Consider the following 44,318-nt stretch of genomic DNA (forward strand, 5'->3'; position numbering starts at 1 on the left):
GCGCATCTGTTCACTATTCTTGAAACGATTGTCATGTGCCGCCAACTCTTCGACATGCGCGACCAAGCTGGATAACCGCAACTTGGGAGCCTCAACGGCCCCCAGAACCGCAGATGCCACACTCTCATCCGGCGCACCGCCGACGCGGCGCGATGCCTCCACCCGTTGCAAGATATCCTCCAACGGTGCCTGCTTCACCTGATCGATTGCAAGAAACTGAAACCCACGGATCGAAGCCAATTGCTGCGCCGCCCGAAACCTTTCGACAGCGTCGCCATCCCGACCAGCCAGCCGGGCCTCCCAAGCTTCGATATAATAGAGCCACACGCCCGCAGATTTTTGAACCGCGACGCTGTAAGAGTCGGTCTTAAGGCTATCCCAAATGACACTTCGTTCTTCAACTGACGCAAATCGCGTCGGAACTCGCCGCTTCAGATACCACGTCTTTCCGCGCAGGACAGGTTTTGACATCCTGGCTTTCCCCATCCGATGGCATCATGGCGCATGATGTGGTGCAGAAAGGGTAGCAAAACAAGGGCGAGAGGTCAGCGTACGCTAACCATATCAATCTAAGCGTTTGATTTTAATATGTATTAAAGAATTATCCACATATTGTTGTGGCGGAGAGACAGGGATTCGAACCCTGGGTGGGGTTGCCCCCACAACGGTTTTCGAGACCGCCCCGTTCGACCACTCCGGCACCTCTCCGCGGGGTTCAGCGTGGGGTCGTGTAATCGGCTTTGGCAGGCGGGGCAAGGGGGTTTCGGGTTGTTTCCGGTGGGAAATGCCATAGACTTTCATAACGGTGCCATCCCATGAGGAGAGTTCGCGATCATGATACCGGCGGTCAATGTGGCGCGGATGCGCGCGAGGCTTGCGGATCTGGCTGTTCTTCTGCTCGTAGCGCTGGTTCTTGCAGCGCCTGCGCGGGCCGTGGAGCGCGACCGGCTCGTGGCCTTCCTCGATGTGACCGGCTTTGACGTGGCGATTGACAGCATCGCGCTCAGCGCCGCCGACGCGCCCGCCATGATCGGCATGACGCCGGCGGATTTCGGGCTGGCCTGGTCACGGATCAGCGCCGAGGTATTTGACGAGGGGGTGATGCGCGACATGGCGCTTGACATGCTCGAAGGCGCGCTTGACGCTGAGATGCTGGGCCATGCCGCGACATTCTATGCCTCCGATCTCGGCCGACGGCTGGTCGAGGTCGAGAATGCCAGCCACAGGCAGCGCGAGGACGATACCGCCGGGGCCGGGGCAGACCCCGCCGCCCTGCCGCCCGCGCGCCGCGCCGTGATCGAGCGGATGAATGCGGCTATCGACAATGGCGGCATGAGTGCGCGCGCGATCCGCGAAATCCAGGTGCGGTTCCTGCTTGCGGCCTCTGCGGCGGGGCTGACCGAGGGCGATTACGACGCCGACCTGTTGCGCCGTCTGCTGACGCAAGGGGAACAGTCCCGCGAGGAGATCAAGCAGGCCGCGCTGGCGGCGGCGGCGCAGACCTATCGCGACTTTTCCACCGAGGACTTGCGTGCCTATGCCCGCGCGCTCGAACACCCGGTGATGGCGCGGGTCTATGAGTTGATGAACGCGGTGCAGTTCGAGATCATGGCCAACCGGTTCGAGGCGCTGGCCGTCCGGCTGGGCGAGGTGCCGCCGGCAAGCGAGCTGTGAGCCGACAGCCCTGCGACGGCGGACACGTTTGGCTATCACGCGTCCCACCGGCCCCGGCAGAAGGCACTCAGCGGCGTTTGCCCGCAGGCAGGCGCAACAGGAGCGGGCCGTAGATCACGGCAAACCCGCCAAAGGCCGCGATCCAGCCAAGCCCCGCCAGCATGTGCAGCGGCCCCGACAGCGCGGGCCAGGCCCCGGCCACGACCCGCGCCAACACCGCGACGACCAGCGCCAGGTAGATCGTCACCGTGCCCGGCCCCGCCGTGAGGGCCTGCCCGGTATGGCCCAGCGTCGCCCGCGTCATCACCGCCAGCGTCATCAGCCCGATCGCGCCCGCCATCCACAGATGCTGCGCGCCCGCCATGCCAAACGTCCCCGGCACAAGGATTTCGACCGCCAGCGCCAGCGCCCCCAGCGGCACAAAGCCATAGCCCGCGTGCAGCACCGTCACCAGCGGCTCGGCCCCTGTCCGGTGCCCCGCCCAGCGCGCCAGCCGCATCACGTGCAAGCCCCCCGCCAGCGCCAGCGCCACGCCCGTGAGCACCGCGTCCGGCCCCGCAACCCAGGCCGCCAGCGCCAGCAGCAGTGCCAGCAGCGCCACCTTGTCGAACCCCTGCATCGGCGGGGTGGGCAGCGGCCCCGGCCCGCGTTTCACCAGCCAGTTGCGGGTGAACGACGGCACCACCCGCCCGCCGATCACCGCGATCATCATGACCCCTGCCCCAAGGCCCAGCCGCAGCCCAACCCCTTGCGCGGCGTAATCGCCCCGCGCCGCCTCCCAGTGGAACACCGCGTTGCCGAGGATGAGCACGCCCAACATCGCCAGCACGATCAGGTTGCGCCAGTTCCGGCCCGCGACGATCTCGCGCAGGATCACGACGGCAAAAACCACCGTAAAGGCCAGATCGACCGCCGCCACCAGCCCCGGCGGCAGGCCAGCCGAAACCGCGACCGCGATGCGCCCGGCCAGCCACAAAAGCGCCAGCCCCCCCAGCCACCAGCCGGTGATGGGCAGCCGCCCGGTCCAGTTCGGCACCGCCGTCAGCAGGAACCCCGCCACCACCGCGCCGAGATAGCCGAACAGGAATTCATGCGCGTGCCAGCTTACCGGATCAAACGCCATCGGCAGGCCCGCGTGCCCCGACAGCATCGCCAGCCACAGCCCCATCGCCAACGCGGCCCAGACCGCCGCGCCGAAAAAAAACGGGCGAAAGCCAAAGCTCAGGATCGCCGGGCCGGTCCAGGCGCGCATCTTCTCGGTGGTCGAGCTCATGATCGGTGTTCCTTCGCCCTCTCAGGCCGTCGCCGCCGCCCGCGCGATCCGGCGATAGCCGACCGTGCCATGATAGAACCCGTTGCTGAACTCCGTACCCTCGCAGAGCGCGACAAGGCGCGCGTCTCCCTCGGCCGCCGAGGACAGCCGCCCCTCCAGCATGTCGCGGAAAACCTGCGCCACCGCCACCATGTCCACCGCCTGCGGCATGAGCCGCAGATGGGTCACCCCGTCGGCCACAAGACGCGGGGTTTCGGGCAGCAAATCGACATAGCTCTCGGATTGGGTCTGGATGCCGTTCACCCGCAGGATCGGCGCATCGTCACGGGTGCGCAGCGGCATCCCGTCGGGATCGTCCTCGCAGACGAACTGGCAGTTATCCTTGGTGCGCCCATGGGCGCGGGCGTGGTAGCAACGCGCCGAGACCGCCAGCGAGGCGCGCCCGAACACCTGCACCTCGACCCCCAGCCCCAGGTCGCGCGCAGCCGTGGCGGCAATGGAAATCGCCTCTCCCGGCAATTCGGCGGGCAGGCAGACATGGGTGGCCCCCTGCCCCGCCATCCAGGCAATCGTCGCCTCGTTATAGGCGTTCATGAACGGGCCGATGCGGTGCGGGCGGGGGCCGCGCGCATAAAGCCCCGCCGCGTTGTTGATCTCGATCTCGGGCGCGTCCATCGCCGCCAGATCGGCGGTCGCCTTGCGCTCGCGCTTGAGCATCACCTCGGCGAGCGTCGAGACGATCACCGTCTTGCCCGCGCGCTCCAGCCGCGCGATGGTCTCGGGCAGGTCGGGGTCGTGAAACGGCGCGCGCTTGGAGCAGATCACCTCGCCGAGATAGACCTCGTCCACCGGGGCCTCGTCGGCGATGCGGGCATAGAAATCGCGGCGCGTCTCCGCAGACCAGTGATAGGCGATCGGCCCCAGCGTCAGTTTTGTCATTTCCGTCACCGCCATTTCTTGGTCTCGAACGCGCCCTGCGTCTGTTTCTGCCCCTCGGTCAGCGCGACCAGATCGGCCATATTGGCCTGCCGCCCGGCGCGAATGTCATCGACCGCCTGCCGGAAAGCCCGGACCACGCCGCGCACATAGCTCTTGGAGCGCTGCCGCCCCTCGATCTTGAAGGCATGAACGCCTGCCTCGATCAGTTCCGGCAGCAGCCGCGACAGGTTCAGGCTCACCGGTTCCTCGAAGGCGTAATAGCCCTCGGGCCGGTGCGGCGCGGTGTAGCGGCCCTTGCAGATCGTGGGATAGCCCGCCTTCTCCTCCGGGCCGAAACAGTCGATGGTGACCCCCGCCAGCCGCGACGACATCGAGCCATCGGCGTGGCGGGCATAGTCCACCTGCTCGGCGGGCGAGCAGACACCATCCATATTGGTGGACTGGCCGGTGAGGTAATTGGTGAGGCTGCACCGCCCCTCGACCATCAACCCGTGATTGCCAAAGATGAAGGTCTCGATCTCGCAGGGGATCTCGCCCCGGATCTGGCGGATTTCCGGGATCGTCAGGATGCGCGGCAGCACCACGCGTTTCACTCCGAAACTCTCGCAATAATAGCGGATCGCCTCGGGCGAAGAGGCAGCCGCCTGTACCGACAGGTGCAGGCGCATCTGCGGATGGCTGCGCGCGATGTAATCGGCCACCCCCATATCGGCCACGATAAAGGCATCGACCCCCAGCCGCGCCCCGGTATCGGCGGCGTGGCGCCACAGGTCCACCTTGCCCGCAGGCGGATAGGTGTTGAGCGCCAGCAGAACCTTGGTGCCGCGCGCATGGGCATAACCCACCGCCTCGGCCAGCTCGTCGGGGGTGAAATTCAGCCCCGGAAAATTGCGCGCATTGGTGGCATCCTGAAACCCGCAATAGACGGCATCGGCCCCGGCATCGACGGCGGTGCGCAGGGCAGCGGGCGTGCCCGCAGGGCAGATCAGTTCGGCAAGGCTCATGCGGTTTTCCGTTCGTAATCATGGCTATAGGCGCGCCTGAGCCGCGCAAGCACCGCCCGGCCCGGCGGGCCAAACATGGCGGCGGCCTCTTCGGCGATAGAGCCGTCAACATCATCGAGCGCGTTGCGCAGGCGCACCACCGCCTCGGTGTCGCCGCTCACCTCCAGATCGCGCGAAAAGAACGCGGCGTCGCCGTCTTCCTCGGCATCCATCAACTCCAGGAGCAGCAGGAACCGCCCCCGGATCACCGCCCCTGCCCGCAGCGCGGCATCGCGCGGCACGGCGCGAAAGATGAGCGCGTCAGGGTCGGGCCGCAGGTGCAGCGCAAAGGGCAGATCAACCGGGTCGATCAGGAAATCGGTGCTCTGATGCGGCCCGAGGCGCGCGAAAAGCGACGGATGGCGCGCCGCGATCCGGCGCACCGTGCGCGACAGAAGCGGCTGCACCACGCCACAGGCCAGACGCGCGACCACGCCGCTGCCGGGCAATCGGATCGGGGCGACGGTATCGGTGCCGATGCTCATGGCGCGGGCATCCTTTCTGCGGGCACGCCATCCTCGGTCACGATAAGATCAAGCGGGATGTCATGCGGTTGCGGGTAGATCGTGGGCAGGTTCGCGGCGGTCAGGGCAATGCCGATGGCCACCGGGCGCGGGTCGCGCGCGGCAAGCGTGCGATCAAAATACCCCCCGCCCCAGCCCAGCCGATAGCAATCGGCGCTCCAGCCAAGGCAGGGCGCCAGCGTGATGTCGGGGGCCAGTTCATCGGCCTCGGGCGGCGGCACCGGGATGTTCCAGTCGCCGCGCACCATCTTTGTTTCGGGCGTCCAACGGCGAAACACCAGCGGCGCGGCGCGCGTCTCGACCACCGGCAGGGCGATGGTCACACCGGCGCGGTGCAGCGTCTTGAGCACCGGGCGCAGGTCCGGCTCGCCCTTGATCGGCCAATAGCCCGCCAGCACCACACCCGGCCCTATGCCGCGTGCGTCGAGCGCGCGCGACAGGTGCCGCCCGATCCGCTCTGACACCTCTGCTCGCCCGGCCTGCCCCAGCGCATCGCGCATCGCAGCGAGCCGCAGCCGCTCTGCCCGGCGCCAGCGCGCCACGTCGCGTGCCTGATCGGGATCAGTGCCCAAGGGATCGAAATACGCGGGGTCCACCTCGGCGGCCATGCAGGGCGGCGAGGCATATGTGCGGCGCTCGCTCATGGCCAGAGCCCGGCGGGCCGACACCGCGCCCCTTGCCCCGCCGCGCGCCTGTTCGGCGCTGCGTTGCTGCCCTCGACGGTCATGCCCGACCCCTTCCCCTCGCGAGTCGTCCCACCGGAACGAAAACTTGTTTGGTTTATACGCTAATCCGCCTATATGCGCATTGCAAATACCAGATCGGGATCGCGACCATGCGCCTCACCTCCTTCACCGATTACGGGCTGCGCGTGCTGATGCGCCTGGCGGGTGCGCCCGGCCGCGCCTTTACCACCGCCGCGCTGGCCGCCGAATTCCGGGTGTCGCGCAACCATCTGGCCAAGGTGGTCTCGACCCTCGCTGCGGCGGGGCTTCTCGACACGCGGCGCGGTGGCGGCGGCGGCGCGATGCTGGCGGTGCGGCCCGAAGATATCCGGCTGGGCGACGTGGTGGCGATGCTGGAGGCCGATCAGGCGCTGGTGGAATGTTTCGCGACCGGCGGCGCTGCCTGCACCCTGATGCCACACTGCCGGCTCAAGACCCGGCTGGCGCAGGCCGAGGCCGCCTTTATCCGCGATCTCAACCACAGCACGCTCGCCGATTGCGTCTATCGCCCCGATCCCGCCTGAGCGGGCGCATACGTTGCCCCCTTTCGCGCAGACACGGGCCGCAGTATAGAACCCGCAGCCAACAGCGGAGGCCCCATGCGCAACGCCACCATCACCCGCAAGACCGCCGAGACCGATATCAGCGTCGAAATCACACTCGACGGCACCGGCAGCTATGACAACCGCACCGGGGTGGGCTTCTTCGATCACATGCTCGACCAATTGGCGCGCCATTCGCTCATCGACATGGCGGTATCCTGCACGGGCGATCTGCATATCGACGATCACCACACGGTCGAGGATGTCGGCATCGCGCTTGGGCAGGCGCTGGCGCAGGCGCTTGGCGACAAGCGCGGCATCCGCCGCTACGGGGCCTGCCTTCTGCCGATGGATGACGCGCTGGTGCGCGCCGCGCTCGATCTGTCGGGGCGGCCCTATCTGGTGTGGAACGTGGCTTTGCCCACCGACAAGATCGGGACGTTCGACACGGAACTGGTGCGCGAATTCTTTCAGGCATTCAGCACCCACGGTGGCATCACGCTGCATGTCGAGGCGCTGGCGGGCATCAACAGCCACCACATCGCCGAGGCCGCATTCAAGGCGGTGGCGCGCAGCCTGCGCGAGGCGGTCGAGAGCGATCCGCGCAAGGCAGACGCCATCCCCTCCACCAAGGGAAGCCTGTAACCCATGACCACCGTCATCGTCGATTACGAGAGCGGCAACCTGCACTCGGCGGAAAAGGCGTTTCAGCGCATGGCGCATGAGACCGGTTCCGGCGCGGTGATCGTCAGCAGCGATCCCGACACCATCGCCCGTGCGAGCCGCATCGTTCTGCCCGGCGACGGCGCATTCCCGGCCTGCCGCCGCGAACTTTTCGATCATCGCGGCGTTTTTGAGGCGATAGACGAGGCGGTGCGCCACCATGCCCGCCCCTTCATGGGTATCTGCATCGGGATGCAGATGCTGGCCACGCGCGGAATGGAATACGAGGAAACCCCCGGTTTCGACTGGATCGGTGGCACGGTCGAGGCGATCACCCCCGCCAATCCGGCGCTCAAGGTGCCGCATATGGGCTGGAACGATCTGGTGATCGACCGGCCCCACCCCATCTTTGACGGCATTTCAACCGGCGATCACGCCTATTTCGTGCATTCCTACCATTTCCGCGTGACCGACCCGGCGCATCTTCTGGCCCATGCCGATTACGGCGCGCCGGTGACGGCGGTGGTCGGGCGCGATACCATCGTGGGCACGCAGTTTCATCCCGAGAAAAGCCAGGCCACCGGCCTGCGCCTCATCGCCAATTTCCTGACATGGCGGCCCTGACCGGGCCGCGGCCCGCGTCACATTAAAGGGGCGGCAACGGCCCCCTGCATCCCCGGCCAGCCCCTACCCGGCGCTTGCGCCGCCCTTCTTGCTGCCCTTGGTCTCGGCATAGATGATGAGCGGCGCGGCGGCGGATGTGGCCGCCTCCTCGTTGACCACGACCTCCTCGACATTCTCGAGGCTGGGCAGGTCGAACATCGTGTCGAGCAGGATATCCTCGAGGATCGAACGCAGGCCCCGCGCGCCGGTCTTGCGGGCGATTGCGCGCTTGGCGATGGCCTTGAGCGCATCCTCGGTAAAGGTCAGTTGCGCGTTCTCAAGCTCGAACAGCCGCTGGTATTGCTTGACCAGCGCGTTCTTGGGCTGCGTGAGGATGGTGACCAGCGCGTCCTCGTCGAGATCCTCCAGCGTTGCCAGAACCGGCAGGCGACCGACGAATTCGGGGATCAGCCCGAATTTGAGCAGGTCTTCGGGCTCCAGCTCTGTCAGGATCTCGCCGATCCCGCGCTCCTGGCTGTCGCGCACATCGGCACCAAAGCCCATCGCGCTGCCCTTGCCGCGCTGCGAGATGATGCGATCCAGCCCGGCAAAGGCCCCGCCGCAGATGAACAGGATATTCGTGGTGTCCACTTGCAGGAATTCCTGCTGCGGATGCTTGCGCCCGCCCTGCGGCGGCACCGAGGCCACGGTGCCCTCCATCAGCTTCAACAGCGCCTGCTGCACCCCCTCGCCCGACACGTCGCGCGTGATCGAGGGGTTTTCCGATTTGCGGGTGATCTTGTCGACCTCGTCGATATAGACGATGCCGCGCTGCGCGCGCTCGACATTGTATTCGCTCGACTGCAACAGCTTGAGGATGATGTTTTCCACATCCTCGCCGACATATCCCGCCTCGGTGAGCGTGGTGGCATCGGCCATCGTGAAGGGCACATCGAGGATGCGCGCCAGCGTCTGCGCCAGAAGCGTCTTGCCACAGCCGGTGGGGCCTATGAGCAGGATGTTGGATTTCGACAGCTCTATATCGCTCTTGCCGGAATTGTTGAGCCGCTTGTAATGGTTGTGCACCGCCACCGACAGCACGCGCTTGGCCATCGCCTGCCCGATCACGTAATCGTCGAGCACCTTGGCGATATCATGCGGCGTCGGCACCCCGTCGGTCGCCTTGAGCCCGGCGCTCTTGGTTTCCTCGCGGATGATATCCATGCACAGTTCCACGCATTCATCGCAGATGAACACCGTCGGCCCTGCGATCAGCTTGCGCACCTCGTGCTGGCTCTTGCCGCAAAAGCTGCAATAGAGCGTGTTCTTGCTGTCGCCGGAATTGTTCGCCATGCCTCACCTTTCAGCGCCGTCTTGGCCCGGAATGCCCGGATACCTGTTGCGTCTGCGTCACTCCCGCCAGCTTAAGTCAGGGCGAAAGGCACCACAACGTCAAATTGGCGACCGCCCGAACACGGGCGATCACCGCTTGGTCACCGCCTCACTTGGCGTCGCCCTCGTCACCGGGCTTGACCCGAGTGGTCACGATCTCGTCGATATGGCCCCAGTCCTTGGCTTCCTCGGGCGTCATCCACTTGTCGCGGTCGAGCGCCTGCTGCACCGTCTCGTAATCCTGGCCGGTGTGGCGCATGTAAAGCTGGTAGAACCGTTCGCGCGTCTGCTCGATATGGCGCGACTGGATCAGGATATCGGCGGCCGTGCCCTGGCTGCCGCCCGAGGGTTGGTGCACCAGGAATTCCGAATTGGGCAGCGAGAAGCGCAGCCCCTTTTCGCCGCCCAATGCGATCACCGATCCCATCGAGGCCGCCAGACCGCAGACCAGCGTCGAGATCTTCGGCTTCACGTATTGCATCGTGTCATAGATGCTCATCCCCGCGATCACCGACCCGCCGGGAGAGTTGATATACATCGAGATTTCCTTGGACGGGTTTTCCGCCTCGAGGTGCAGAAGCTGTGCCACGATCAGGCTCGACATGCCGTCATGGACGGGGCCGTTGACGAAGATGATCCGCTCCTTCAGCAGGCGCGAGAAAATATCATAGGCGCGTTCGCCCCGGCTGGTCTGTTCCACGACCATGGGCACGAGGGTGTTCATATACGTGTCAATAGGGTCTTTCATCCTGTCCCGCCTGCTGTTGCGGCCCGCGCAATCGCGCCGGGCCAAGTGGTTTCGCCGACCATAGCCGACGGCGTGCTAACGGAGTCTTAGTAGCGCGCCCCACCCCCTGCAAGGGCGCGCGCGCGATTCGGTGCATCTTGACCGCGAGGGCGGTGGCCCGCGCGCTCACAGGTTTGGCAATTGCCGCGCGTGCGCAACCGGCCTAGATTACGATGAGGAATGCGCGAGGCACCATGCTTATCACCGAACGCGACCACGCCGACATGGCGCAGATGCATCAAAACGCCACCGAGGCGGCGGAGTTTCTGCGCGCGCTTGGCCATGACGGGCGGCTGATGATCCTGTGCCATCTTGTGACCGGCGAGAAATCGGTATCGGAGCTTGAGGCGCTGCTGGGTGCGCGGCAGGCGGCTGTCTCGCAACAGCTTGCCCGCCTGCGCCACGAGGGGCTTGTGCGTGCGCGCCGCGACGGCAAAGCCATCTTCTACAGCCTTGCCGACGCACGGGCAGAGCGGCTTCTTGGCCTGCTCTACGAGATGTTCTGTGCCCCCGATCCGCAGGGCGACCGGGGGCACAAGGGCTGATCGCGGCTCAGGCCGCCGCGACGGTTTTATCCACCGCGAAGGGGGCGAATGCATCATCCACATCGGTGTGCCCAACGTGGTTGGCATAGTTCGAGATCGTCTTGACCGCGAGCGCGAGGATGATTTCGAGGATATGGATGTCGCCATAGCCTGCGGATTTGAACGCCTCGGCCTCTGATTTGGTCGGCAGGCCGCGCGTGTCCCACATATGGTGGGTAAAGCGGCGCAGCGCCTCGAGCTTGTCATCGTCAAGCGGGCGGTCATCGCGCAGCGCCTGCGTATTGGCCTCGCTCAGTTTCGACACTTTCACCGCCAGCATCGAATGCGCCGCCGTGCAGTAATCGCAGCCATTGGCGCGCGAGATGGTCAGGAACACCACCTCCTGTTCCGGCGCGGTGAAATTGGCCTGCTCGCGGAAATGCGCATAGCCGTGCAGATAGGTGCTCAGAAGCCCCGGATTGATCGCCATGCCGCGATACATGTTCGGCACGAAGCCGAGCTTGGCGCGCGCACCGTCCAGCATTTCCTTGGCTGTGCCTTCGGCGGCATCGTCGCTTACGGGGGCAAGTTCGAGTTTGTATTCAGCGGTCATGAGACTCTCCTGTGATTGCGGTTGAACCATAGCTAATAAGCGACGGGTGGGGATGTAACCACCGCGCCGATCACCAGATTGTGAGGCCGGTTTTCTGGCGCAGGCCGCCCTGTGCGCCATCGCGCGAAGATACCGGAATGGCGCGGAAATATGCGCTATCGGATGGATATGGTGCAAGGGCGAAGCCCGCCGCGCGATCGTCATGCCAAAGGCATGCCTCCGGCAGGACGCCGTCCCGCGGCCCAGCGACCGCGCGGCTCATCGCTTGGGGTCAATGCCCGCTTTCAGTCTTGACCGCCCCCCTAATTCCCCGTGCGCCCGGCCTCGATCTCGCGCCAGCGGGCGACGTTGCGGTTATGCTCGGCCAGCGTTTCGGCAAAGGCGTGCCCGCCGCTGCCATCGGCCACGAAATAGACGAAATCGGTGCTGTCGGGATCAACCGCCGCCATGATGCTGGCGCGGCCGGGATTGGCGATGGGCGTGGGCGGCAAGCCGTCGATCACATAGGTGTTCCACGGCGTCTCGCCGCGCAGCTCGCTTTGCCGCAACCCCCGCCCCAACACGCCGCGCCCCTCGGTCACGCCATAGATCACCGTCGGGTCGGTCTGAAGCCGCATCCCCCGCCGCAACCGGTTGACGAAAACGCTCGCCACCTGTCGGCGCTCCTCGGGCACGCCGGTCTCCTTCTCGATGATCGACGCAAGGATCAGCGCCTCTTGCGGGGTCTCGAGCGGCAGGCCCTCGGCGCGTGCCTCCCATGCGGCGGCAAGGATCGCCTCCTGCGCCGCGCTCATCCGCGCGATCACATCCGTGCGGGTGTCACCCTCGCGGATCTCGTAGCTGTCGGGCGCAAGGCTGCCCTCGGGGGGCACCTCACCCACCTCGCCGGTCAGGACATCGACCGATTTCAGCCCCTCCACCACCTGCCAGCTTGTAATCCCCTCGGCAAAGGCAAGGCGGTAGCGGGTATCGGCGCGCGCGCGCATGGTCTCGAACACCGCCGGGCGCGGGGCGTCACTGGCGGGATCAAAGCGCGCGGCCTCGACAAAGCGCGCGGTGGCGGGATCAAGCTCGCGCACCACCGCCTCGGTGGCATTGACCCCGATGCGCCAGACCACCTCGGTGCCGCAGGTCGATGCCCCGCCACGGGTCACGATATCGGTGATCTCGGCCATGCTCGCCCCCTCCGGGATAAGCCAGCTTCCGGCCTTGAGATCATCCTCGCGGCCCGCGTAATCGGCCCCGATGCGAAAGATCGCGGCGCTCGACACCGCGCCCTCGGCCTCGAGATCGCGCGACACGCCGCGCATGGTGGTGCCGGGGGCCACCCGCAGGCAGACCGGCTCTGCCAGCGGGCCCGAGGCAGTGTATTGCCCCTGCCCCCACAGGATGACACCGCCCAGAAGAAAGATCGCCACCACCAGCAGCGTCAGCATGTTCGAGACGATGTGCCGCCACATCAGCGCGGTTTCCCCACCACCAGCGCGGCATTGGTGCCGCCAAAGCCGAAACTGTTGGAGAGCGCCACGTCGATCTTGCGCGCGCGCTTGGCGTTGGGGGCAAGGTCGAGCGGCGTTTCCACCTCCGGTCGATCAAGGTTGATGGTGGGCGGGGCCACCTGGTCGCGCACCGCGAGGATCGAAAAGATCGCCTCGATCGCCCCTGCCGCGCCCAGAAGGTGCCCGGTCGAGGATTTCGTGGAACTCATCGTGACGCGGCCCGCCGCCTCGCCCAGAAGCCGCTCGACGGCCCTGAGCTCGATCGTGTCGGCCATGGTCGAAGTGCCATGCGCGTTGACGTAATCCACCGCCCCCGGCTCCAGCCCGGCATTGCGCAGCGCCGCGCGCATCGCGCGCAACCCGCCATCGCCATCCTCGGCGGGCGCGGTGATGTGATAGGCATCCCCCGACAGGCCATAGCCAAGGATCTCGGCATAGATCTTCGCACCGCGCGCCTTGGCATGTTCATACTCTTCGACCACCACGACGCCCGCGCCCTCGCCCATCACGAAACCGTCGCGATCCACGTCATAGGGGCGGCTTGCACCCTTGGGATCGTCGGCGCGCTTGGTCGAGAGCGCCTTGCAGGCGTTGAACCCGGCGATCCCGATCTCGCAGATCGACGCCTCGGCCCCGCCCGCCACCATCACATCGGCATCGCCAAACATGATGAGCCGCGCCGCATCGCCAATGGCGTGCGCCCCGGTCGCGCAGGCCGTCACGACCGAATGGTTCGGCCCCCGGAAGCCGTAGCGAATGCTCACCTGTCCGGCGATCAGGTTGATGAGCGCGCCGGGAATGAAGAACGGCGAGACCCGCCGCACGCCCTTGTCGCGGATGATGTTGGTGGTCTCCTCGATCGAGCGCAGCCCGCCAATGCCCGACCCCATGATGACGCCGGTGCGCTCGAGGCTTTCGGCATCCTTCGGGGTCCAGCCCGCATCCTCCACCGCCTGTTGAGCGGCGGCCATGCCAAAGAGGATGAAATGATCGACCTTGCGCCGCTCCTTTGGCTCCATGTAGCGGTCGGGATCGAAGGTGCCGCCGCTGCCATCGCCATAGGGCACCTCGCAGGCATATTTGGTCAGCACGTTCACCGGGTCGAACCGGGTGATCGTGCCCGCGCCCGATTGCCCGGCCAGAAGACGGCTCCAGGTTTCCTCGACCCCATCGGCAAGCGGGGTCACAAGCCCCAGCCCCGTGACAACGACACGCCGCATGATGCTGCCCTTTCGGTTTCTTACATTCCGCCGGTCATACCCCGGCTTGGCCCGGCGGGGCAAGAGCGTGGGCGCGCCTCAGATGAACTCGGCGGTCGGCTCGGGCGAGGGGCGCGCCAGCGCCAGCGCCTCGGCCAGATCGACATCGCGCGCCATCAGTGCGCGCCCGATCAGCGTGCCCGCGATATTGGGGATATAGCGTAGCCGCGCCACGTCATCGGCCTGACGCACGGTGCCGCGCGCGATCACCGCGTGGCGCGTGCGCGAGGCCAGCCCCGAAATCACCCCGAGGCTGCCATCGCTGTCCTCGATATCGGCGTCGATATCGGTGACGAGAATCGCGGCCAGCGGCGCGCCGTCAAAGGCGGCGATGAAATCCTCGGCGGAAATCGCGCTCGGGCTTTGCCAGCCATGCGTCATCAGCCGCCCCTGATGCACATCCACCGCCACCACGATCTGATCGGGGTGATACTTGGCCAATTCGCGCACGCCGTCGGGGTCCTGCACCGCCATAGTGCCCAGCACGATCCGGCCCGCGCCCGCATCGATCCAGCGCGTCACCGCCTCGCGCGAGCGAAAGCCGCCGCCAAGCTGCACCGGGATACCCACGGCGCGGATGATTTCGCGGATCAGCGCGTTGTTGGCGTCACCGCCCTTCAGCCCCTCCATATCGGTGAGGTGCATCCATTCGGCCCCCGCGCGCGCGAACCCGCGCGCGGTCTCGACCGGATCGACATGCCACAGCACCGGCTCATCGAGCCGCCCGCGCGTGAGGCTCACGCATTTTCCGTCCATCAGTTCCAGAGTCGGATAGATGATCATCGCCGCATTCCCCATGACAGTGACCGGCAGACATACCGGATCACGAGCCGGTCTGCCCGACCGCGCAAGGCGCCGCTGGTCCTATAACGGCATGATAGCAACTTTTCCCGCCCCCGGCACCACCGGCCCCGCGTCTTGTCGGCGGAAATGCTCCGGGGGGGGCCGCGCAGGCGGCGACGGGGGCAGCGCCCTCTCCCTCGCAAGACACGAAAACGGCTTACGCAAGCCGGTAACAACCCCGGCATGGCCTCAATCCCGCGGCGCGAGACGCACGCAGGATGGATTTTCGCAGTTATCGGGGAAGGTCAGCTTTGCGGACTTTGCCGACCTCAGTTCGCAGTGAATGAAGGTCTGCTCGTGTCTGTCAGATATTGTCACAAGATGTTCTGTTGCCTTGAAGCAAAAGCTATTCCAAAGCGGGTGATCCAAAAATCGGAGAGAGCAGTGCATTAGCGAGAACAGCAGTCCGATACCCAGTACGCTGTCACCTAAACTCAATCAGGGATCGATAGAGCTTTCCTACAGTAAGCAGACCACCATGATCGTTCGTTTCGGTTTTAATCCGGCTAACGGCCAGATCTCGTTGGCTGCGCGCCAGACGGTCCCGGTGTTCGGTAGAATCGCTGAGAGTCTCGTCCTCGAACTCCTTCACGACGTCGGCGAGAATCTCTGAACGTAGGGTGGCTTGACGGAAGGACCCCTTCGCCGCCTCTACTTCGAAGGGAAGCTCTATAGTCATTTCGCGTCCTAGATACTCGCCTGCTGATGTAAGGCGTTTGCGGTCGTCTTTTCCTTCCTCTCGAAGTTGGGCGGCGCGCTTACGGCGGAAGGACGTCGTCTGGTCATCGGCGCGGAGCCTTGGATCGTCACCAAACGGTGCGGCCATAAGGCGCGATAAGTTGGGAGCACCGGCAAGCATCATCGCGCGCGCGATCGTACCCCGCGCCACGCAGTCGCGGATGAGCGGCCTGTCCTCAGGACCGATCTCTAGCGGCGGGTCTTCCGGCTTGGGATCCATGATCACTAGACGGCTTGCGGTATCACTCGCTGCGCTGGCGATATCAAAGCCCGTGACCAACGATTGTCCCTTAAGCGTCCCTTGAAATTCGATTGCACGCTTCTGAGCAAATCCACGACCCATCTGCGTTCGGCAGTAGCTAGGGCCCGATTGCGTCCCCTTGCACTCGATCACGTGCCAACGGCCCCGGGCGTCGAGAGCAACGAAGTCGGGCGACTTCCGCGCACCGTTCTTTGCCGTTGTCGCCGTGATGTGCACGCCGCCTGCAAGACGCGGTGCCAGACGATCTATGAAGTATTTCCCATCACAGAAGCCAACAAGGTCTAGGGCCTCGGTCAGAACATGGAGCGACATGCCCATGCCGAAGTCATCGGAGAGGATAGTCTTTTGATGCGGGTCGAGTTCGGAGAACTCATCGCTCACTCGGAGGTCCGCGTCCTCCGAGAAAGCTCCAAAATATCGCACCCAAGCCCAAAGAGTGTTTATGGCATGGCGCGCCGCATGAGCTGGGACCGTACAGTGGCCGATCATGAGCAAAAACGCGATGAGATCGAGCTGCCGCGGACCGCCGATTGCGTTTAGGGATCTAGGTGGCCGATTACGTGGCCATGACCCCGCATCAATCTCCAACTCGAGCTCTTTCTCCACGCTTCCTCCGTTTGTTCAGCGCCATGCGATGTAGTTGTTACTGAAAGTGCGCCCCGACGAAAGGTCATTCTGAAACACGGGGCCTGTTCCAATAAAGTCGTTCCTGCGCTTCGGAACGGATCAGATTGCGGGCCTAGACCCGGATGCAACGCGTGAAGCGGTCGTTCATTCGCGCCGCAGTATCCGCGCCTCTGGGCTCAGAGCCGCCATTGAAAGGCGGATTTAGCACCCGCAACATCAACGGTCAGGCTTGACAGTCGTCCAAACAAGAAAGGCCCCGCCTTTCGGCAGGGCCTTTCTCGCCGTCGAGCGGCGTAACTCAGGAGGCCTCAGAGATGAATTTCACCGCGTCGCCGACCGTCTGGATAGTGTCGGCCGCGTCATCGGGGATTTCGATGCCGAATTCCTCTTCGAACGCCATCACCAGTTCGACCGTATCGAGGCTGTCGGCGCCCAGATCGTCGATAAACGAGGCCTTGTCCACGACCTTGTCTTCCTCGACGCCCAGATGTTCCACCACGATCTTCTTCACGCGGTCAGCGATATCGCTCATGTCTCATTCCTCATTCTGTGTCGGGCGTTTCCGCCCCTTTGGCTTATCCCGCCCCTCGCGGGGCCGGACTTTGGATGGTGCCCGTCGCGGGCGTCTCAGCGTGGCGCTGCGACCCGGTGCGATCCGGTAGCGACCCGGTCAGGCCACCGAAGGAAACCGCGCCCCCTTCGGAAAAGCTGCGTGGCCTATAGCACAGGTGATGGCAATGGCAAATGCTTTCACCGCGCCCGGCACGGGCAAAACGCCGCCCATCTCGGGCAGCCTCGGACCGTCTCAGACCATCGCCAGCCCGCCATTGACATGCAGCACCGTGCCGGTGACATAGCCCGCGCCGGGGCTGGCAAGATAGAGCGCGGCGGCGGCCACTTCCTCGGGCGTGCCCATACGTCCGGCGGGGATCTTGGCGAAAAGCGCGGCTTTCTGTTCGTCGGTCAGCTTGTCGGTCATCGGCGTGGCGATGAAACCGGGGGCGACGACGTTCGCGGTGATTCCGCGCGAGGCAACCTCGTGGGCGATGGATCTGGTCATCCCCACAAGCCCCGCCTTGGCGGCGGCATAGTTGACCTGTCCGGGATTGCCGGTCGATCCCACCACCGAGCCGATATTGACGATCCGGCCCCAGCGCGCCTTCATCATCGGGCGCACTGCCGCGCGGCAGAGCCGCATCGCCGAGGTGAGGTTGACGTTGAGAACATCAAGCCAGTCCGCATCCGACATCCGCATGAACAACTGATCGCGGGTGATGCCCGCATTGTTGACCAGGATATCAAGGCTGCCCATCGCGGCGATGGCGTCCTTGGGCAGCGCTTCGACCGCCTGCGCATCCCCCAGATCGCAGGGCAGCACATGGGCGCGCGCGCCCAGCTCGCCCGCCAGCGCCTCCAGCGGCGCGACGCGCGTGCCCGACAGCCCCACCGTAGCCCCCGCGCCATGCAGCGCGCGCGCGATGGCCGCCCCGATACCCCCCGACGCGCCGGTGACAAGCGCGGATTTTCCCGTCAGATCGACCATGATTTCACTCTCCCAAATTCGGGCCGCGCGCCTCATGCCAGAGACGCGGCGGCCTCCTGCACCTCTGTTGCCGTGCCGATGGCGCGGCAGGCGATGGCGCGGTCGATGCGCCGGACCATGCCCGAGAGCGCCTTGCCCGCGCCGATTTCCCAGACCTCGGTGACACCCTCGCCGCCCATGTATTGCACCGATTCGCGCCAGCGCACAGAGCCGGTAACCTGCGCGACCAGAAGCGCGCGAATCTCCGCCGGGTCGGTGACCGCCCCGGCGCGCACATTGGCCACCAGCGGCACTGCGGGGGCGGTAATCTCGACCTCGGCCAGCGCCGCCTGCATCGCGTCGGCGGCGGGCTGCATCAGCGCGCAATGAAACGGCGCGCTGACGGGCAAGAGAACCGCGCGCTTGGCCCCCTTCGACTTGGCGATCTCGACCGCGCGTTCCACCGCCGCGCGGTGCCCCGAGACCACCACCTGGCCGGGATCGTTGTCATTTGCCGCCTGGCAGACCTCGCCCTCGGCGGCCTCTTCGGCGACCGCGCGCACGGTCTCGAAATCAAGCCCCAGAAGGGCGGCCATCGCGCCCACGCCCACCGGCACCGCCGCCTGCATGGCGCGGCCACGGATGCGCAACAGCCGCGCGCAATCGGCGATGCTGAGCGCCCCGGCGGCGGCCAGCGCGGAATATTCCCCCAGCGAGTGCCCGGCGACAAAGCGTGCGGCGCCGATCTCCACCCCTTCGGCCTCCAGCGCGCGCATCGCGGCCAGCGAGGTGGCCATGAGCGCGGGTTGGGCGTTCTCGGTCAGCGTCAGCGCGTCCTGCGCGCCCTCCCAGATCAGCGACGAGAGCGCCTGGCCCAGGGCGGCATCCACCTCGTCGAATACGGCGCGCGCCGCCGGGTAGGCCAGGGCCAGATCGCGGCCCATGCCGATCACCTGCGCCCCCTGCCCCGGAAATATGAATGCCCGGCTCATCAGCGTTCCTCCCCACGAAAAATCGCCCCCGGATACACGCCCGCGCCGCTCATGGCAACGCCAAAGCGGCCCCCGTGCCCGCCCGCACGCACCCTGTGCGCAGGCGGCGATGGACGCGGGCGCGGTGATCGCTAGATTGACGCGCAACCACAGGAGAGCCGAAAGATGCCGATCACCAGTTCCGCCACCACTTACGGGGCCGTCACCAAAGCGTTCCACTGGCTGACCGCGCTCTTGATCCTCGCCAACCTGCCGCTGGGCTGGTTTGCCGCCGAAATGGCCGAAGCGATCGCCGCCACCGGCGGCAGCGAGGCGCAGGTGGCGCGCGCGGCGCTCTTGTTCTCGATCCACAAGACCACCGGCGTGGCAGTGTTCTTCGTGGCGCTGCTGCGTATCCTCTGGGCGCTTTCGCAGACCAAGCCGGGGCTGTTGAACGGGGATCGCCCGCTTGAGGCTTGGGCCGCCGAATGCGTCCACTGGCTGCTTTACGGCTCGCTCGTGGCGGTGCCGCTCTCGGGCTGGGTGCATCACGCCGCCACAACCGGATTCGCGCCGATCTGGTGGCCGTTCGGCCAAAATCTGCCTTTCGTGCCGAAATCCGAAGCGCTGTCGGAGATCGCGGCGACGCTGCATTTCGTGTTCATTCTGGTGCTCGCAGGGGCGCTTGCCGCGCATGTCGCGGGCGCGCTCAAGCATCACCTCATTGACGGCGACGCGACGCTGCGGCGGATGCTGCCCGGCGGCGGCGCGGCGCAGCCCACCGCGCGCCAGCCCGGCCACGCCCTGCCCCTTGTCGCGGCCCTCGTGATCTGGGCCGCCGTGCTGGGCGGAGCGGGCGCGCTTGGCTGGTTCGCCAAACCGGTCGCAGGCACCGGCCCCGCCCTCGCCGCCGTGCAATCGGACTGGACGGTGCAGGAGGGCAGCCTTGCGATCACGGTCCGGCAGATGGGCTCGGAGGTCACCGGCAGCTTTGCCGACTGGACCGCCGATATCGCCTATTCGGAACAGCCCGGTGCCGGGGGCCGTCACGGCACGGTCGAGGTGGTGATGGCGATCCCGTCGCTCACGCTCGGCTCGGTCACGTCGCAGGCGATGGGGCGCGATTTCTTCAACGCCGAAGAGCACCCGACCGCCACGTTCAAAGCCGATCTGCTGGCGCAAGCGGGCGGCCATGTCGCGCGCGGCACGCTCACCATCAAGGGCCAAAGCGTGCCGGTGGAAATGCCCTTTGCGTTGGCCATCGAGGGCGACACCGCGCGCGCCTCGGGCGGGATGGCGGTGGACCGGCGCGATTTCGCCATCGGCATGGGCACGCAGGATGCCGGGCAACTGGGTTTCGAGGTCGGGATATCGTTCGATCTGGTGGCGCAGCGCGGCGGCTGAGGCGGGGGCGTCGTGGCCGTTAGGTTGCGCAACCTGTGGGTAAGGGTGGCCTGTTGCCGCCATCCAAGGCTTGGCCCCGCGCGGAATCGAGGCGTGCTTGCACGCCGCCGCGCATCGCCGGGCCGCCCGTCGAACCAGAGGTTCGCCATCTATGATCGGCACGCCTCCGGCGTGACGGCACGGCAATACGCGGCTTCAGCGAACGTCCCCTCCAGACCCTTCAAACCGCCTGCCGTCCTGCACGCGGCCGAGAAGGCAGGCCCGTTGATCCTCAGGCAAAACCGATCAGAAACCGACATGGCGCAAATTCAAACCAAAAAAACCCCATCCCATTTCGCCGAAATTGATTTACACTCGCCACCATGCGCCAGGGACCGCTCGACACCGCGCCGAACTATACCACTGCCGCGCTCGTGATGGGGGCGGTCAACCTCATATGGGTGTTTCTTGTGATCTGGGCGACGCTGGGTTTCGTCGCTGTGCTGGTGACGGGCTATGCGCTCGACCGGCTTATCACTTGGCGCGCGCGCCGCCGGGCAGGCTGAGCTGGGCCATCAGGCGGGCAAGGCGCGCACCGACCAGCCCCAGAACCGCCACAGCATGAACACCCCCGCCAGCGCCAGCCCCAGCGCAAGGCCCAGCCAGATCCCCGGCCCGCCCATCCCGAAGGTAAAGCCCAGAACATAGCTTGCCGGCACGCCCACCACCCAATAGCTCAGCCCGGCAATGACCATCGGCACGCGCGTGTCCTGCACCCCGCGCAGCAGCCCCAGCGCCATGACCTGCGCCGCGTCCACCACCTGAAACAGCGCCGCCGCCGCGAGCAGCATCACCCCGATGGCGATGACGGCGGGGCGGGAGGGGTCGTCGGGGCTGAGGAACAGGCCGATCAGCACCCCCGGCACGGCGAGGAACACGACGACCGTACACACCGCCACCACACCCGACACCGCCAGCACCACTCGCGCCCCGTCGCGCAGCCCCTGCCCGTCGCCGCGCCCCTGCGCCTGCCCCGCGCGCACGGTGGCCACGTTCGAGAGGCCCACATGCACCATGAAGATCACCGAGGTGACCTGAAGCGCGATACCATGCGCCGCCAGCGGCAGCGTGCCAAGCCAGCCCATCATCACCGAGGAAGCGGCAAAAAGCCCCACCTCGGCCAGGTTGGTGAGGCCGATGGGCCAGCCAAGGCGGAACACCCGCGCCAGCGCCTCCCAGTCGGGCCGCCAGAGCCGCGCGAACATGGCGTGCTCGGGCATGACCCGCGCGACATAGACCGCCAGCGCCAACAGCGAGGCGATATTGACCGCGACCGAGGCGATGGCCGCGCCGCGCACCCCCATCTCGGGCAGGCCGTAATTGCCGAAGATGAGCGCGTGGTTGATGACCACGTTGAGCGCCACCGCCGCCAGCGTCACCCACAGCACCACGGCCGTGCGCTCCAGCGCGGCCAGCGTGGATTTGAGCACCATCACCATGAGCGCGGGCAGGATGCCCCAGCCCGCGATGGCGATGTAATCGGCGGCCAGCGCCGAGGTGCCCGGTTCCTGCCCCATGAGCCGAAAGAGCGTCGCCGCGCCCAGCGTCGCGGGCAGGCAGGCCAGCGCAAAGAGGCCCGAGGCCCAAAGCCCCATCCGCGTGACGCGCCGCACCTGCGCCTCCTCGCCCGACGAGGCGGCAGAGGCCACCATCGGCATCACCGCCCAGGCAAATCCCGATCCCATGATGAACAGCACGAAGAAGAGCGTGCCGCCCAGCACCTCGGCGGCCAGCGCCTCGACCGAATACCAGCCCAGCATCACCGCATCGGTGAGGGTGATCGCGAATTGCGCCAGATGGCTGCCGACAAGCGGCAGGCCAAGGCCAAGAACGGCGCGCAGATGCTGGCGATATGTCAGGCGGGACGGCATGGGGATGGCTTATGCTGCGGCCCTTGTGGGCGCAAGAGGGGGCGGGGACAGGGTGTGGTCTGTTGCTGCCGTTCAAGGCGAAGCCCCCTTTGCGCGGAATCAAGGCGCGCTCTGGCGCGCCGCCGCGCAGCGCCCGTCCGCCCCGTCGCACCGAAGGTGCGCCGGTTATAGTCGGCACGCCTTTGGCGTGACGGGCACCGCGCGGCTCATCTCTGAAACCACCAACGTCTCCCTGCATGACCGCGCCATTGCCATCCCCGAACCACGCAGGCCTCAGCCGGCCATATGGCCCACCCGCAGCGCCGCCGCCCCCGCCTCGATCCCGCCGATACGCGCCGCCTCATGGCCCGCCGCGCGCAACTGCGCCACCAGCCCCTCGGCCTCTGCCGCCGCCACCGCCGCCAACAGCCCGCCCGCTGTCTGCGGATCGTGCAGGAGCGCTGCGCGCGCACCCTCATCCAGCCCCACCACCGGTGCCGCGCGGCGGTTGGCCGCCCAGATGGTCGAGCGGATGCCGTTTGCGGCCAGCGCCTCGGCCCCCGGCATGAGCGGCACCGCTTCGGGGTCGATCCACGCCGCCACGCCCGAGGCGCGGCAGATATTGCCCAGATGCCCCGCCAGCCCGAACCCGGTCACATCGGTCATCGCGTGTGCGCCCGCAAGCATCGCCGCCGCATCGCCCTGCGGCACCACCAGCCGGTCAAACAGCGCCACGATATCGCGGCCCTCGGCCTGCCCGCGCATCTCGGCGGCCAGCAATGTGCCCGAGCCGATGGCGCGCGTCAGGATCAGCGCATCACCCGGCTGCGCGCCCGCCAGCGTGATAGGCGCGCCCGTGACGATCCCGGTGAGCGCAAAGCCGATGCTTGCCTCCGCCCCCATGCTGGAATGGCCGCCCGCGATTTCCGCGCCTGCGGCCTCCAGCACGTCGCGCGCGGCCTGCATGACCTCGGCCATGCTGCGGGCTTGCAACGCCTCGCTCATGCGCGGCAGCGTTACCGAGACCAGCGCCGCCTGCGGGCGCGCTCCCATCGCCCAGATATCGCCCAGCGCGTGCAGCGCCGCGATCCGCGCCATCAGCGCCTCGTCGTTGGTAAAGCCGCGCAGGTGATCGGTGCTCAGCACCTGTTGCGCGCCACCCGTCTCGATCACGGCGGCATCGTCGCCCGGCCCGGCAATGGCCCCGCGCAGCACCGCAGGTGCCACCTTGGCCCCGCAACCGCCGCACATCGGCTCGTGGCCCTCCTCCTCCGACAACGCACGGATACGCGGCAAAGGGTCAGGCGTCATCGCGGGAAGCGGATCGAACTTGGCCATGAAGGCGCGGTCGATCCGATCCTTCCAGCGCCAGAGTAGCCGCCCGGAAAAGGCCAGACCCAGCTTTTCCGCCACTGCCCGCCGCTCGCCCAGCGATATGAGCTTCAGATAATCGCGTTGCGGGTGAAACGGGCGCGTTGACCCGCCCGAGAGCACCGCGCGCAGGTTGTCGCGCAGCACCGGGGCCGCGCGCACGGCAAACACCCCGGCCTTGGGCCGGGGCGCATGGCCGAGATGCGCGCAATCGCCCACGGCGAAAAGCGCCTCCTGCCCCTCGACCCGCAAATCCGCACCGACGCGCACAAATCCATCATCTGTCACCGGCAGGCCGCAATGCGCAAGCCAGCCATGCGCGCGCGCCCCCGCCGCCCCCACCGTCAGGCGCGAGGGCACCGCCTCGCCGCCCTCCAGAAGCACCGCGTCGGCCTCTATCCGCGCGACCCGCGCGCCGGTCAGAACCCGCACGCCCATATCCGCGAGCGCGCGGCGCAGGCGCGGGCGCAGCACCGGGCCTTCGGGGGCAATCTCCGCCGCGCGCTCGATCAGGCTGACCTGCGCGCCCGGCCCCAGCCGGTGCGCCATCGCCATCGCCACCTCGATCCCGGCGATGCCGCCGCCGATCACCGCCGCCTGCGCGTCCTCGCGCCCCTCGGCCACGGCGCCGACGAACGCCTCCCACCGGTCGGCGAAGGGGCCGAGCGGCTTGACCGCAACGCCGTGCTCGGCAAATCCCGGCAGGGCGGGCATCATGGCATGAACGCCCACATCGACCGAGGCCACGTCATAGCCGATCTCGCTCGCCCCCACCGTGATCCGCCGCGCGCCCGCGTCGATCGCGCTCACCGCCCCCACAATCAGCCGCGCCTCGGCAAAGCGCGCCAGCCGCACCAGGTCGATCTCCAGTTTGGATTGCCGGTAATGCCCCGCCACCATCCCCGGAAGCATCCCCGAATAGGGGGCCACGGGGTTCGGGTCGATCACCGTCAGCCGCGCGCCGGGCAGCGGGTCCATCCCCCACATCCGCAGCACCAGCGCATGGGCGTGCCCGCCCCCCACAAGCACCAGGTCGCGGCTCAGCGGCACAGGGGAAGACATCATCGCGCGCAGCCTTAAAACGGAAAGAAGAACGGGATCACCAGAACCGCCACGACAGCGAATATCACGTTGAGCGGCAGACCCACGACAAGGAAATCGCGGAATTTGTAGCCGCCCGCGCTGTAGACGAAGGTGTTGGTCTGATAGCCGATGGGCGTGGCGAAACTGGCCGAGGCCGCGAACATCACCGCCATGATGAAGGGGCGCGGATCAAGCCCCAGTTGCACCGCCACCCCGATCACGATGGGGCCGATGAGGATCGCCACCGCGTTGTTGGTCACCATCTCGGTCAGCACGCTGGTCAGCACATAGACGGCGGCGAGGATGGCCAGCGGCCCCACCCCCTGCACCGCGTCCACCACCGTCTCGACAATGAGGCGCGCGGTGCCGGTCTCCTGCATCCCGAGGCTCACGCCCAGCATCCCGAAGATCAGGAACAGGATGCGCCAGTCGATGGCGTCGAACGCCTCTTCGGGATCGACACAGCCGGTCATCATCACTACCACCGCGCCGATCACCGCCAGCCCGGCAATCGGCATCACGTTCAGAGCCGCGAGAAGCATGACGCCGAGGATCGTGGCAATGGCAATCGGGGCCTTGGCCCGCCGCATCGCCTGTTCGGTGGGGGCCGTCAGGTTGACGATACCGCCATCCTCCATCAGCCGCTGAATGCCCTCGGGCGGGCCTTCGAGCAGCAGAGTGTCGGCAAATTGCAGCCGCACCTCGGGCAGGTCCTGACTTATATTCTGTTCCTGCCGATGCACCGCCATGAGGTAAACGCCGTATTTGCGGCGCAGTTTCAGGTCTTTGATGGGTCGCCCGCGCAGGTGCGAATTGGGGCCGACGCTCGCCTCCATGGTGATCGTGCGATCAGCGGTCACCGGCTCAAAGCCGCTGTCATCCATGCCGCGAAACTCGATCTCGCCGTTTTCCTTGAGGCCGAGTATTTCGCCCGTATCGGTCTTTATCACCACCCGGTCGCCCGCCTCCAGCACCATGCCATCGAGGTGGCGGCGCATCGACATCTCGCCGCGCACCACGTCGAGGATACGCGCGCCTGCCCGGTTGAACGGCAGATCTTCCAGCTTCTTGCCGATATATTTCGATTCATGCGGGATAAGCAGCCGCGCAAGGAACTTGCGCTTGCCCTCCTGCCCCAGAACGCTGGCAAGCGAGGCACGCTCGGGCAGCAGGTAGCGCCCGGCAAAGGCCATGTAGATCAGCCCCACCGTGGCAAAGACCAGCCCCGGCAGCGTCATCTCGAACATGGTGATGGGGGGCTGTCCGGCGTCGCGCGCCACCCCGCTCATCAGGATGTTGGTCGAGGTGCCGACAAGCGTCAGCGTGCCGCCGAATATGGCCGAGAAACTCAGCGGGATAAGCAGCTTGGACGATGACACCCCGACCGAGGCCGCGACCGAGATCATCACTGGCGTGAGCAGGATCACCACCGGCGTGTTGTTCATGAAGGCCGAGGCCCCCGCCGTCGCCACCATCATGATCAGGATCGTGCGCAGGAACGACCCGCGCGCCTGTCGGCGCAGCACGCCGCCGATCATCTCGAGCACGCCGGTGCGCTCCAGCGCGGCGGAGATGATGAACATCATCGCGATGGTGATCGGTGCCGAGGAGCCGAACACCTTGAGGAAATCGCGCGTTTCTACGATCCCTGTGGCCAAGAGAACCGCCGAGGCCCCCAGCGCCGTCACCTCGGGCGGGTAGATTTCCTTGAAGAAACTGACAAAGACCACCAACAACAGCAGCAGCACGAAAATCTGGTCAAGGCTCATGGGCGGAGGCGTCCCTCGAATGCTACGGTGCGGCGCACCGGTAATGACAGGACTACCCCCGATTTCAAGCCTCAAGTAGAAAATCATTCCCCGCGCCGGTGAATGCCCATGCGGCAGCGTGGGCGCAGATGCCCCGCCCTCAATGCAGGGTGAATTCGCCCACCACGTTCTGCCATTCCCCCGGCGCGATCATCTTGCGATGGGTAAAGCGCACCGAATGCAGCGGCCCATCGATCTCGCGTTGCCAGAACTCGATGAAGCCAAACAGCTTCGGGTGATCGGGGGCGATATCGTAATCCTGCCACAGATAGCTGTTGAGCACGTTTCGATAGTCGGGCATCCGGTAGAAAAATTCCGCCGTGGTCAGCCCATAGCCCTTCAGCATCAATTCCGTCTCGGTCATCTCCATGTCTCTGCTCCTGCCATTGCCTGACAGGATGATCTTGCCACGAATGAATTACTTTTCAATTAAAACAGTATGTTATCACTCGTGATCGGCGGCTGCCACGGGGGGCTCGCCTGCGCCATTGCACCCTATATCATGGCTCTGATATAGTCGCGCCAACAAGATATAGCGCAGATAAAGGGACGGTAAAAAACGTGAGCGATACGCCTCAACCCCCTGAAATTCCAGACGAAACCCCCGCCACCCCGTCGGGGCCGCAGATCTCGATCACGCAGGAGATGAAAACCTCCTATCTCGATTACGCGATGAGCGTGATTGTGAGCCGCGCGATCCCCGATCTGCGCGACGGGCTGAAACCCGTGCACCGGCGCATCCTCTATGCCATGCACGAGGGCGGCAACACGCCCGACAAGCCCTATCGCAAATCCGCGCGCGCGGTGGGCGACGTGATGGGCAAATACCACCCGCATGGCGATAGCGCGATCTACGACGCGCTGGTGCGGATGGCGCAGGATTTCTCGATGTCGCTGCCGCTTCTGGACGGGCAGGGCAATTTCGGCTCGATGGACGGCGATAACGCGGCGGCCATGCGTTATACCGAGGTCCGCATGGACAAGCCCGCCGCCTTCCTTCTCGCCGATATCGAGAAGGACACGGTGAATTTCCAGGACAATTACGACGGCAAGGACCGCGAGCCGACGGTGCTGCCCGCGCGCTTCCCCAACATGCTCGTCAATGGCGCGGGCGGCATCGCGGTGGGCATGGCCACCAACATCCCGCCGCACAACCTTGGCGAGGTGATCGACGCCACGCTGGCGCTGATCGACGATCCCGACCTTGGCAGCGAGGATCTGATCCAATACGTGCCCGGCCCCGATTTCCCCACCGGCGGGCTGATGCTGGGCCGCTCGGGCGCGCGCAAGGCCTATCTGGAGGGGCGCGGCTCGGTCATCATCCGCGCGCGCACCCGCACCGAGGAATTGCGCAAGGACCGCTTTGCCATCGTCATCGACCAGATCCCCTACCAGGTGAACAAGGCCACGATGATCGAACGCATCGCCGAGGCCGCCCGCGACAAGCGCATCGAGGGCATCGCCCATGTCCAGGACGAGAGCGACCGCAACGGCGTGCGCGTGGTGGTGGAGCTGAAACGCGACGCCACCCCCGACGTGGTGCTGAACCAGCTTTACCGCTTTACCCCGATGCAGACCTCGTTCGGCTGCAACATGCTGGCATTGAACGGCGGCAAACCCGAGCAACTGACCCTGCACCGCTTCCTGTCGCTCTTCATCGAGTTCCGCGAAGAGGTGGTGGCGCGGCGCACCGCCTATGACCTGCGCAAGGCGCGCGAACGCGCGCATGTGCTCTGCGGTCTGGCCGTCGCGGTCTCGAATGTGGACGAGGTGGTGGCCACCATCCGCGCCTCTGCCGACGCCGCCGAGGCGCGGCAAAAGCTGATGGAGCGGCGCTGGCCCGCGGGCGACATCCTCGAATATATCGCGCTGATTGACGACCCCTCCCACCGCGCCAACGAGGACGGCACCTATAACCTGTCGGAAACACAGGCCCGCGCCATCCTCGACCTGCGCCTGCAACGCCTCACGCAGCTTGGCGTCAAGGAAGTCACCGACGAGTTGCAAGACCTCGCCGGCAAGATCAAGGATTACCTCGCCATCCTCGCCTCGCGCGAGCGGATCATGGAGATCATCGCCACGGAACTGCGCGAGGTGCGCGCGCTTTTCGCCGTGCCGCGCCGCACCGAGATCGTGGACTGGTCCGGCGACATGGAGGACGAAGACCTCATCGAGCGCGAAGAGATGGTCGTGACCGTCACCCAAGGCGGCTATATCAAGCGCACGGCGCTCGCCGATTTCCGCGCGCAGAAACGCGGCGGCAAGGGTCTTTCCAGCATGGCCACCAAGGACGAGGACGTTGTGACCTCGCTGTTTGTTGCCAATACCCACACGCCGCTTCTGGTCTTCACCACCTCGGGCATGGTCTACAAGCTCAAGACCTGGCGGCTGCCGCAGGGCGGGCGCACCTCCAAGGGCAAGGCCATCGTCAACATCCTGCCGATTCCGGCGGGAGTGTCGGTGGCGGCGCTTCTGCCGGTGGACCGCCCCGAGGATGCGTGGGACGATCTTCAGATCGTGTTCGCCACCTCGGCGGGCGATGTGCGGCGCAACGCGCTGTCGGATTTCACCAACGTGATGCGCAACGGCAAGATCGCGATGGACCTGCCCGAGGGTGTCGAACTGGTCGGCGCGCGGATCAGTTCCGAGGCCGATGACGTGATGCTTGTCACCGATTCGGGCCGCGCGATCCGGTTTTCCGTGGGCGATGTGCGCGTGTTCAAGGGCCGCAAATCCACCGGCGTGCGCGGCATCCGTCTCGCTGCGGGCGACCGCGTGGTGTCGATGTCGGTGATCCGCCATTTCGAGGCCACCCCGGACGAGCGCGCGGCCTTCCTCAAACGCTTCCGCGCCGAGTTCGGCGCCGAGCCGGAGGACGACGCACAAGATCCCGACGCCGCAGGCAATGCCGATGCCGCCCTGCCCGAGGCGCGCTATCAGGAGATGCGCGCGGCGCAGGATCTTATCCTCACGATCACCGCGCGCGGGATCGGCAAGCTCAGCTCAAGCCACGACTACCCGCTGCGCGGGCGCGGCGGCATGGGCGTGACCGCGATCGAGAAAACCATGCGCGGCGGCCCGCTTGTCGCGTCCTTCCCGGTGAGCCGCGAGGATCAGATCATGCTCGCCACCTCGACCGGGCAGTCGATCCGCGTGCCGGTCGAGGGGATTTCCTTCCGTTCGCGCAGCGCGGGCGGGGTGCGGGTGTTCAACACCGGCAAGGGCGAAGAGGTGGTCTCGGTCGCCTGGATCGCCGATCAGGCGGACGAGACCACAGAGGAGGCGGCGGACTGAACGGGGCGGGCGCGACCGCAGGAGCCGTCACAACCCGGTGAAGGCCATTGCCGTGATCGACGCTCTGGGCCAAACTCGACGCCATCCTGCCGCCGCCCGAGGACCAACGCCGCCATGCGCCAACGCCTGCTGACCGCCCTGCGCCGTCTCTGCGGCCGCCCCCTCGCCGCCCCGACGCCCCCGCCGGTGGATAACCGCCTGCCGGTGCTAATCTACGGGGCCGGGAGAACCGGGCAACAGCTTGCCGCCGCGCTTTTGGGCGATGACCGGCTGCGCCCGGTGGCCTTTGCCGATGACGAGCCGCGCCTGCGTGGTCTGAGCATGTCGGGCCTGCGCGTCCACGGTCCCGACGAGATCGCGGCGCTTGTCGCGCGGCACGGGATCGGGCGGATCATCCTCGCCATGCCAAGCGCAAGCGAGGCGGCGCGCGCCAACCTCACCCACCGCCTGTCGGCCACCGGCTGCGAGGTGCACGCGCTGCCCTCCTTTGCCGATCTGGTCACCGGACACGCGGTTGCCCTCTACGAGAGCCGCCCGATAGAGCCAAGTATGCTTCTGGGGCGCGATGCGCTCGAGAATGAATTGCCCGGCGTGACCGACGCCTATGCCGGGCGGCGGGTGCTTGTGACGGGCGCGGGCGGCTCCATCGGCTCGGAACTGTGCCGGCAGATCGCCACTTGCGGGCCGAAAACGCTGGTGCTGCTTGATCATGGCGAACACGCGCTTTTCCAGATCGAGCGCGAATTGCGCGAGCTTGCCCCCGAGGTCGAGATCATGCCGATCCTCGGCTCGGTCTGCCAGGCAGAGCTTGTGAGCGTGCTGATGCGGGCGCGCAAGATCGACGTGGTGCTTCATGCCGCCGCCTACAAACATGTGCCGATGGTCGAGGCCAACGCCATCGAGGGAATGCGCAACAACGTCATCGGCACCCGCACCGTGGCGCTCGCCGCCGAGGCAGCGGGCGTCGAGCGCTTCATCCTTGTGTCGACCGACAAGGCGGTGCGGCCCTCCTCGGTCATGGGGGCGTCCAAGCGCTTTGCCGAGATGATCGTGCAGGATCTCGCCACCCGCGCCACGCGCACGCGGTTCTCGATGGTGCGGTTCGGCAACGTGCTTGGCTCGTCGGGATCGGTGATCCCCACCTTCTCGGAACAGATCGCGCGCGGCGGGCCGATCACGCTCACCCATCCCGACATCACCCGCTATTTCATGACCATCCCCGAGGCGGTGCGGCTGGTGCTGCTTGCAGGCACCATCGCGCGCGGCGGCGATGTCTTCGTGCTCGACATGGGCGCGCCGATCAAGGTGCGCGACATCGCGCTGCGCATGATCGAGGCGGCGGGCCTGACCTTGCGCGACGAGGCCCACCCCGAGGGAGATATCGAGATCGAGGTGACCGGCCTGCGCCCCGGCGAAAAGCTGCACGAGGAATTGCTGATCGGCTCGGACATGCTCACCACCCCGCACCCGCGCATCCTGCGCGCGCAAGAGGGTCACCTGTCGGAGATCGAGCTTGTGAAGGCGCTGAAATCTCTGTCGGAGGCGATCGAGACTCGCGACGTGGCGCTTTTGCGCACGATCCTTGCGCAATGGATCGAACAGACCGAAGCCGAGGCCGTATCCGAAGGGGGCTGAGCGCGCATCCCCGCCGCCTGTCACCGCGTCATCCCCGCGCAAGCGGGGATTTCCCCTACCTCTCACATCCCGCCGAACTTCTCTTCGAGATAGTCCAGCAGCGGCCCCGCCGTGGGCGTCTCCCCGCCGCAGGCGCGCGCGATCACCTCGGCAGGCGCGAACCGCCCGCCATGCGCCTGCACCTGTGCGCAGAGCCAGCCCGTGGCCGCCCCCGGCTCGCCGCGTGCCAGCTCTGCCTCCAGATCGGGCACCGCCGCGCGCATCGCGTGGTAAAGACACCCGGCATAGACATTGCCAAGGCTGTAGGTCGGGAAATAGCCAAACAGCCCCACCGACCAGTGCACATCCTGCAACACCCCGTTGGAGGCGCGATCCACAGCATGGCCGAAATCGGCCTCGAACCGGTCATTCCACGCGGCCTCAAGGTCATCCACCGCCAGATCGCCCGCAATGAGCGCTTTTTCCAGGTCGAACCGCAGCATGATATGCAGGTTATACTGCACCTCGTCGGCCTCCGTGCGGATATAGCCGCGATGCACCCGGTTGACGGCGCGATAGAACACCTCTTCACCCGCCACCCCGAAATCGCCGAACGCCTCGCGCATCCGCGCGTATAGCCAGCCGGTAAAGGCCCGGCTGCGGCCAAGCTGGTTCTCGTAAATCCGGCTCTGGCTTTCATGCACCCCCATCGACACGCCCTGCCCCAGCGGCGTCAGGCGGTAATCGGCGTCGATCCCCTGCTCATAGCAGGCGTGGCCCACCTCGTGGATCGTCGAATAGATACAATTGAACGGGTCATGCTCGGCCACCCGCGTGGTGATGCGCACATCGTCGCCCGAGCCGGAACTGAACGGATGCACCGCCAGATCAAGCCGCCCGCGCGCGAAATCATAGCCGAAGCGCCGCGCCACCTCGCGCGCGAGGCGCAGTTGCGCCTGTTCCTCGAACGCGGCCTCCATCACCGGCCAGTCGCGATCGAGCGCGCGGGCGCGCAGATCGACCAGCCGGGGCCGCATCTCGGCAAACATCGCGTCAAGCCGCGCCGCCGTCATCTCCGGCTCGAAATCGTCGATCAGCGCATCGTAGAGATCGCCGCCCCGCGCCAGCGCTGCCGCCTCCTCGCGCTTCAACCGCACCACCTCGGCCAGCACCGGCGCGAAGGCGGCATAGTCATCGCCCGCCCGCGCCTCGGCCCATTGCCCCTGCGCCCGGCTCGTCAGCCGCGCCAGCGCCACCGCCAGATCGCCCGGCACCCGCACCGCGCGGTCGAAATCGCGGCGGATATGGCGCAACTGCGCGCACGCCACCTCGCCCGTTGCCTCGGCCTCGGCCTGCGCCAGCAGATCGCCGCGCCGCGCGTCCCCGCGCCGCGCGTGCAGCACCGCCTGCATCGCTCCCGCCTCCTCGGCGCGCTGCGGCGCGGCCCCGCGCGGCATCATGGTTTCCTGATCCCAGCCCAGCCGCCCGGCCACTTGTGCCAGCGCCTGTGTCTCGCGCTCCAGCGCCATCAGATCGTCATAGGCGGTCATGCCTGCCCTCCCCGAATGGATGTGGCGCGCGGATAAAGGCTCAGGAACCGCGCCCGCAGGATCGCCACCCAAAGCAGCACCGCCACGAATTGATGCGCAATGGCCAACGGCCACGGCGCGACGTAAAGCACCGTCGTGATCCCCAGCACCACCTGCACCAGCAGCACGGCAAAAACGGCGTTGAACGCGCCGCGTGTCACCCCATGCGCCGACCGCCGCCCGCGCAGCCAGACCACCACGGCAAAGGCCAGGAGTAAATAGCCGCTGAGCCGGTGGATGAACTGCACCGTGCCGGGATTCTCGAAGAAATTGCGCCACCACGGAGCGAGGTCCATCATGTCGGGCGGCAGCAGGCCCCCGGCCATCAGCGGCCAGTCAGTATAGCTGCGGCCCGCGTCGATCCCCGCCACCAGCGCGCCGAGCAGGATTTGCAGAAAGGCGAAATGCATGAGGCCCGTCGACAGACCGAAAAGCCTGACCTCGCGCGCGCGCCGCGCCTGCATCAACGCGCGCTCCTCGCGGCCAAGCGCCATCACATACCACGCGATCAGCCCGAGGATGACAAAGGCGAGGCCGAGATGCGTGGCCAGCCGGTAAGAGGCCACGGCGATCATTCCATCCGTGAGGCCCGAGGACACCATCCACCAGCCGATCGCGCCCTGCGCGCCGCCCAGCGCGCCAAGGACCAAAAGCCGCCCGGCCCAGCCCCTCGGGATCTGCCGCACCAGCAGGAAGCCGAAAAATCCCAGCGCCCAGACAAGGCCGATCACGCGGCCCAACTGCCGGTGGCCCCATTCCCACCAGTAGATCGCCTTGAACTCGGCCAGCGACATGCCCTTGTTGAGCAATTCATATTGCGGAATGGCGCGATACTTGTCGAACTCCTCCTGCCAGACCGCCTCCGACATCGGCGGCAGCGCGCCGGTGACCGGCTTCCACTCGGTGATCGACAAGCCGCTATCGGTGAGCCGCGTGAGCCCGCCGACCGCGATCATCACCACCACCAGCGCGAAGAGGATCATCAGCCAAAGCCGGATACCCCGCCGCGCACCCCGCCGGCCCGCGTCGATACCGCCGCCCTTTGGTGCCGCCTTGGGGCGCGCCTCGTCCACTTCCTCGAAAATGCTGCGTTTTCCGGTCATGCCCCGCCCCTCGATCTCGTGCCGCAGCAGAGAGTAGGCCGCGCCGCGCGCGCCTTCAACCGCGCCCCGCCCAGCGGACCATCTGCCGCATCACGCCATGCAACATCCGCACATCCGAACCCGTGAGCGGCAACCGGCTCCACAGGTTGCGCAGGTTGAGCCGCATCCGCGCCGCCTTGTGCTCGGGAAAGAAGAACCCCGCCGCCTCCAGCCGCGCCTCGTAATGATCGGCCAGCCGCTCGATCTCGTGGCGCTCGGCCCAGCAGGCCCCGGCCATGTCCACCCGCTCGGGCAGCACCTGCGCCGTGGCGCGGCGCCATTCATAGCCGCAGAGCAGCACGCATTGCGCAAGGTTGAGGCTGGGAAAGTCGGGGTTCACCGGCACGCTGACAAGGGCATTGGCGCGCGCCACATCCTCGTTTTCCAGCCCGGCCCTCTCTGGGCCGAAGAGCATCGCCACGCGCTCGCCAGTGGCGGCGCGGCGCGCGGCCTCCTGCATGGCGCGCTCGGGGCTGAGCACCGGCTTGGTCAGGCCCCGCACCCGCGCCGTGGTGGCCATCACATAAGTGCAATCGCCCACCGCGCCCGCGACATCCTCGAACAGGCCCGCCCGGTCGAGAATCCGCCCCGCGCCGCTCGCCATCGCCACCGCCGCCGGGTTGGGCCAGCCATCGCGGGGCGCGACGAGGCGCATCCCGTCCAGCCCGAAATTCCACATCGCCCGCGCCGCCGCGCCGATATTCTCGCCCATCTGCGGGCGCACCAGCACAAAGGCGGGCTGCGGGGTCTCGGGGTGGGCCGGATCGGTCATCACAGGCTTAGACTGCGCAACGCGCCTATTCCGCGGCCTTGGTCGGCCCGGCAGAAAGCTCGGGGCCGCCATCGCCGCGCTGATCGTCCTTATTGGATTGCGCGGCCTGACCGCCCTCGGCACCCTCGCCTGCGGGTTTCGCCGGTCTGCGGCTGCGCGGCTTGCGGGCGGGCTTGCGCGGGGGGGTGTCGTCGCTCTTGCTCTCGCCCTGGTTTTCACCGTTATTTTCGCTGCGATTTTCACTGCGATTTTCGGCGCGCTGGTCATTCCGGCCCTCGCCGCGCGTCTCGGGCGTCTCGACCAGGCCACTATCGCCGCTATCGGCAGGCTCGATGATCTCGGGCTGCGCGCAGCGCGCCGGATCGGCGGGCTGATCCTCACCCTGCCGGGGGCCACCCTCGCGCGGGCCACGATCGCGGTCGCGGTCGGTCTGGCGGTCGCGGTTCTGGCGCTCGTGCTCCTCGCGCCGCGCGTCTTGCTCGCGCTGCGCCTCGTTGAGCATCCTCTGGTAATGCTCGGCGTGCTGCTGGAAATTCTCGAACGCAACCCGGTCATTGCCAAGCTGCGCATCGCGGGCAAGCTGAGTATACTTGTCGATGATCTGCTGCGGCGTGCCGCGCACCTTGCCCTCGGGGCCGGAGCTGTCGAACACGCGGTTGACGACATTGCCGACGGATCGGTTGCGGTTCGATTTGTTCCGCGAACGTGACTTGGATGGTCTCATATGTTTGCAGTCCAGCCTTGTGGTCTGAGTGCCGCTTGATCCGCCCGGCGCCCCATGCGCCTCATGCTCCCGGATCGGACATGTCTTGGCTTGATACCGCTCGAGACACCGTAAACGGCGTCCGCCTGAGCGATGCCCTGTCTAACCACGCCCAAAGCCGCCTGACAAGGGAAAACCGCAAGGTTTTGCACACGATTGGCGTATTTCCACGCCGATCAGCCGGTTTCGGCGGGATGATGCCCGGCAACCACCCGGTCGCGCCCATCGAGATCGAGCAGCACGCGCACCCCCACAAGCCCCGCCTGCGCGAGGATATCCGCCACGGCAATACCCTGCCGCGCGCCGATCTCGACCAGAACGCTACCCCCCGGTGCCAGATGCGCCATCACCCCCGCACCCAGCGCGCGATAGGCCAAAAGCCCGTCGCCGCCATCGCACAGCGCCGCGCGCGGATCATGCCCGCGCACCTCGGGGGCAAGCCCGGCCATCTCGGCCTCGGCGATATAGGGCGGGTTCGACACGATCAGATCGAACCGGCCTTCGATCGCGGCAAACCAGTCGCTCTCGACCAACTCAAGCCGCCCCGCCACCCCGTGCCGCGCCGCGTTCTCGCCCGCCACCGCGAGCGCGGCGGGCGATATGTCGCACGCCACGCCGCGCGCGCCGGACCACTCGGCCAGCAGCGTCACGATGATCGCGCCGCTGCCGGTGCCCAGATCAATCAGGCGCGCGGGCGCAGGCCCCGCCAGCGCCTCGGCGATCAGGCATTCGGTCTCGGGCCGCGGGTCGAGCACATCGGGCGTGATCGTGAACTCGCGCCCCCAGAACGCGCGCCGCCCAAGGATGCGCGCCACCGGCTCGCGCGCCACCCGCCGCGCCAGGGCCGCATCGAGCCGCGCCCGCGCACCCGCGCCCATCGCCTCGTCCAGATGCAGCACCAGCCGGTCGCGCCCCACCCCCAGCGCCTCGGCCATGAGCGCGCGCGCATCGCCCGCCGCGCCCTCGATCCCGGCCTCCGACAGCCGCCGCACCGCCGCCGCCAGCGCGGCCCGCACGCTCATTCCACCTCCGACAACAGCCGCGCCTGCGCATCTGATGTCAGCGCGTCGGTCAACTCGTCCAGATCGCCCTGCATCACCTGATCGAGCTTGTAGAGCGTGAGCCCGATCCGGTGATCGGTCACGCGCCCTTGCGGGAAATTATAGGTGCGGATGCGCTCGGACCGGTCGCCCGATCCCACCTGCGCGGCGCGCGCGGCGGCGCGGTCGCCCGCCACCTTCTGCCGCTCGCGGTCAAACAGCCGCGCGCGCAGCACCTCCATCGCGATCTCGCGGTTGCGGTGTTGCGATTTCTGGCTGCTCGTCACCACGATACCGGTGGGAATATGGGTGATCCGCACCGCCGAATCGGTGGTGTTGACATGCTGCCCCCCCGCGCCCGAGGATCGCATCGTGTCGATCCGCAGATCGCCCGGATCAATCGCCACATCCACCGCCTCGGCCTCGGGCAAAACCGCCACGGTGGCCGCCGAGGTATGGATGCGCCCGCCCGATTCGGTCTCGGGCACGCGCTGCACCCGGTGCACCCCCGATTCAAACTTGAGCCGCGCAAACACCCCCTCGCCGCGCACCCGCGCCACCAGCTCGCGCAGGCCCCCGATCTCGCTCCACTGCTCCTCGATCACGTCGAAGGACCAACCCCGCGCCTCGGCATGGCGCTGATACATGCGCATCAGGTCGGCGGCGAAAAGCGCCGCCTCCTCGCCGCCGGTGCCGGGCCGTATCTCGAGGATCGCGGGCCGCGCATCGGCGGCGTCGCGCGGCAAGAGCGCGAGGCGCAAGCGCTGCTCCATCCCCGGCAGACGCGCCTCGATATCGGCGATCTCATCCTCGGCCAGCGCGCGCATCTCCGGGTCATCCAGCATCAAGCGCGCGCCCGCCAGATCGCCCAGCGCCTGCTCATAGGCGCGGATTTCCGCGACCACCGGGCGCAACTCGGCATATTCCCGGCCCAGCCGCGCGATATCGCCGCCGCCCGCACTCATCTGCGCCTCGATATACTCGAAACGCTCGACGATCCGCTGCAATCTGTCCAAGGGCACCATGACCGCGATCCTCTGTCCCATCGCCACGGCGCGGTCAAGGGCGCACGATGCGCCCCCTGCCACCGCCCCCTGTTTCTTCTTGGTCCAAATACCCCTTCCACCACCGCCGCCCGCGCCCCCGCGGCAATGGCGCATCTCGCCAAAGGCCCAGGACCGTGCTATGATTTGGTCATGCGCTTGCTCCTGGCCCTTATCCTCGCGGCGACGCCCGCCCTCGCGGATGCCACCATCGGCGGCAAGACGGTGGAGTGCTATTGCACCGATACCAAAGGTGCGCGCGTCGAGATGGGCGAGATGATCTGCCTGCGCGTCGATGGCCAGATGTTCATGGCCAAATGCGCCATGTCGCTCAACGTGCCGATCTGGCGCAAGGTCAGTGATGGCTGCCTGTCATCGGGCCTCGGCGAGACGCCCCAGCCAGCCGTCGATACGGGCGGCGTTCACGCCCAGATCTGAGCGCCCGAACCGCAACCGCCCGTATATCTCCAGCATCTCGTCCACCTGCCGCACCGTGGTATAGTCGGGGAAGCCCATGATCCGCGAGCGCGTCACATAGGTGACCATCCCGTCGGCCACCGAACCCGCCAGAACCCGCGTGCGCGGCGTGGTGCGGATGATCGCATCGAGCGCGGCCAGGTCGCCCGCGACCCGGCGCATCGCGCCGCCTTCGAGATCGCGGTTGGTGATCGTGTCGGGCATCTGGTGCCAGCGCAGCGGATCCGACGGGGCCAGCCGGATGAAGGCAAGCAGCGCCACGGCGAGCACCAGGACAAAAAGCGCGGCAATACGGGCCATGGCCTAGCGCGTCTCGGCAGGATCGAGCGTCTCGGCAGGGTCGAGCGTATCGGCCAGCGCCTCGGCGCGGGCGGCGATCTCCGAGAGCGTATCGACCACCGCATCGGGCACCACCGGCACCTCGATGCGCTCGGGCGCAGGCGCGGGCGTGGCGCGCAGCGTCTCAAGCTCGGCCTCGGCCTGCGCAAGCCGGTCTTGCAGGTTCGCGGTCTTGTCGGCCAGCATCAGCCCGGCCATGAGCAGCATCCGCGCCTCGGGCACGCGGCCCACCTGCGCCGAGAGCACGGCGGCCTCCTCGTCGAGCATCTTGGCGGCGGCGCGCAGATACGGCTCCTCACCCGCCTGGCAGGCCACCTCAAAGGCCCGCCCGCCGATCTCGATGGTCACCTCGGGCATCACGCGTCCTCCGTCTGGTCCGTGGCCCCGGCCACGGCGCTGTCGATCTCGGCCAGAACGGCGGCGACCTCGTCGCGATCCGCCGCACGCGCCGCGCGCAAGGCGTCAAGCTCGGCCTGCATCGCCGCGTTGATCGCGCCCTCATCGGTCACGCCCGCCGCGTGCGCCTCGCGCAGGGCGGCGTTGCTCTGGCGCAACTGCTCATTGGCGGCGCGCAAGGCTTGCAGATCGGCATCGAGCCGCGCCAGCGCCGCGTCCCGCCCATCCTCTCCGTCCGGCGCATCCTGCGCGCCCTGCCCTTCGTGCAAGGCCGCGAGCGCCGCCTCTTTTTCCTCAAGCCGCGCGTGCAGCACCTTGATGCGCTCTTCCATCTGCGCGCTCACCAGGCGCTCATCCTCAAGCTCCTGCCGCAAGCTGTCGAGCGCCGCGCCCCCCGAGGTCTCTGCCTCGGTCCGGGCGGCTTCGGCCTCGGCGCGGGCAGCCTCGGCCTCGGCGCGGGCATCGGCGCGGGCAGTCACCCCGTGCTCGATACGCTCCAGCGCCGCGGTGATCCGGGTCTGCAACTCGTCGATCTGGCTCATCTGCGCGATCCCTCATTCCACTATGGCCTTGACTGCAACGAATCGCACGACATGGCCGTTGCAATCAAGTCTAGATGCATCACGGCGAAAATGCGCCCCCATAGCGGCCCCTGCACGCGCCGCAGACCGGCCCGCGCTTGAATTCCCGGTGCGGGCTGGTATTGAGCGGTCAATCGTCACACCACTCAAAGGACGCCCCCCTTGGATATTGCTGCCCTGCGCGACGCGCACCCCGATCACTGGATGAAGGCCGCGGCCATTCGCGCGCTCACCCTCGACGCCGTCGCCGCCGCCAATTCCGGCCATTCGGGAATGCCGATGGGCATGGCCGACGTGGCCACCGTGCTGTTCGAGAAGCACCTGAAATTCGACCCCCAAAACCCCGACTGGCCGGATCGCGACCGCTTCATCCTGTCGGCGGGGCACGGCTCGATGCTGCTTTATTCGCTCCTGCACCTGACCGGCTATGCCGACATGCCCATCGAGGAAATCCGCAATTTCCGCCAATGGGGCGCGCGCACGGCGGGCCACCCGGAATATGGCCACGCCTCGGGCATCGAGACCACAACCGGCCCGCTCGGCCAGGGGATTTCCAACGCCGTCGGCTTTGCCATCGCCGAGGTCTCGCTGCGCGCGCGCTTCGGGCCAAAGCTGATGGACCATTACACCTACGTCATCGCCGGTGACGGCTGCCTGATGGAGGGCGTGAGCCAGGAGGCCATCGGGCTTGCCGGTCGCCACCAGTTGTCGCGCCTCATCGTGCTGTGGGACAACAACAACATCACCATCGACGGCACCGTTGATCTGGCAGACCGCACCGATCAGGTGGCGCGCTTCCGCGCCTCGGGCTGGCATGTGATCGAGATCGACGGCCACGACCCGGTGGCGATCGACGCCGCCCTGACCGAGGCCAAGACCACCGATCAGCCCACGATGATCGCCTGCAAGACCCATATCGCGCTCGGCCACGCCGCGCAGGATACCTCCAAGGGCCACGGCGCGCTCACCGATGCGGCGCAGCTTGCCGCCGCGAAACAGGCCTATGGCTGGCCCTACGGCCCGTTCGAGGTGCCCGCCGAGGTGAAATTGGCATGGGAGACCATCGGCCAACGCGGCGCGGGCACCCATGCCGCGTGGCAGGCGCGGCTTGAGGCCTCGCCGAAACGCGCCGAGATCGCCCGCATCTTTGCCCGCGACGTGCCCGCCAAGCTTTCAGCCCGCATCCGCGCGCTTAAAAAGCAGATCAGCGACGAGGCCCCCAAGGTGGCCACCCGCAAATCGAGCGAGATGGTGCTCGAAGCGGTCAACCCGATCCTGCCCGAGACCATCGGCGGCTCAGCCGATCTGTCGGGCTCCAACAACACCCGCTCGGGCGACATGACCGTGTTTGACGTGGACAACCCCAAGGGCCGCTACATCCATTACGGCATCCGCGAGCACGGCATGGCGGCGGCGATGAACGGCATGGTCCTGCATGGCGGCATCCGCCCCTATGGCGGCACCTTCATGTGTTTCACCGATTACGCGCGCCCCTCGATGCGCCTTGCCGCGCTGATGAAAATCCCCACCGTGTTCGTGATGACACATGACAGCATCGGGCTGGGCGAGGACGGCCCGACCCACCAGCCGGTGGAACATCTGGCGATTAGCCGCGCCACGCCCAACACCTGGGTGTTCCGCCCCTGCGACACGATCGAGACCGCCGAGGCGTGGGAGCTGGCCTTTACCTCCAAGGCCACGCCATCGGTCCTGTCGCTGACGCGCCAGAACCTGCCGACGCTGCGCCGCGATCACAAGACCAGGAACCTGACCGCGCAGGGTGCCTATGTGCTGGCCGATGCGGAAGGAAAACGCCAGGCGATCCTCATGGCCACCGGCTCGGAGGTCGAGATCGCCATGGCCGCGCGTGACCTGCTACAAGCCGAGGGGATCGGCACGCGCGTTGTCTCCATGCCCTGCTGGGAACTGTTCGAGGAGCAGGACGAGAGCTATCGCCGCCGCGTCCTGCCCGCAGGCCCGGTGCGCGTGGCGGTCGAGGCAGGCATTCGCTTTGGTTGGGACCGCTGGCTCTATGGCGAGCGCGGCAAGCGCGACAAGGGCGGCTTTGTCGGGATGCACGATTTCGGGGCCTCCGCCCCTGCCGAAGTGCTCTACGAGAAGTTCGGAATCACGGCAGAGGCCGTGGTCGCCAAGGTCAAATCCCTGCTCTGAACCGGGGGCCGTGGGGGGATCACTCCCCCCACCCTTTGGGCGGGTGCACTCAGCTCCCGCCCGCGCCGGGGCCGGTTTGCACAAAGCTCACCACGACGGTGCCGCCATACTCGTCGCCATCGACCTCGACCACCTGTCGGGGCAGGTCGATGGCCACGCGCCGACCTGCATCGCCGGGCTGCCACGGGCGCGCCAGCACCGCGCACTGCGCCTCTTGCCCGCCATAATTTGCCATCGGCGGCACCTCTGCCATGAAACGCAGCCCGCGCACCAGCGTCTCGCGCCCCAGCCTGACCGCGCCGGTATCAAGCACACCCTTGGCCTTGTTGAGCGAAAGCACGGATTGCTGCGCGCTCTCGGCCCAGACCCCGCAAACCATCGTGCGGCCCTGTGCCTCGCGCACGTCGACCGCCACCGTCAGGCCCCCGCCGCTGCTGTAGGTGCCTCCCGAAAGCACCGGATTGCTCCCCAGTCGCGCCACCATCTGCTGTTCCTGTGCAAAGCTGCACGCCGCGAGCAGACCGCCCGCCGCAAGCATTGAAACCGTCCGGATCATGTGGCCCTCCGTGATACTGCCTGTTTCCTTAAGATAGGCATTCCCGCGCCCGATGCCAAACCCGGTGCCGGAAACTCGCCGCGCTCAGGCCGCGCCCGCGACTACTGCGGTCTCCTTCAGCATCTCGGGATACCATTTTTCCAGCACCGGCAGGAACGCCTCGCGGATGCGGCCCACCTGCGCCGGGCTCAGATCGTCGCGCCAGACGCCCGCCTGCCCCTTGGCAAAAAACGCCTTCATCTCGGCGGGTTTTTCCACGAATCCGTGCTTTTGCTCGAATGCCTTCATCGCGTCAAAATTCGTGGCGCGCACGGCGCGGGCCAGCTTGGGCTTGTCCACCGGAATGCGAAAAAATGTCTCGATCAACCCGCGCATCGCCTTGCCGGTATTGGCGATCATATCCTCGTAACGCAGAACATGACGCGACAGACCCGGTGCCGTGGTCCAGCTTGTCACGTGATCGTCCCACCGGCCAAGCGGCTCGAAAATGCCCTCGGCGGTGCCCGCCATCGAATCCGGGTTCATCATCCGGTCGATCGCGGTATCGAGATCGCATCCCTGATGCCGGGCAAAGGACGGCGCAAGATCGAACGGGTTGCGCATGATATAGATCGCCGCCGCCGTTACCTCGGGCGGGATCAGGTCCGTGTCGCCCACGCGCATCGTCTGGCAATGGGTCTTGACGAAATGGTGAGTGGGTTTTGATCCGGCAATCAGACGCAGCGCCTGGGGCCGCATCTCCAGCCAGTCCGCGATGGTGCTGCCGTCATAGCGCCCCCCCGCAGCGGCATCGAAGAAATCGCGCCGCACATCGCCGGTGGTGAAATTGCGCAGGTTGTTGAGATCGGGGGCCTGCCCCGGCGGCATGAAATACTGCGCCAGCAGGCTGCGGATCCAGGTGTTGCCGGATTTCGGAAAAGAGGCGAGCCAGATGATACGGCGCAGATCGTTCATTCCAGATACCCGTGTTTTTTCATGACCTTGCGATGCGCGTGCTTCATCTGCTTTATCAGGCGCGGGGCCAGATCGGTCTTCCACTGATCCTTCTGCCCCTTGGCGAAAAAGCGCTCGCTTTCCTCCGATTTCTCGATGAAGCCCTGCTTTTTCTCCTGCGCCGACAATTCCTTGAAACTGGAAAACAGGATCGCGCGGTCAAGCCGGTCCTCGTCGAGCGGCATCCCCAGATGTGCCACCACCTGGCCGAAAGCGGCCTTGGGATCGGCCAGCATATCCTCGTAGCGCAGCACCAGCACGGGATAGGCGGATGTGCCCGTGGTCCAGCTTCGCACATGGTCCGACCACGACCCCATGAACTGCGTCACCGTTTCCGCGTCGGGGGGATTGGCGTTGTCGGGGTGGCTGACGGTATAGACCGCCTCCTCCGGCGTCATCCCGTAATGGCGCGCATAGGACAGCACCATGTCGAGCGGGTTGCGCAGGATATAGATGGCAGAGCGCGTCACCTCTTCGGGAATGAGCGGCACGCCACGCGCCACCACCCGCGCGTTATGCGTCTTCACGAGGTTGATATCGGCATTGTTGGCCACGATCCCGCGCAGCACCTGCGGGCGCAGGCGCAGCATGTCATCGATATCGGACGGATCAATCGGCCGCCGCGCCACCATGCCATACATCTTGGTGATGGAATCGCCCAGTGCGATCCGATGCGCCTGGTTGATCGACGCGGGTTCGCTGGCATTGGCCAGGTAATTGGCGAGGAATATCCGCATCCAGGTATTGCCCGACTTGGGGTAGGACGCCATCCAGACGATGCTTTTCTTCATGCCAGAGGATGCCCGTTTTCTGCCGCGAAACTTGTCCTGCGCACAAATAAAAGCGGCGGGAGGTAATGTCACCCCCCGCCGCCATTGTTTTCAGATCACGAGGATCAGAAGCTCAGGTTGATCGCGGTTGCGAACAGGTTGCCTTCGACTTCGGCACCGGCAGCGTTCTGGCTGTTGG

At 66.7% G+C, this 44,318-nt stretch carries 43 protein-coding genes and 1 tRNA gene; 11 read left to right on the plus strand and 33 right to left on the minus strand.

Translation table 11 applies throughout. The features are described 5' to 3' along the window. Positions 1 to 471: DUF6538 domain-containing protein (locus ABIE58_RS17040; RefSeq protein WP_354545909.1), on the minus strand; the 471-nt coding region annotated here is incomplete at its 3' end. Between the two features lie 147 nt (positions 472 to 618). Then, positions 619 to 708 (minus strand) — tRNA-Ser (locus ABIE58_RS17045). A 126-nt stretch (positions 709 to 834) separates the two neighbouring features. On the opposite strand from ABIE58_RS17045, the gene ABIE58_RS17050 reads away from it, so the two are divergent. Next, entirely contained in the window at positions 835 to 1,674 is an 840-nt protein-coding gene (locus ABIE58_RS17050; protein WP_354545910.1) for a DUF2059 domain-containing protein, read from the plus strand. 67 nt (positions 1,675 to 1,741) lie between these two features. Here ABIE58_RS17050 and ABIE58_RS17055 read toward each other — a convergent pair whose 3' ends face one another. Genes ABIE58_RS17055 through ABIE58_RS17075 form a run of 5 tightly spaced genes read right to left on the minus strand, consistent with a single transcriptional unit; the run spans position 1,742 to position 6,097 of the window. Next, the gene (locus ABIE58_RS17055) at positions 1,742 to 2,947 is read right to left on the minus strand and encodes an NnrS family protein (RefSeq protein ID WP_354545911.1); all 1,206 of its coding nucleotides are present in this window, start codon (positions 2,945 to 2,947) and stop codon (positions 1,742 to 1,744) included. A gap of 21 nt (positions 2,948 to 2,968) precedes the next feature. Next, positions 2,969 to 3,886 (minus strand): ubiquinone anaerobic biosynthesis protein UbiV, encoded by a 918-nt coding sequence (gene ubiV / locus ABIE58_RS17060; protein ID WP_354545912.1) that lies wholly within the window; start codon positions 3,884 to 3,886, stop codon positions 2,969 to 2,971. A gap of 5 nt (positions 3,887 to 3,891) precedes the next feature. After that, positions 3,892 to 4,890, minus strand: a complete 999-nt coding sequence (ubiU, locus tag ABIE58_RS17065) for a ubiquinone anaerobic biosynthesis protein UbiU (RefSeq protein ID WP_354545913.1) — start codon at positions 4,888 to 4,890, stop codon at positions 3,892 to 3,894. After that, positions 4,887 to 5,414 (minus strand): ubiquinone anaerobic biosynthesis accessory factor UbiT, encoded by a 528-nt coding sequence (gene ubiT, locus ABIE58_RS17070; RefSeq protein WP_354545914.1) that lies wholly within the window; start codon positions 5,412 to 5,414, stop codon positions 4,887 to 4,889. Before ubiT ends, ubiU begins: the two co-directional genes overlap by 4 nt. Next, a complete protein-coding gene (locus ABIE58_RS17075; RefSeq protein ID WP_354545915.1) occupies positions 5,411 to 6,097 on the minus strand; it encodes a 5-formyltetrahydrofolate cyclo-ligase in 687 nt (228 codons plus the stop codon). The genes ubiT and ABIE58_RS17075 overlap by 4 nt, the downstream gene beginning before the upstream one ends. Before the next feature lie 191 nt (positions 6,098 to 6,288). Between ABIE58_RS17075 and ABIE58_RS17080 the strand changes: the two genes are divergently transcribed. The 3 genes from ABIE58_RS17080 (at position 6,289) to hisH (ending at position 8,007) form a co-directional block, all read left to right on the plus strand. Then, complete coding sequence (locus tag ABIE58_RS17080; RefSeq protein WP_354545916.1) at positions 6,289 to 6,702, plus strand: RrF2 family transcriptional regulator; 414 nt, start codon at positions 6,289 to 6,291, stop codon at positions 6,700 to 6,702. Positions 6,703 to 6,777: 75 nt separating this feature from the next. Further along, entirely contained in the window at positions 6,778 to 7,365 is a 588-nt protein-coding gene (gene hisB, locus ABIE58_RS17085) for an imidazoleglycerol-phosphate dehydratase HisB (RefSeq protein ID WP_354545917.1), read from the plus strand. Positions 7,366 to 7,368: 3 nt separating this feature from the next. Further along, entirely contained in the window at positions 7,369 to 8,007 is a 639-nt protein-coding gene (gene hisH / locus ABIE58_RS17090) for an imidazole glycerol phosphate synthase subunit HisH (RefSeq protein ID WP_354545918.1), read from the plus strand. A 63-nt stretch (positions 8,008 to 8,070) separates the two neighbouring features. On the opposite strand, the gene clpX is transcribed toward hisH, so the two are convergent. Together clpX and ABIE58_RS17100 are read right to left on the minus strand one after the other, a co-directional pair. Next, positions 8,071 to 9,339, minus strand: coding sequence for an ATP-dependent Clp protease ATP-binding subunit ClpX (gene clpX / locus ABIE58_RS17095; protein WP_354545919.1), 1,269 nt, complete (start codon positions 9,337 to 9,339; stop codon positions 8,071 to 8,073). A 148-nt stretch (positions 9,340 to 9,487) separates the two neighbouring features. Next, positions 9,488 to 10,126 (minus strand): ATP-dependent Clp protease proteolytic subunit, encoded by a 639-nt coding sequence (locus ABIE58_RS17100; protein ID WP_354545920.1) that lies wholly within the window; start codon positions 10,124 to 10,126, stop codon positions 9,488 to 9,490. A 233-nt stretch (positions 10,127 to 10,359) separates the two neighbouring features. Here ABIE58_RS17100 and ABIE58_RS17105 point away from each other — a divergent pair, with 233 nt between their 5' ends. Then, complete coding sequence (locus ABIE58_RS17105) at positions 10,360 to 10,710, plus strand: ArsR/SmtB family transcription factor (protein WP_354545921.1); 351 nt, start codon at positions 10,360 to 10,362, stop codon at positions 10,708 to 10,710. Positions 10,711 to 10,717: 7 nt separating this feature from the next. On the opposite strand, the gene ABIE58_RS17110 is transcribed toward ABIE58_RS17105, so the two are convergent. From ABIE58_RS17110 to fabD, 8 genes are all read right to left on the minus strand, one after another. Beyond that, entirely contained in the window at positions 10,718 to 11,302 is a 585-nt protein-coding gene (locus ABIE58_RS17110; RefSeq protein ID WP_354545922.1) for a carboxymuconolactone decarboxylase family protein, read from the minus strand. 302 nt (positions 11,303 to 11,604) lie between these two features. Further along, complete coding sequence (gene mltG / locus ABIE58_RS17115; protein WP_354545923.1) at positions 11,605 to 12,762, minus strand: endolytic transglycosylase MltG; 1,158 nt, start codon at positions 12,760 to 12,762, stop codon at positions 11,605 to 11,607. Then, complete coding sequence (gene fabF, locus ABIE58_RS17120; protein ID WP_354545924.1) at positions 12,762 to 14,021, minus strand: beta-ketoacyl-ACP synthase II; 1,260 nt, start codon at positions 14,019 to 14,021, stop codon at positions 12,762 to 12,764. Before fabF ends, mltG begins: the two co-directional genes overlap by 1 nt. Before the next feature lie 78 nt (positions 14,022 to 14,099). Next, on the minus strand, positions 14,100 to 14,843 hold the full coding sequence (locus tag ABIE58_RS17125; RefSeq protein ID WP_354545925.1) for a 1-(5-phosphoribosyl)-5-[(5-phosphoribosylamino)methylideneamino] imidazole-4-carboxamide isomerase: 744 nt from the start codon (positions 14,841 to 14,843) through the stop codon (positions 14,100 to 14,102). A 484-nt stretch (positions 14,844 to 15,327) separates the two neighbouring features. Next, entirely contained in the window at positions 15,328 to 16,284 is a 957-nt protein-coding gene (locus ABIE58_RS17130; RefSeq protein WP_354545926.1) for a hypothetical protein, read from the minus strand. Positions 16,285 to 16,828: 544 nt separating this feature from the next. Next, positions 16,829 to 17,062: an acyl carrier protein gene (locus ABIE58_RS17135; RefSeq protein WP_050663737.1), complete on the minus strand. Its 234-nt coding sequence runs from the start codon at positions 17,060 to 17,062 to the stop codon at positions 16,829 to 16,831. A gap of 273 nt (positions 17,063 to 17,335) precedes the next feature. Beyond that, a complete protein-coding gene (fabG, locus tag ABIE58_RS17140; protein WP_354545927.1) occupies positions 17,336 to 18,073 on the minus strand; it encodes a 3-oxoacyl-[acyl-carrier-protein] reductase in 738 nt (245 codons plus the stop codon). Between the two features lie 32 nt (positions 18,074 to 18,105). Then, on the minus strand, positions 18,106 to 19,044 hold the full coding sequence (gene fabD / locus ABIE58_RS17145; RefSeq protein WP_354545928.1) for an ACP S-malonyltransferase: 939 nt from the start codon (positions 19,042 to 19,044) through the stop codon (positions 18,106 to 18,108). 165 nt (positions 19,045 to 19,209) lie between these two features. Between fabD and ABIE58_RS17150 the strand changes: the two genes are divergently transcribed. After that, positions 19,210 to 20,427, plus strand: coding sequence for a cytochrome b/b6 domain-containing protein (locus ABIE58_RS17150; protein WP_354545929.1), 1,218 nt, complete (start codon positions 19,210 to 19,212; stop codon positions 20,425 to 20,427). 362 nt (positions 20,428 to 20,789) lie between these two features. After that, positions 20,790 to 20,972, plus strand: a complete 183-nt coding sequence (locus ABIE58_RS17155; RefSeq protein WP_354545930.1) for a hypothetical protein — start codon at positions 20,790 to 20,792, stop codon at positions 20,970 to 20,972. A 9-nt stretch (positions 20,973 to 20,981) separates the two neighbouring features. Here the strand turns inward: ABIE58_RS17155 and ABIE58_RS17160 are convergent, their stop codons facing one another. The 4 genes from ABIE58_RS17160 to ABIE58_RS17175 all read right to left on the minus strand — a co-directional run bounded on the left by ABIE58_RS17160 (position 20,982) and on the right by ABIE58_RS17175 (position 26,948). After that, the gene (locus tag ABIE58_RS17160; RefSeq protein WP_354545931.1) at positions 20,982 to 22,337 is read right to left on the minus strand and encodes an MATE family efflux transporter; all 1,356 of its coding nucleotides are present in this window, start codon (positions 22,335 to 22,337) and stop codon (positions 20,982 to 20,984) included. 273 nt (positions 22,338 to 22,610) lie between these two features. Beyond that, positions 22,611 to 24,752 (minus strand): selenide, water dikinase SelD, encoded by a 2,142-nt coding sequence (gene selD, locus ABIE58_RS17165; protein WP_354545932.1) that lies wholly within the window; start codon positions 24,750 to 24,752, stop codon positions 22,611 to 22,613. 11 nt (positions 24,753 to 24,763) lie between these two features. Continuing rightward, positions 24,764 to 26,539, minus strand: coding sequence for an SLC13 family permease (locus ABIE58_RS17170; protein ID WP_354545933.1), 1,776 nt, complete (start codon positions 26,537 to 26,539; stop codon positions 24,764 to 24,766). 139 nt (positions 26,540 to 26,678) lie between these two features. Continuing rightward, on the minus strand, positions 26,679 to 26,948 hold the full coding sequence (locus ABIE58_RS17175) for an usg protein (protein WP_354545934.1): 270 nt from the start codon (positions 26,946 to 26,948) through the stop codon (positions 26,679 to 26,681). 191 nt (positions 26,949 to 27,139) lie between these two features. Here ABIE58_RS17175 and gyrA point away from each other — a divergent pair, with 191 nt between their 5' ends. Together gyrA and ABIE58_RS17185 are read left to right on the plus strand one after the other, a co-directional pair. Further along, complete coding sequence (gene gyrA, locus ABIE58_RS17180) at positions 27,140 to 29,872, plus strand: DNA gyrase subunit A (RefSeq protein WP_354545935.1); 2,733 nt, start codon at positions 27,140 to 27,142, stop codon at positions 29,870 to 29,872. Positions 29,873 to 29,986: 114 nt separating this feature from the next. Then, entirely contained in the window at positions 29,987 to 31,507 is a 1,521-nt protein-coding gene (locus ABIE58_RS17185) for a polysaccharide biosynthesis protein (protein WP_354545936.1), read from the plus strand. Between the two features lie 62 nt (positions 31,508 to 31,569). Here ABIE58_RS17185 and ABIE58_RS17190 read toward each other — a convergent pair whose 3' ends face one another. The 6 genes from ABIE58_RS17190 to prfA form a co-directional block, all read right to left on the minus strand. Next, the gene (locus ABIE58_RS17190) at positions 31,570 to 33,036 is read right to left on the minus strand and encodes a carboxypeptidase M32 (RefSeq protein ID WP_354545937.1); all 1,467 of its coding nucleotides are present in this window, start codon (positions 33,034 to 33,036) and stop codon (positions 31,570 to 31,572) included. After that, positions 33,033 to 34,178, minus strand: coding sequence for a heme A synthase (gene ctaA / locus ABIE58_RS17195; protein ID WP_354545938.1), 1,146 nt, complete (start codon positions 34,176 to 34,178; stop codon positions 33,033 to 33,035). The genes ABIE58_RS17190 and ctaA overlap by 4 nt, the downstream gene beginning before the upstream one ends. Before the next feature lie 55 nt (positions 34,179 to 34,233). Continuing rightward, the gene (locus tag ABIE58_RS17200; RefSeq protein WP_354545939.1) at positions 34,234 to 34,989 is read right to left on the minus strand and encodes an RNA methyltransferase; all 756 of its coding nucleotides are present in this window, start codon (positions 34,987 to 34,989) and stop codon (positions 34,234 to 34,236) included. A 25-nt stretch (positions 34,990 to 35,014) separates the two neighbouring features. Then, entirely contained in the window at positions 35,015 to 35,713 is a 699-nt protein-coding gene (locus ABIE58_RS17205) for a DUF4167 domain-containing protein (protein WP_354545940.1), read from the minus strand. A gap of 215 nt (positions 35,714 to 35,928) precedes the next feature. Further along, positions 35,929 to 36,774, minus strand: a complete 846-nt coding sequence (gene prmC / locus ABIE58_RS17210; protein ID WP_354545941.1) for a peptide chain release factor N(5)-glutamine methyltransferase — start codon at positions 36,772 to 36,774, stop codon at positions 35,929 to 35,931. After that, positions 36,771 to 37,817, minus strand: a complete 1,047-nt coding sequence (gene prfA / locus ABIE58_RS17215; protein WP_354545950.1) for a peptide chain release factor 1 — start codon at positions 37,815 to 37,817, stop codon at positions 36,771 to 36,773. Before prfA ends, prmC begins: the two co-directional genes overlap by 4 nt. Before the next feature lie 171 nt (positions 37,818 to 37,988). Here prfA and ABIE58_RS17220 point away from each other — a divergent pair, with 171 nt between their 5' ends. Then, the gene (locus tag ABIE58_RS17220) at positions 37,989 to 38,273 is read left to right on the plus strand and encodes a hypothetical protein (protein WP_354545942.1); all 285 of its coding nucleotides are present in this window, start codon (positions 37,989 to 37,991) and stop codon (positions 38,271 to 38,273) included. Here ABIE58_RS17220 and ABIE58_RS17225 read toward each other — a convergent pair. From ABIE58_RS17225 to ABIE58_RS17235, 3 genes are read right to left on the minus strand one after another with little or no spacing between them, the layout of a single operon-like run. Then, the gene (locus tag ABIE58_RS17225; protein WP_354545943.1) at positions 38,208 to 38,612 is read right to left on the minus strand and encodes a DUF1499 domain-containing protein; all 405 of its coding nucleotides are present in this window, start codon (positions 38,610 to 38,612) and stop codon (positions 38,208 to 38,210) included. The genes ABIE58_RS17220 and ABIE58_RS17225 overlap by 66 nt on opposite strands. 3 nt (positions 38,613 to 38,615) lie before the next feature. Beyond that, on the minus strand, positions 38,616 to 39,008 hold the full coding sequence (locus tag ABIE58_RS17230; protein ID WP_354545944.1) for a cell division protein ZapA: 393 nt from the start codon (positions 39,006 to 39,008) through the stop codon (positions 38,616 to 38,618). Next, complete coding sequence (locus tag ABIE58_RS17235) at positions 39,008 to 39,589, minus strand: hypothetical protein (RefSeq protein ID WP_354545945.1); 582 nt, start codon at positions 39,587 to 39,589, stop codon at positions 39,008 to 39,010. The genes ABIE58_RS17230 and ABIE58_RS17235 overlap by 1 nt, the downstream gene beginning before the upstream one ends. A gap of 201 nt (positions 39,590 to 39,790) precedes the next feature. On the opposite strand from ABIE58_RS17235, the gene tkt reads away from it, so the two are divergent. Beyond that, on the plus strand, positions 39,791 to 41,800 hold the full coding sequence (tkt, locus tag ABIE58_RS17240; protein WP_354545946.1) for a transketolase: 2,010 nt from the start codon (positions 39,791 to 39,793) through the stop codon (positions 41,798 to 41,800). A 49-nt stretch (positions 41,801 to 41,849) separates the two neighbouring features. Here tkt and ABIE58_RS17245 read toward each other — a convergent pair whose 3' ends face one another. The 3 genes from ABIE58_RS17245 to ABIE58_RS17255 all read right to left on the minus strand — a co-directional run bounded on the left by ABIE58_RS17245 (position 41,850) and on the right by ABIE58_RS17255 (position 44,140). Further along, a complete protein-coding gene (locus tag ABIE58_RS17245; RefSeq protein WP_354545947.1) occupies positions 41,850 to 42,356 on the minus strand; it encodes a hypothetical protein in 507 nt (168 codons plus the stop codon). Between the two features lie 84 nt (positions 42,357 to 42,440). After that, positions 42,441 to 43,310 (minus strand): sulfotransferase domain-containing protein, encoded by an 870-nt coding sequence (locus ABIE58_RS17250; protein ID WP_354545948.1) that lies wholly within the window; start codon positions 43,308 to 43,310, stop codon positions 42,441 to 42,443. Next, a complete protein-coding gene (locus ABIE58_RS17255) occupies positions 43,307 to 44,140 on the minus strand; it encodes a sulfotransferase domain-containing protein (protein WP_354545949.1) in 834 nt (277 codons plus the stop codon). Before ABIE58_RS17255 ends, ABIE58_RS17250 begins: the two co-directional genes overlap by 4 nt. Between the last annotated feature and the right edge of the window lie 178 nt (positions 44,141 to 44,318).

The organism is Roseovarius sp. MBR-78, from assembly GCF_040547535.1.
Taxonomy (GTDB): domain Bacteria; phylum Pseudomonadota; class Alphaproteobacteria; order Rhodobacterales; family Rhodobacteraceae; genus Roseovarius.

Coding starts and splice junctions, on each gene's coding strand:
- ABIE58_RS17050 (WP_354545910.1), top strand. CDS start 835: ATGATACCGGCGGTCAATGTGGCGCGGATGCGCGCGAGGCTTGCGGAT.
- ABIE58_RS17055 (WP_354545911.1), bottom strand. CDS start 2,947: ATGAGCTCGACCACCGAGAAGATGCGCGCCTGGACCGGCCCGGCGATC.
- ubiV (WP_354545912.1), bottom strand. CDS start 3,886: ATGACAAAACTGACGCTGGGGCCGATCGCCTATCACTGGTCTGCGGAG.
- ubiU (WP_354545913.1), bottom strand. CDS start 4,890: ATGAGCCTTGCCGAACTGATCTGCCCTGCGGGCACGCCCGCTGCCCTG.
- ubiT (WP_354545914.1), bottom strand. CDS start 5,414: ATGAGCATCGGCACCGATACCGTCGCCCCGATCCGATTGCCCGGCAGC.
- ABIE58_RS17075 (WP_354545915.1), bottom strand. CDS start 6,097: ATGAGCGAGCGCCGCACATATGCCTCGCCGCCCTGCATGGCCGCCGAG.
- ABIE58_RS17080 (WP_354545916.1), top strand. CDS start 6,289: ATGCGCCTCACCTCCTTCACCGATTACGGGCTGCGCGTGCTGATGCGC.
- hisB (WP_354545917.1), top strand. CDS start 6,778: ATGCGCAACGCCACCATCACCCGCAAGACCGCCGAGACCGATATCAGC.
- hisH (WP_354545918.1), top strand. CDS start 7,369: ATGACCACCGTCATCGTCGATTACGAGAGCGGCAACCTGCACTCGGCG.
- clpX (WP_354545919.1), bottom strand. CDS start 9,339: ATGGCGAACAATTCCGGCGACAGCAAGAACACGCTCTATTGCAGCTTT.
- ABIE58_RS17100 (WP_354545920.1), bottom strand. CDS start 10,126: ATGAAAGACCCTATTGACACGTATATGAACACCCTCGTGCCCATGGTC.
- ABIE58_RS17105 (WP_354545921.1), top strand. CDS start 10,360: ATGCTTATCACCGAACGCGACCACGCCGACATGGCGCAGATGCATCAA.
- ABIE58_RS17110 (WP_354545922.1), bottom strand. CDS start 11,302: ATGACCGCTGAATACAAACTCGAACTTGCCCCCGTAAGCGACGATGCC.
- mltG (WP_354545923.1), bottom strand. CDS start 12,762: ATGTGGCGGCACATCGTCTCGAACATGCTGACGCTGCTGGTGGTGGCG.
- fabF (WP_354545924.1), bottom strand. CDS start 14,021: ATGCGGCGTGTCGTTGTCACGGGGCTGGGGCTTGTGACCCCGCTTGCC.
- ABIE58_RS17125 (WP_354545925.1), bottom strand. CDS start 14,843: ATGATCATCTATCCGACTCTGGAACTGATGGACGGAAAATGCGTGAGC.
- ABIE58_RS17135 (WP_050663737.1), bottom strand. CDS start 17,062: ATGAGCGATATCGCTGACCGCGTGAAGAAGATCGTGGTGGAACATCTG.
- fabG (WP_354545927.1), bottom strand. CDS start 18,073: ATGGTCGATCTGACGGGAAAATCCGCGCTTGTCACCGGCGCGTCGGGG.
- fabD (WP_354545928.1), bottom strand. CDS start 19,044: ATGAGCCGGGCATTCATATTTCCGGGGCAGGGGGCGCAGGTGATCGGC.
- ABIE58_RS17150 (WP_354545929.1), top strand. CDS start 19,210: ATGCCGATCACCAGTTCCGCCACCACTTACGGGGCCGTCACCAAAGCG.
- ABIE58_RS17155 (WP_354545930.1), top strand. CDS start 20,790: ATGCGCCAGGGACCGCTCGACACCGCGCCGAACTATACCACTGCCGCG.
- ABIE58_RS17160 (WP_354545931.1), bottom strand. CDS start 22,337: ATGCCGTCCCGCCTGACATATCGCCAGCATCTGCGCGCCGTTCTTGGC.
- selD (WP_354545932.1), bottom strand. CDS start 24,752: ATGATGTCTTCCCCTGTGCCGCTGAGCCGCGACCTGGTGCTTGTGGGG.
- ABIE58_RS17170 (WP_354545933.1), bottom strand. CDS start 26,539: ATGAGCCTTGACCAGATTTTCGTGCTGCTGCTGTTGTTGGTGGTCTTT.
- ABIE58_RS17175 (WP_354545934.1), bottom strand. CDS start 26,948: ATGGAGATGACCGAGACGGAATTGATGCTGAAGGGCTATGGGCTGACC.
- ABIE58_RS17185 (WP_354545936.1), top strand. CDS start 29,987: ATGCGCCAACGCCTGCTGACCGCCCTGCGCCGTCTCTGCGGCCGCCCC.
- ABIE58_RS17190 (WP_354545937.1), bottom strand. CDS start 33,036: ATGACCGCCTATGACGATCTGATGGCGCTGGAGCGCGAGACACAGGCG.
- ctaA (WP_354545938.1), bottom strand. CDS start 34,178: ATGACCGGAAAACGCAGCATTTTCGAGGAAGTGGACGAGGCGCGCCCC.
- ABIE58_RS17200 (WP_354545939.1), bottom strand. CDS start 34,989: ATGACCGATCCGGCCCACCCCGAGACCCCGCAGCCCGCCTTTGTGCTG.
- ABIE58_RS17205 (WP_354545940.1), bottom strand. CDS start 35,713: ATGAGACCATCCAAGTCACGTTCGCGGAACAAATCGAACCGCAACCGA.
- prmC (WP_354545941.1), bottom strand. CDS start 36,774: ATGAGCGTGCGGGCCGCGCTGGCGGCGGCGGTGCGGCGGCTGTCGGAG.
- prfA (WP_354545950.1), bottom strand. CDS start 37,817: ATGGTGCCCTTGGACAGATTGCAGCGGATCGTCGAGCGTTTCGAGTAT.
- ABIE58_RS17220 (WP_354545942.1), top strand. CDS start 37,989: ATGCGCTTGCTCCTGGCCCTTATCCTCGCGGCGACGCCCGCCCTCGCG.
- ABIE58_RS17225 (WP_354545943.1), bottom strand. CDS start 38,612: ATGGCCCGTATTGCCGCGCTTTTTGTCCTGGTGCTCGCCGTGGCGCTG.
- ABIE58_RS17230 (WP_354545944.1), bottom strand. CDS start 39,008: ATGCCCGAGGTGACCATCGAGATCGGCGGGCGGGCCTTTGAGGTGGCC.
- ABIE58_RS17235 (WP_354545945.1), bottom strand. CDS start 39,589: ATGAGCCAGATCGACGAGTTGCAGACCCGGATCACCGCGGCGCTGGAG.
- ABIE58_RS17245 (WP_354545947.1), bottom strand. CDS start 42,356: ATGATCCGGACGGTTTCAATGCTTGCGGCGGGCGGTCTGCTCGCGGCG.
- ABIE58_RS17250 (WP_354545948.1), bottom strand. CDS start 43,310: ATGAACGATCTGCGCCGTATCATCTGGCTCGCCTCTTTTCCGAAATCC.
- ABIE58_RS17255 (WP_354545949.1), bottom strand. CDS start 44,140: ATGAAGAAAAGCATCGTCTGGATGGCGTCCTACCCCAAGTCGGGCAAT.